This window comes from Nocardiopsis sp. NPDC006198 (genome assembly GCF_040613895.1).
Taxonomy (GTDB): Bacteria; Actinomycetota; Actinomycetes; order Streptosporangiales; family Streptosporangiaceae; genus Nocardiopsis; species Nocardiopsis tropica.
The window spans coordinates 55,103-109,193 of sequence record NZ_JBEXSY010000019.1 but is presented as its reverse complement, the minus strand read 5'-3'; the positions used below and the strand labels follow the sequence as shown (position 1 = coordinate 109,193).

Annotated in this window: 57 protein-coding genes and 1 pseudogene; 16 read left to right on the top strand and 42 right to left on the bottom strand. The window is 72.4% G+C overall.

Annotated elements, in window-relative coordinates:
• Nucleotides 1-236: 236 nt before the first annotated feature.
• Nucleotides 237-674 (bottom strand): pyridoxamine 5'-phosphate oxidase family protein, encoded by a 438-nt coding sequence (locus ABZ234_RS15650; RefSeq protein ID WP_355012515.1) that lies wholly within the window; start codon nt 672-674, stop codon nt 237-239.
• A gap of 172 nt (nt 675-846) precedes the next feature.
• On the bottom strand, nt 847-1,683 hold the full coding sequence (locus tag ABZ234_RS15645) for an NAD(P)H-binding protein (protein ID WP_355012514.1): 837 nt from the start codon (nt 1,681-1,683) through the stop codon (nt 847-849).
• 82 nt (nt 1,684-1,765) lie between these two features.
• On the opposite strand from ABZ234_RS15645, the gene ABZ234_RS15640 reads away from it, so the two are divergent.
• The gene (locus ABZ234_RS15640) at nt 1,766-2,794 is read left to right on the top strand and encodes an AraC family transcriptional regulator (protein ID WP_355012513.1); all 1,029 of its coding nucleotides are present in this window, start codon (nt 1,766-1,768) and stop codon (nt 2,792-2,794) included.
• A 178-nt stretch (nt 2,795-2,972) separates the two neighbouring features.
• Here ABZ234_RS15640 and ABZ234_RS15635 read toward each other — a convergent pair whose 3' ends face one another.
• Nucleotides 2,973-3,392, bottom strand: coding sequence for a MarR family winged helix-turn-helix transcriptional regulator (locus ABZ234_RS15635; protein WP_355012512.1), 420 nt, complete (start codon nt 3,390-3,392; stop codon nt 2,973-2,975).
• 79 nt (nt 3,393-3,471) lie between these two features.
• On the opposite strand from ABZ234_RS15635, the gene ABZ234_RS15630 reads away from it, so the two are divergent.
• Nucleotides 3,472-4,308 carry an SDR family oxidoreductase gene (locus ABZ234_RS15630; RefSeq protein ID WP_355012511.1) on the top strand — a complete coding sequence of 279 codons (837 nt, stop codon included), beginning with the start codon at nt 3,472-3,474 and terminating at the stop codon, nt 4,306-4,308.
• Nucleotides 4,309-4,419: 111 nt separating this feature from the next.
• Here ABZ234_RS15630 and ABZ234_RS15625 read toward each other — a convergent pair whose 3' ends face one another.
• The 13 genes from ABZ234_RS15625 to ABZ234_RS15565 form a co-directional block, all read right to left on the bottom strand.
• On the bottom strand, nt 4,420-5,079 hold the full coding sequence (locus tag ABZ234_RS15625; RefSeq protein WP_355012510.1) for a class I SAM-dependent methyltransferase: 660 nt from the start codon (nt 5,077-5,079) through the stop codon (nt 4,420-4,422).
• Nucleotides 5,080-5,192: 113 nt separating this feature from the next.
• Nucleotides 5,193-6,149 (bottom strand): PfkB family carbohydrate kinase, encoded by a 957-nt coding sequence (locus ABZ234_RS15620; RefSeq protein ID WP_355012509.1) that lies wholly within the window; start codon nt 6,147-6,149, stop codon nt 5,193-5,195.
• Between the two features lie 884 nt (nt 6,150-7,033).
• On the bottom strand, nt 7,034-7,897 hold the full coding sequence (vph, locus tag ABZ234_RS15615; protein WP_355012508.1) for a viomycin phosphotransferase: 864 nt from the start codon (nt 7,895-7,897) through the stop codon (nt 7,034-7,036).
• Nucleotides 7,898-8,106: 209 nt separating this feature from the next.
• Complete coding sequence (locus ABZ234_RS15610) at nt 8,107-8,463, bottom strand: hypothetical protein (RefSeq protein WP_355012507.1); 357 nt, start codon at nt 8,461-8,463, stop codon at nt 8,107-8,109.
• Nucleotides 8,464-8,828: 365 nt separating this feature from the next.
• A complete protein-coding gene (locus ABZ234_RS15605) occupies nt 8,829-9,935 on the bottom strand; it encodes a serine/threonine-protein kinase (RefSeq protein WP_355012506.1) in 1,107 nt (368 codons plus the stop codon).
• Nucleotides 9,936-10,299: 364 nt separating this feature from the next.
• The gene (locus tag ABZ234_RS15600) at nt 10,300-11,247 is read right to left on the bottom strand and encodes a cytochrome c biogenesis CcdA family protein (RefSeq protein ID WP_355012505.1); all 948 of its coding nucleotides are present in this window, start codon (nt 11,245-11,247) and stop codon (nt 10,300-10,302) included.
• Complete coding sequence (locus ABZ234_RS15595; protein WP_355012504.1) at nt 11,244-12,071, bottom strand: DsbA family protein; 828 nt, start codon at nt 12,069-12,071, stop codon at nt 11,244-11,246. Before ABZ234_RS15595 ends, ABZ234_RS15600 begins: the two co-directional genes overlap by 4 nt.
• 204 nt (nt 12,072-12,275) lie before the next feature.
• Nucleotides 12,276-13,262: a serine hydrolase domain-containing protein gene (locus ABZ234_RS15590; protein WP_355012503.1), complete on the bottom strand. Its 987-nt coding sequence runs from the start codon at nt 13,260-13,262 to the stop codon at nt 12,276-12,278.
• Nucleotides 13,259-13,495 carry a hypothetical protein gene (locus ABZ234_RS15585; protein WP_355012502.1) on the bottom strand — a complete coding sequence of 79 codons (237 nt, stop codon included), beginning with the start codon at nt 13,493-13,495 and terminating at the stop codon, nt 13,259-13,261. Before ABZ234_RS15585 ends, ABZ234_RS15590 begins: the two co-directional genes overlap by 4 nt.
• 322 nt (nt 13,496-13,817) lie before the next feature.
• A complete protein-coding gene (locus tag ABZ234_RS15580; protein ID WP_355012501.1) occupies nt 13,818-14,777 on the bottom strand; it encodes a M56 family metallopeptidase in 960 nt (319 codons plus the stop codon).
• Nucleotides 14,774-15,184, bottom strand: coding sequence for a BlaI/MecI/CopY family transcriptional regulator (locus ABZ234_RS15575; RefSeq protein WP_344185124.1), 411 nt, complete (start codon nt 15,182-15,184; stop codon nt 14,774-14,776). The genes ABZ234_RS15580 and ABZ234_RS15575 overlap by 4 nt, the downstream gene beginning before the upstream one ends.
• 5 nt (nt 15,185-15,189) lie before the next feature.
• Nucleotides 15,190-16,515: a PQQ-binding-like beta-propeller repeat protein gene (locus tag ABZ234_RS15570; RefSeq protein ID WP_355012500.1), complete on the bottom strand. Its 1,326-nt coding sequence runs from the start codon at nt 16,513-16,515 to the stop codon at nt 15,190-15,192.
• Nucleotides 16,512-17,246 (bottom strand): thioredoxin domain-containing protein, encoded by a 735-nt coding sequence (locus tag ABZ234_RS15565; protein WP_355012498.1) that lies wholly within the window; start codon nt 17,244-17,246, stop codon nt 16,512-16,514. The genes ABZ234_RS15570 and ABZ234_RS15565 overlap by 4 nt, the downstream gene beginning before the upstream one ends.
• Before the next feature lie 277 nt (nt 17,247-17,523).
• Here ABZ234_RS15565 and ABZ234_RS15560 point away from each other — a divergent pair, with 277 nt between their 5' ends.
• Nucleotides 17,524-18,702 carry an oxygenase MpaB family protein gene (locus tag ABZ234_RS15560; RefSeq protein ID WP_355012497.1) on the top strand — a complete coding sequence of 393 codons (1,179 nt, stop codon included), beginning with the start codon at nt 17,524-17,526 and terminating at the stop codon, nt 18,700-18,702.
• Nucleotides 18,703-18,829: 127 nt separating this feature from the next.
• Here the strand turns inward: ABZ234_RS15560 and ABZ234_RS15555 are convergent, their stop codons facing one another.
• The gene (locus ABZ234_RS15555) at nt 18,830-19,096 is read right to left on the bottom strand and encodes a hypothetical protein (protein ID WP_355012496.1); all 267 of its coding nucleotides are present in this window, start codon (nt 19,094-19,096) and stop codon (nt 18,830-18,832) included.
• A gap of 141 nt (nt 19,097-19,237) precedes the next feature.
• Entirely contained in the window at nt 19,238-20,083 is an 846-nt protein-coding gene (locus ABZ234_RS15550; protein ID WP_355012495.1) for a helix-turn-helix transcriptional regulator, read from the bottom strand.
• Between the two features lie 135 nt (nt 20,084-20,218).
• Here ABZ234_RS15550 and ABZ234_RS15545 point away from each other — a divergent pair, with 135 nt between their 5' ends.
• Nucleotides 20,219-20,653: a hypothetical protein gene (locus ABZ234_RS15545; RefSeq protein WP_355012494.1), complete on the top strand. Its 435-nt coding sequence runs from the start codon at nt 20,219-20,221 to the stop codon at nt 20,651-20,653.
• A gap of 139 nt (nt 20,654-20,792) precedes the next feature.
• Here the strand turns inward: ABZ234_RS15545 and ABZ234_RS15540 are convergent, their stop codons facing one another.
• Both ABZ234_RS15540 and ABZ234_RS15535 read right to left on the bottom strand, forming a co-directional pair.
• Nucleotides 20,793-22,298 (bottom strand): ISL3 family transposase, encoded by a 1,506-nt coding sequence (locus ABZ234_RS15540; RefSeq protein ID WP_355012493.1) that lies wholly within the window; start codon nt 22,296-22,298, stop codon nt 20,793-20,795.
• 201 nt (nt 22,299-22,499) lie between these two features.
• Nucleotides 22,500-23,318 carry an aminoglycoside phosphotransferase family protein gene (locus tag ABZ234_RS15535; protein WP_355012492.1) on the bottom strand — a complete coding sequence of 273 codons (819 nt, stop codon included), beginning with the start codon at nt 23,316-23,318 and terminating at the stop codon, nt 22,500-22,502.
• 136 nt (nt 23,319-23,454) lie between these two features.
• Here ABZ234_RS15535 and ABZ234_RS15530 point away from each other — a divergent pair, with 136 nt between their 5' ends.
• Nucleotides 23,455-23,916 carry an SgcJ/EcaC family oxidoreductase gene (locus ABZ234_RS15530; RefSeq protein WP_355012491.1) on the top strand — a complete coding sequence of 154 codons (462 nt, stop codon included), beginning with the start codon at nt 23,455-23,457 and terminating at the stop codon, nt 23,914-23,916.
• Nucleotides 23,917-24,122: 206 nt separating this feature from the next.
• Complete coding sequence (locus ABZ234_RS15525; RefSeq protein WP_355012490.1) at nt 24,123-24,698, top strand: YciI family protein; 576 nt, start codon at nt 24,123-24,125, stop codon at nt 24,696-24,698.
• A gap of 435 nt (nt 24,699-25,133) precedes the next feature.
• Here ABZ234_RS15525 and ABZ234_RS15520 read toward each other — a convergent pair whose 3' ends face one another.
• Both ABZ234_RS15520 and ABZ234_RS15515 read right to left on the bottom strand, forming a co-directional pair.
• Nucleotides 25,134-25,688, bottom strand: coding sequence for a GNAT family N-acetyltransferase (locus ABZ234_RS15520; RefSeq protein WP_355012489.1), 555 nt, complete (start codon nt 25,686-25,688; stop codon nt 25,134-25,136).
• A 118-nt stretch (nt 25,689-25,806) separates the two neighbouring features.
• Nucleotides 25,807-25,959: pseudogene (locus ABZ234_RS15515) on the bottom strand (TetR family transcriptional regulator); the annotation flags it as partial.
• A gap of 294 nt (nt 25,960-26,253) precedes the next feature.
• Between ABZ234_RS15515 and ABZ234_RS15510 the strand changes: the two are divergent.
• A complete protein-coding gene (locus ABZ234_RS15510; protein ID WP_355012488.1) occupies nt 26,254-26,697 on the top strand; it encodes a nuclear transport factor 2 family protein in 444 nt (147 codons plus the stop codon).
• A 176-nt stretch (nt 26,698-26,873) separates the two neighbouring features.
• Nucleotides 26,874-27,479 carry a TetR/AcrR family transcriptional regulator gene (locus ABZ234_RS15505; RefSeq protein WP_355012487.1) on the top strand — a complete coding sequence of 202 codons (606 nt, stop codon included), beginning with the start codon at nt 26,874-26,876 and terminating at the stop codon, nt 27,477-27,479.
• Between the two features lie 146 nt (nt 27,480-27,625).
• Here ABZ234_RS15505 and ABZ234_RS15500 read toward each other — a convergent pair whose 3' ends face one another.
• The 4 genes from ABZ234_RS15500 to ABZ234_RS15485 form a co-directional block, all read right to left on the bottom strand.
• Nucleotides 27,626-28,342 (bottom strand): ABC transporter permease, encoded by a 717-nt coding sequence (locus tag ABZ234_RS15500; RefSeq protein ID WP_267944735.1) that lies wholly within the window; start codon nt 28,340-28,342, stop codon nt 27,626-27,628.
• Between the two features lie 75 nt (nt 28,343-28,417).
• Complete coding sequence (locus ABZ234_RS15495; protein WP_355012486.1) at nt 28,418-29,302, bottom strand: ABC transporter ATP-binding protein; 885 nt, start codon at nt 29,300-29,302, stop codon at nt 28,418-28,420.
• Nucleotides 29,303-29,520: 218 nt separating this feature from the next.
• Complete coding sequence (locus ABZ234_RS15490; protein ID WP_355012485.1) at nt 29,521-30,336, bottom strand: cytochrome c oxidase assembly protein; 816 nt, start codon at nt 30,334-30,336, stop codon at nt 29,521-29,523.
• Nucleotides 30,337-30,338: 2 nt separating this feature from the next.
• Complete coding sequence (locus ABZ234_RS15485; RefSeq protein WP_355012484.1) at nt 30,339-30,833, bottom strand: DUF2243 domain-containing protein; 495 nt, start codon at nt 30,831-30,833, stop codon at nt 30,339-30,341.
• A 251-nt stretch (nt 30,834-31,084) separates the two neighbouring features.
• Between ABZ234_RS15485 and ABZ234_RS15480 the strand changes: the two genes are divergently transcribed.
• Nucleotides 31,085-31,831 (top strand): SDR family oxidoreductase, encoded by a 747-nt coding sequence (locus tag ABZ234_RS15480; protein ID WP_355012483.1) that lies wholly within the window; start codon nt 31,085-31,087, stop codon nt 31,829-31,831.
• Nucleotides 31,832-31,903: 72 nt separating this feature from the next.
• On the opposite strand, the gene ABZ234_RS15475 is transcribed toward ABZ234_RS15480, so the two are convergent.
• Both ABZ234_RS15475 and ABZ234_RS15470 read right to left on the bottom strand, forming a co-directional pair.
• Nucleotides 31,904-32,296, bottom strand: coding sequence for a VOC family protein (locus ABZ234_RS15475; protein ID WP_267944740.1), 393 nt, complete (start codon nt 32,294-32,296; stop codon nt 31,904-31,906).
• The gene (locus ABZ234_RS15470; RefSeq protein WP_267950409.1) at nt 32,293-32,604 is read right to left on the bottom strand and encodes a metalloregulator ArsR/SmtB family transcription factor; all 312 of its coding nucleotides are present in this window, start codon (nt 32,602-32,604) and stop codon (nt 32,293-32,295) included. The genes ABZ234_RS15475 and ABZ234_RS15470 overlap by 4 nt, the downstream gene beginning before the upstream one ends.
• A gap of 266 nt (nt 32,605-32,870) precedes the next feature.
• On the opposite strand from ABZ234_RS15470, the gene ABZ234_RS15465 reads away from it, so the two are divergent.
• The 3 genes from ABZ234_RS15465 (at nt 32,871) to ABZ234_RS15455 (ending at nt 34,908) form a co-directional block, all read left to right on the top strand.
• Nucleotides 32,871-33,674, top strand: coding sequence for a hypothetical protein (locus ABZ234_RS15465; RefSeq protein WP_355012482.1), 804 nt, complete (start codon nt 32,871-32,873; stop codon nt 33,672-33,674).
• A gap of 314 nt (nt 33,675-33,988) precedes the next feature.
• On the top strand, nt 33,989-34,702 hold the full coding sequence (locus ABZ234_RS15460; protein ID WP_355012481.1) for an alpha/beta hydrolase: 714 nt from the start codon (nt 33,989-33,991) through the stop codon (nt 34,700-34,702).
• A gap of 41 nt (nt 34,703-34,743) precedes the next feature.
• On the top strand, nt 34,744-34,908 hold the full coding sequence (locus tag ABZ234_RS15455; protein ID WP_355012480.1) for a hypothetical protein: 165 nt from the start codon (nt 34,744-34,746) through the stop codon (nt 34,906-34,908).
• A 122-nt stretch (nt 34,909-35,030) separates the two neighbouring features.
• Here the strand turns inward: ABZ234_RS15455 and ABZ234_RS15450 are convergent, their stop codons facing one another.
• From ABZ234_RS15450 to ABZ234_RS15425, 6 genes are all read right to left on the bottom strand, one after another.
• Nucleotides 35,031-35,792 carry a hypothetical protein gene (locus ABZ234_RS15450; RefSeq protein ID WP_355012479.1) on the bottom strand — a complete coding sequence of 254 codons (762 nt, stop codon included), beginning with the start codon at nt 35,790-35,792 and terminating at the stop codon, nt 35,031-35,033.
• Between the two features lie 499 nt (nt 35,793-36,291).
• Nucleotides 36,292-36,852, bottom strand: coding sequence for a hypothetical protein (locus ABZ234_RS15445; protein WP_355012478.1), 561 nt, complete (start codon nt 36,850-36,852; stop codon nt 36,292-36,294).
• Nucleotides 36,853-36,869: 17 nt separating this feature from the next.
• Complete coding sequence (locus ABZ234_RS15440) at nt 36,870-39,518, bottom strand: hypothetical protein (protein WP_355012477.1); 2,649 nt, start codon at nt 39,516-39,518, stop codon at nt 36,870-36,872.
• Entirely contained in the window at nt 39,515-39,886 is a 372-nt protein-coding gene (locus ABZ234_RS15435; protein ID WP_355012476.1) for a DUF6507 family protein, read from the bottom strand. The genes ABZ234_RS15440 and ABZ234_RS15435 overlap by 4 nt, the downstream gene beginning before the upstream one ends.
• Nucleotides 39,883-40,209: a cell envelope biogenesis protein TolA gene (locus ABZ234_RS15430; RefSeq protein WP_355012475.1), complete on the bottom strand. Its 327-nt coding sequence runs from the start codon at nt 40,207-40,209 to the stop codon at nt 39,883-39,885. The genes ABZ234_RS15435 and ABZ234_RS15430 overlap by 4 nt, the downstream gene beginning before the upstream one ends.
• Nucleotides 40,210-40,731: 522 nt before the next feature.
• On the bottom strand, nt 40,732-41,589 hold the full coding sequence (locus ABZ234_RS15425; protein ID WP_355012474.1) for an NAD(P)H-binding protein: 858 nt from the start codon (nt 41,587-41,589) through the stop codon (nt 40,732-40,734).
• Nucleotides 41,590-41,748: 159 nt separating this feature from the next.
• Here ABZ234_RS15425 and ABZ234_RS15420 point away from each other — a divergent pair, with 159 nt between their 5' ends.
• Entirely contained in the window at nt 41,749-42,348 is a 600-nt protein-coding gene (locus ABZ234_RS15420; RefSeq protein ID WP_355012473.1) for a TetR/AcrR family transcriptional regulator, read from the top strand.
• A 212-nt stretch (nt 42,349-42,560) separates the two neighbouring features.
• Here the strand turns inward: ABZ234_RS15420 and ABZ234_RS15415 are convergent, their stop codons facing one another.
• From ABZ234_RS15415 to ABZ234_RS15390, 6 genes are all read right to left on the bottom strand, one after another.
• Nucleotides 42,561-42,734 carry a hypothetical protein gene (locus ABZ234_RS15415; protein WP_355012472.1) on the bottom strand — a complete coding sequence of 58 codons (174 nt, stop codon included), beginning with the start codon at nt 42,732-42,734 and terminating at the stop codon, nt 42,561-42,563.
• 37 nt (nt 42,735-42,771) lie between these two features.
• A complete protein-coding gene (locus ABZ234_RS15410; protein WP_355012471.1) occupies nt 42,772-45,393 on the bottom strand; it encodes a DUF6493 family protein in 2,622 nt (873 codons plus the stop codon).
• On the bottom strand, nt 45,390-46,784 hold the full coding sequence (locus tag ABZ234_RS15405; protein ID WP_355012470.1) for an SWIM zinc finger family protein: 1,395 nt from the start codon (nt 46,782-46,784) through the stop codon (nt 45,390-45,392). The genes ABZ234_RS15410 and ABZ234_RS15405 overlap by 4 nt, the downstream gene beginning before the upstream one ends.
• A 438-nt stretch (nt 46,785-47,222) precedes the next feature.
• A complete protein-coding gene (locus ABZ234_RS15400; protein WP_355012469.1) occupies nt 47,223-47,828 on the bottom strand; it encodes a hypothetical protein in 606 nt (201 codons plus the stop codon).
• A 184-nt stretch (nt 47,829-48,012) separates the two neighbouring features.
• Complete coding sequence (locus ABZ234_RS15395; protein ID WP_355012468.1) at nt 48,013-48,621, bottom strand: dihydrofolate reductase family protein; 609 nt, start codon at nt 48,619-48,621, stop codon at nt 48,013-48,015.
• Between the two features lie 40 nt (nt 48,622-48,661).
• The gene (locus tag ABZ234_RS15390) at nt 48,662-49,024 is read right to left on the bottom strand and encodes an SdpI family protein (protein WP_352986231.1); all 363 of its coding nucleotides are present in this window, start codon (nt 49,022-49,024) and stop codon (nt 48,662-48,664) included.
• 570 nt (nt 49,025-49,594) lie between these two features.
• On the opposite strand from ABZ234_RS15390, the gene ABZ234_RS15385 reads away from it, so the two are divergent.
• Both ABZ234_RS15385 and ABZ234_RS15380 read left to right on the top strand, forming a co-directional pair.
• Nucleotides 49,595-50,062 (top strand): hypothetical protein, encoded by a 468-nt coding sequence (locus ABZ234_RS15385; RefSeq protein WP_355012467.1) that lies wholly within the window; start codon nt 49,595-49,597, stop codon nt 50,060-50,062.
• Between the two features lie 17 nt (nt 50,063-50,079).
• Complete coding sequence (locus tag ABZ234_RS15380; protein WP_355012466.1) at nt 50,080-50,826, top strand: methyltransferase domain-containing protein; 747 nt, start codon at nt 50,080-50,082, stop codon at nt 50,824-50,826.
• A gap of 153 nt (nt 50,827-50,979) precedes the next feature.
• Here ABZ234_RS15380 and ABZ234_RS15375 read toward each other — a convergent pair whose 3' ends face one another.
• Together ABZ234_RS15375 and ABZ234_RS15370 are read right to left on the bottom strand one after the other, a co-directional pair.
• The gene (locus tag ABZ234_RS15375; protein WP_355012465.1) at nt 50,980-52,395 is read right to left on the bottom strand and encodes a DUF6177 family protein; all 1,416 of its coding nucleotides are present in this window, start codon (nt 52,393-52,395) and stop codon (nt 50,980-50,982) included.
• Nucleotides 52,396-52,543: 148 nt separating this feature from the next.
• Nucleotides 52,544-53,113 (bottom strand): hypothetical protein, encoded by a 570-nt coding sequence (locus ABZ234_RS15370; protein WP_355012464.1) that lies wholly within the window; start codon nt 53,111-53,113, stop codon nt 52,544-52,546.
• A 201-nt stretch (nt 53,114-53,314) separates the two neighbouring features.
• On the opposite strand from ABZ234_RS15370, the gene map reads away from it, so the two are divergent.
• A complete protein-coding gene (gene map / locus ABZ234_RS15365) occupies nt 53,315-54,091 on the top strand; it encodes a type I methionyl aminopeptidase (protein WP_355012463.1) in 777 nt (258 codons plus the stop codon).

Sequence of the window (54,091 nt, the reverse complement as noted above, 5' to 3'; positions counted from 1 at the left end):
CGTGACGGAGTGTCACGGGTCATGGGTTTCCCGCGCGATCCGCACGGGTCCGGCATGACAGATGTCATGCGTCGACGGTGTCGGTGGGAGGGCCCGGCGCGGGGAGCGGGGACGACGTGGCGCTCGTGCACGGACCGGGCGGGACGGCGCCGTCGCGGTCCCGGAGGCGCGGGACCGTGCCGGGCGCCCGGGGCGGACCTGGTCCGCGGCGGGCGCCCGGGGCGCGGGTCGGTGCGTCAGTGCGTCAGGCGGCGCACGGTCTGCGGGTGGAGGACGACGCGGAGGTGGTCGTCGGCGAGCATCCCCGCGAGCTCCTCGGCGCGTGCCGGGTCCTCGAGGTCCCAGTAGCGGGCGGCCAGGCGGGCGGCCAGGTCGCGCGCCCCGTCGGCCTCCAGCGTGGCGCGGCCGACGACGGACACCCAGCGCTCGCGCTCGCCCACCGGGGCCGCGACGACGATCGAGGCGCGGGGGTCGCGGCGCAGGCGCCGCACCTTGAGCGCGTCCGGCTCCGTGAAGAGCTGGAGGGTTCCCTCGTCCGTGGCCTCGAACCACACGGGCCGGGGCTGGGGCGGTTCCGCTCCCCCGGCCACGGACAGGAACCCGTGCAGGGGACGCCGGAGGAACTCCAGGTCCTCGGCGGTCAGCAGGTCGGTGGTAGTGGTGGTGGTGCTCATCGCTTTCCTCTCCGAACACGGTGGTGACGGTGGGCGGTCCGCGCCGTCCGTTCGCGCGTGCGGCGGGCGGGCGGCGCGGAGCACGGGGTCGGCGGCGGCCGGGGGCCGTCCCGGCGTGCGGGGCTCCCGCCCGCCGAGGCGCGGGGAGGTCCCGGGGCGGCCGCCGCAGGGGTCACGGCCGCCAGGCTCCCGCCGCGGCGGCCCGCACGACGTAGTCCTCGAAGGTGCGGGGCTCGCGTCCCAGCACGGCGGCGACGCCGTCCGTCGTTGCGGCGATCACCCCGCGCTCCATCAGCACGAACATCTCGGCGACGTGGTGGGCGTCGTCCTCGCCCCAGCCCTCCCGGACCAGGGCCGCGGTGTACTCGGCCGGGGAGACCTGCTTGTAGGCGATGGGCAGCCCGGACGCGCGCGAGATCAGTTCGACGGCCTCGGCGAAGGTCAGCGCGCGCGGCCCTGTCAGCTCGTAGGTCCGCCCGGCGTGCTCTCCGGGTCCGGCCAGCACCGCGGCCGCCACGTCGGCGACGTCCTCCAGGTCGATGAACGGTTCGGGGACCGCTCCGGCGGGGAGCACCAGCTCTCCGGCGACCAGCGGGGCGTGGAAGAGGTCCTCGTCGAAGTTCTGGGCGAAGTTGGACGGCCGCAGGACGGTCCACTCCAGTGCCGAGCCGCGCACGGCGTCCTCGGCCGAGCGCATGTCCAGTCCGAAATCGGAGTCGCCCCAGGTGTCGGCGCCGCGCCCGGAGAGCAGGACCAGGCGCCGCACGCCCGCGGCCCCGGCCCGCTCCACGAATTCGTGCACCGGTCCGGGCACGGCCGGGGCCACCACGTAGGCGGCGGTGACGCCCTGCAGGGCCGCGTCCCAGCCGCCGGGGTCGGACCAGTCGAAGGGTGTGGGGCTGGTGCGGGAGGCGGCGCGCACCTGGAGGCCGCGCAGCCGCAGGCGTGCGGCGACCCGTCGGCCGGTCTTGCCGGTGGCGCCGAGGACGAGGGTGGTGTCGTTGTTCATGACAGCGATTCAACGGCATCTGTTCGGACGATTCCATGGGCGAGAAACCGGAAGGCCTTTGCGATCGTCTAATCTCGTGGGCATGGACGCGTTCGGTGACCTCTTCCGGGGGATGCGGGCCCAGGGCTCGCTGTTCGGCAGCTCGACCCTGACCCCGCCGTGGGCGCTGCGCTTCGTGGACGGGGCGCCGCTGACGCTGTGCACCGTCCTGGGCGGGGGCGGCTGGATCGTGCCGGAGGGGCTCCCGCCCGAGCCGCTGCGCGCCGGGGAGACGGTCATCGTGCGGGGTCCCGCGCCCTTCTCCTTCGTGGACGAGCCCGGCACCGGGGCCGAGGCGGTCGACTGCGGCGAGCACTGTGCGACGCCCGAGCAGGGCGGGACCCGGCACCGGATCGGCTGGAGCGACAGCTGCGGCGTCCCGGGCGAGGGCGCGACGACCCTGGTGGTGGGCGCCTACCCGGTGAGCGGCGAGGTCAGCCGCAGGCTGCTGGAGGCGCTGCCCGTGGTGCTGCGCGTGGCCTCCGGCGGCGGGGCCGATCCCGTCATGGAGCACCTGGCGGCCGAGGTCGCCGCCGACACCCCGGGCCAGCAGGTGGTCCTGGACCGGCTGCTGGACTGGTTGCTGGTCTGCTCGGTGCGCGACTACTTCGACCGGCCCGGCGGCGAGCCGCCGGCCTGGTACGCCGCCCAGCGCGATCCGGTGGTCGGCGCCGCGCTGCGCCTGCTGCACGCCGAACCGGCGGCGCCATGGACGGTCGCCTCCCTGGCCGTGCGGACCGGGGTGTCGCGTTCGACCCTGGCCAAGCGGTTCGCGGACCTGGTCGGCGAACCGCCGCTGACCTACCTCGCCCGCTGGCGCATGACGCTCGCGGCGGACCTGCTGGTCGAGCGGGAGACGGCGACCGTCGCCGAGGTCGCCCGCGCCGTGGGCTACTCCGACGCGTTCGCCTTCAGCGCGGCGTTCAAGCGGATCCGGGGTGTCAGCCCGAGCGGGTTCCGGCGCGCGGGCGCGCTCGTCCCCGGGCAGTCGGCCGGTCCGCCCACGCGTCCTTCGGGCGCCGTTCCCGTGACCGTTCCCGCGCCCCTCACCGCCGTGGGCGGGCGTTCCTAGGCCGACGGGACCTCGGGGCCGGGGGCGGTGACCGCCGGGGCGCGCCCCCGAACCGGCTCCGTCCGGTTGCGCGGTTCGGGGGCCGACCGGGCGGGCCGTGGGCCGTCCGACCGGTTCGGGCCGCCGGGGGCTCCCGTCGGGACGGCGCGGCGCCGGCAGTGCGCTCCCGCCCGGTGGTTCAGCCGGGTCGGACCACGCGGCCGAGCAGGGCCATGAGCTGCCTCAGCTCGCTGTCGGACAGCACCGCCAGCGGGGTCTTCTCCAGCGCCGCACGGACCAGCTCGTCGCGGACCACGCGGCCCTTGTCGGTCAGGACCAGGACACGGGAGCGGCGGTCGTCGGGGTCCACGGCACGCTCGACCAGGCCCCTGTCGGCGAGCTGGTTGGTGATGAAGGTCAGGTTCGGGGCGTTGCAGTACAGGCGCTCGGCCATCACCTTCATCGAGGGCGGCGGCTCGTCCGGGTCGACGGCCCACAGCGCCTGGAAGGTCGCCGGCGTCAGCTGGTGCCCGGCCAGCGCCTGCCCGATCAGGTCGTTGGTCCGCATCCAGATGTCGTGGGTCGCGGCGACCACCGCGGTGAGTTCGGGTGTGGTCATGCCGCCATTCTACAAACGCTTCGAGCATCGAAGGATCATGCTAGCTTGATACTTCGAGACTCGAAACAAAGGGGGAGCTGTGAAAGACGACTACCGCGGTACCACCGCGCTCGTCACGGGCGCGTCCAAGGGGCTGGGGCGGGCCTACGCCCTGGAACTGGCGCGCCGGGGAGCGCGGGTGATCCTGCTGGCCCGCTCGGAAGGGGACCTCCAGGAGCTCGCCGGGCAGATCCGGGAACGGCACGGCGGACAAGGCCCCGGGACGCCGGGCGCCGAGGTGGCCGAGGTGGTCACCGGCGACCTCGCCGCCCCGGACGGCCCGGAGCGGATCCTGCGGGAGCTGCGCGAGCGCGGCCTGACCGTCGACCTGCTGCTCAACAACGCCGGCATGGGCAGCGTGGGCCCGTTCCTGACCCGCCCCCTCGGGCCGCAGCTGGCCTCCGTCGGGCTCAATGTCAGCGGCCTGCTCGCGCTGACCCACACGATCGGGGCGGAGATGGTCGCCCGCGGCTCCGGCGGCATCGTCAACGTCTCCTCCACCGCGGCCTTCCAGCCCATGCCGTACCAGGCCAGCTACGGCGCGACCAAGGCCTTCGTGCTCTCCTTCACCGAGGCGCTGGCCGAGGAGCTGCGCGGCACCGGCGTCCACGTCATGGCGGCGCATCCCGGCGCGATCGCGACCGGCTTCTTCGACGGCACCTCGGCCACGATCGGCCCGCAGGCCGACACGGCGGCCACCGTCGCGGCCCACACCCTGGACGACTACGCCCGGCGGCGCGCGGTGTCCTACCCGGGCCGGACCGTGAACCGGGTCATGACCTGGCCCGCGCGCCTGCTGCCGCGCACCGTCGTCGCGCGGGTGGCCGGCGGGTTCAACCGGCGGCTGCGCCTGCACGAGGTCGTCGACGCCGCCTGACCCGGGCCGGCGGGGGCCTGCGGTGTCCCCGGAGCGGTCCGCCCGCCCCGTGGGGAGCGCGGGCGAGGGGGTCCTGGGTCACGGCACGGCCGCGGGCTCCCCCGCCCCTCCTCAGGGCGCGCCCTGCCCGGATCCGCCCGTCCGGTCCAGGCGGGCCAGCACGTGGGCGTCGAGGAAGCCCCGCTCGGAGGCCGGGTCGTGGACCAGCCGGGCGAACGGGACGAGCCCGGCCCCGGCCAGCAGCGCGGCGAACCGGTCCACCGGCCAGCTGTAGGCGGGCGCCACCTTGTGGTCGAAGCGGACCGGCTCCGGTCCGTCGGTGGCGAAGAACGAGGCCAGGAGCAGGCCCTGCGGCGCCAGGACGCGTGCCTGCTCGGCGAGCAGCGCGGGCAGTTCCGCGGGCGGGGTGTGGATCATCGAGTAGTGGGCCAGCACGCCGCCGAGCACGCCGTCCCCGACCGGCAGGGCCTCCATCCGCGCCTCGTCGAACCGCAGCGCCGGATGGGCCCGCCGGGCGTGGTCGACCATGGCCGGGGAGAGGTCGAGCCCGAAGGCGTCCAGCCCCCGTTCGTGCAGCATGGCGGTCAGGTGCCCGGGCCCGCACCCGACGTCGGCCGCACGCGGGTTGCCCGTCCCGCGCACCAGCTCGGCGAAGGTGCCGATCATGTTCCGTGAGAACGGCTGCGTCTCCAACCGGTCGGCGAACATCGACGCGTACAGCTCGACGACCCCGTCGTAGGCCGCCCTGGTCTGCTCCTGGTGCTCCGTCACGGAAGGGAAGCTAGCACCCGCGCACGTGCGCCGCCTCTCCGGCCCCGCCCCACCGGGACCGGCCGCACGGCCGTCGGAGGGCCCACGCCTCACCGGCGACGCCTCCGGCCGGCTCACCGGCCCCGGCCCGGGGGCGCCTCGTCCCCGTGCCGCGCGAGGAAGGCGTCCGTCTCCCCCGCTGTGGGACCCGTGGCCGGTCCGCGGCGGGTGACGGAGAGCGCGGCGGCCGCGTTGGCCCGGCGGGCGGCCTCCACGGGGGCCAGGCCGCCGGCCACGGCGGCGGTGAACACGCCCACGTGCGCGTCGCCCGCCCCGTTGGTGTCGACGGCGCGCACGGGAAAACCGGGCACACGCAGGGGTGTGTCCCCGGCCCCGGCCACCGCGCAGCCCTTCGCGGCGTCGCGCACGACCACCGTGCCGCCGGGGCGGATCCGGGGCAGGAGGAGCGCGGCGGCCTCCTCGGGGATGGTGCTGCCGGTCACGGTCGCGGCCTCGGCGGCGCTGAGGCTGAGCAGGTCGACGCGGGCCAGGGCCCGGTCCAGGGTCCGCCGGGGAAGGTCGCCCACGACCGGCGCCGGGTCCAGGACCAGGCGCACCCCCTCCGGGAGGTCGCCGATCCAGGCGAGGAGGTCGTCGGCGCGCGGTCCGGGCAGCAGCGAGTACCCCACGGTGTAGACGTAGTCCCCCGGCCGGGGCCGGAGGGTGCGCAGCTGGGCCAGGGACACCTCCGTCTCGGCGCCCAACCGGGTGATGAAGGTGCGTTCGGCGTCGCCGTCCACCAGGGCCACGCAGAAGCCGGTGTCCGCGTCGGGGAAGGGGGCGTGTGCCACCGCGACCCCCTCCGAGCGCAGCGCGGCACGGACCAGGTCCCCGTGGGGCCCGGTCCCGTGCGACCCCGCGTAGACCACCTCCATGCCCGCGCGGGCCGCGGCGGCGATGACGTTGAAACCGCCTCCGGCCAGGGTCCGCGCGGAGGAGGCGAACACTCCCCCGCCGGCCCGGGGGAGGGCGTCGACCGCCATCACGACGTCGACGATCACCGGTCCCACGTGCAGCAGGCGTCCGGTCACGGCAGGGGCTCCCCTCGACTGCGCCGACCGTTGTGCCGGCCCCGCGATCATCCCGCGGCGGCCGGGGGCGGGTCCCACCGGGGGCGCCGGACCGGACGGTGGCGCGCGGGACCGTCCCCGGCGCCCGGACGTGTGGCGCCGGGGACGGCGGGGGCCGACCGGCGAGGGTGCGGGGGGAGCCTCTGGCGGGGACCGCGGCCGCTCCCCCGCCCCCACCGCTCCGTGAGGGGCGTCCCCGGGGGGACGCATAGGAAGTCGGGGTTCTGACACGAACACCCCGGACCCGCTCCGACCTGCACTGTCATCGCCCCTGCCCCCGTTCGTCCGTGGAACGAACACCCCGACGGACCGCCCACACGCTGTCCCGGCCGAGGTTCCTGTCGAATCGGGGAGAAGAATTTCCGGTTTCCGACCCTCGCACACGGCTGGGCGGGAAATGCCGCCCCTACCGGTCGCGGCGACCGGCAGGCGGTGCCGGAGGAAGCACGCGGGCCCCACGCCGAGGCCCCCTCCCCACGACCGCAGGAGGCGATCCGGTGAACGCTCCCCCGCCACCGGTCGACGGGGCCGCCGGGCACGGATCGTCGCGCAAGGGGCTGTCGTCGGTCCCGCCCCGCATGTGGACGGCCCTGGGAGAGGCGAGGACGCGGATGCTTGCGTGGACCCACCGGCACTGGGCGGTCGCCGCGGCCGGGCTCGCCCTCCTCGCCGCGGCCCTGCGGGCCCGGCTGCGCACCGCCGATTCCTGCCCGCTCCCCAGCCCCGGGGTTGGGGCGCCGGCGTCCGCCGGGGCGCGGACCGGCGGACGCCTCGTGTCCGGTGCCGCGACCGCCTGCGTTCGCCGGGCTGCCGTCGATATGAGGGGCACGATGCGACGGTGTGCCTCAGCGGTAGCCGGCCAGGCCGTCGGCCAGTTCTTCCTCGTCGCCGTCGCGGACGGCGTAGAGGGCTTGCTGCAGGGCGAACGTGTCGCGGATCGCGGCGATGCGGGTGGCGAGTCCGTCGTCCGGCCGACCGCCCAGGGCGAGCACCCGCTCCAGGAGGCCGCGGCCGTGGCCGGCGCCGATGGCCGCGAGGTCCTCGGCCGGGTCGCCGAGTGCGACATCGTCCCAGTCGAGCACTCCGGAGAGGTGTGGCAGGCCGTGCTCCCACTCCCACAGGACGTTCTCGGCGCCGAGGTCACCGTGCACCACGGCCCGGACGGTGTGGGGAAGGCCGTCGAGCACGGCGAGTTCCCGTTCGGCCCGTAGGCGCCCGCTGTCGGACATGAGCGGGAACAGCTCTGCTCGTACGTCCTCCGCGAACCGCCGCCACCGGTCTTCCGGCGCCCTGGACAGAACCGCTCGTACCGTCTCGTCGGCTCCGGCACGGGCCAGCCCGGACAGCAGCGCGGCGTACTGCGCCGCCACGGCGCCGGCCACTCGGGCGTCGTCGAGCGCGTCGGTCTCCAGCGGTTCCCCGGGGATGCGGCCGAGCACCAGGAACGGCTCCTCGTCGGTGCCGTGGGCGCCGCCCCGGAGCAGCGGCTCGGGTGTGCGGAAGTCGAGGTCGAGGCCGGCGAGCGCGTGCAGTGCGGCCGCCCGCTCGGGCAGCCGGGCGGCCGCCGCCCGGGTGCGGGGCAGGCACACGACGCGGTCCGAGCCGATGACCACGGTGTGGAACTGGCCCTGGCGTACTGCGAGGCCGTCCTGTTCGTCGTGGGGCAGCAGACGGCTCAACAGAGCGCGATGCGTCGTCCGGATGCTCATGGGGGTGACCTCTGGATCCTTCGGTGGGTCGGGGGCGAGGTGCGCGAAGTGCTGTCGGGCCGCGTCGGCGAAGGCGCCTCTCGCCGCGGACACGATCCTGTTCCCGGCGTTGGGCGGCCAGGGCGTCGGCGCGAGACGTCAGCGGTATGGATCGTTGTCGCGGTGGGGGCGGGCCGTCCGTCCCCGCCTGCGAGCGCACGCCGGGCCGGTCACCCCTCGGCGCCGCCCTCACGGTCCGCGAGGAACTCGTCGAGGAGGCGGAAGAGGACCTCGATCGCGCGGGTCTCGTGCTCGGGCGGCAGTTCCCCGAGGTTGTCCCAGCCCTCGGGCAGGGCGATGTGCAGGACCTGGCCGGGCCAGGCGTGGGTGCAGTCCCGTCCCCCGTGGGCGACCAGCCACTCGTGCCACCCCTCCAGCCCGGGTGTCCCGTGACGGGCCGAGCTCTGGTCGTACCCGGTCAGGAACGCGGTCATTGCGTGGAAGGAGGCGCGGCCGACGAACATCCCCGGCCGCTTGCCCACACCGGCGAAGTACTCGCGTTCACTCATCTCGTTGACTCTGGTCATACTTCCGCTCCCTCGCGTGATCGCGGTCATGGCCCGAAGTCTGCCCGACCCCGGCCGCGGGTACCGCATCCGGTCGACCGTCACCGGGAGCGACCGGAACCGGCGACGGCACCGACATCCCCGGGATGTCTGGCACCGATCTTGCGGTGCGTCACGTTCCATGGGTCGGTCGGAGCAGAAGCAGGGACACTTCACGGCTCTTCGAAGCGCGCACGTGGCTCAAGAGCACAGGTCTGCGCGCCCCTTCATGAGCCGACCGCGAGACCGGTGCCAGACCCCGAACACGACAGTGCGCGTGAGCGTGGAGACGTCAGTGGTCGGTTTCCGGGTCAGCTGCTGATCGTCCGTACACGAGCCCCGGGTGCTCAGCTCTCCCCGCCACCGGCCTCCTCGATCGCCTCGACCAGTGCGACGGCCCGACGGAGCACGTGGTCCAGGCCGTCCTGTGGCATCCGCCCCTGGCGCACGGCCGCCTCCACCCCGCTCAACATCGCGCACACCTCCGCAGGCGACTCCAGGCCCGTCGGGGGCCGCGTACCGCATGCGGCCAGGACGCTGTCGGGGGTGGGGCGGTCAACAGGGTCCTTGGCCAGGCAGGCGGAGACCAGGTCCTTCAGCGGCCCGGTCAGTCCGCCCAGGTCGGGTTCGGAGTGGATGATGCGGTGGGTGATCGCGTGGGCGGGGCCCTCGCCGAACGGGCTGCGGCCGGTGGCGGCGAAGGCCAGCACGCACCCGAGGGAGAACACGTCGGAGGCGGGGCCCACCGAGGCCCCGGTGACCTGTTCGGGGGACATGAACGCGGCGGTGCCCAGCACGGCGTGGGTCCGGGTGTAGGAGGTGGCGTCCAGGGCGCGGGCGATGCCGAAGTCGATGAGGCGGGGGCCGTCGGCTGCCAGGAGGACGTTGCCGGGTTTGAGGTCGCGGTGGACGATCCGGTGCGCGTGCACCGCGACGAGGCCCTCGGCCAGGCCCGCGCCCAGGGCGGCGACCGAGTCCGCCGGAAGCGGGCCGTGCTCGCGGACGGCCGCGTACAGGGTGGGCCCGGGGATATAGGCCGTGGCCAGCCAGGGCGGGTTCCCGGCGGGGTCGGCGTCCACGACCGGGGCGGTGTGGAACCCGCCGACCCTGCGGGCGGCCTCGACCTCGGCGGCGAAACGGCGCCGGAACTCGGGGTCTTCGGCGAGCTCGGGGTGGACGACCTTGACCGCGACGTCGCGTCCGCCGGGGGAACGGCCCAGGTACACCCGGCCCATGCCGCCGGCGCCCAGGCGACCCAAAAGCCTGTAGGGGCCGATCCGCTCGAGGTCTGGGTCCATCTCCAAAGGCCTGGTCTTCGACACGGCGTCCCTGGGAAGCGGAGGAGTCTTGTGACGCAATCGCCGCCTGTTGAAGACCATCACTCCGACGGCGGCGAGCACGAAGACGACCACGATCACCCAGGAGGGCCAAGGGAAAATGGTGAAATTCGACATAGGGCGACGGTAGCCGGGCCCAGGGGACGCCAGGCCGTTCGCGGACGGTCGTCACCGTTTGGAGAGCGGGCGCCGAAGAACTGGCCACCGACCCGCCAAGGGCGAGTCCACCGTCGACCCGGCCGTGCGGTTCAGCCTTCTCCCCCGAGCACTCACCGACAGCGCAGGAGGAGCGCTGACGTCCCTGGGATGTCTGGCACCGATCGTGTGGTGCGTCACGTTCCATGGCTCGGTCGGAGCAGAAGGAGCAGAAGCAGGGATACTTCACGGCTCTCCGAAGTGCGCACGTGGCTCAAGAGCACAGGTCTGCGCGCCCCTTCTGAGCCGACCGCGAGACCGATGACAGAACCCGTCCCCGCGGCCGTCAACACGAGGACCCCGCCGGGCCCGAAGGACTTTCAGGGCCGGGGGGAACGGGGGCGTCCCCGCCCCGGTCCGACTCCTGCCCCGGTGCCTCGGAGGGCCGTGTCGGCTCCGGCCCCGCGGCCTGCCCGCGCTGGCGGTACCAGCCGCGGAGCCCGACCGCGAGGAGCAGGAGGCCCGCCGCGGCCAGCAGGACGGTGTCGGCCCCCGACCCGCCGACCCCGAAGACCCACTCCTGGACGCCGTGCGCAGCCTCGGTGAGACGGCCCGTTTCGCCGAAGAGGGTCGCCGTCCCCCGCGAGGTGAGGAACACGACCCCGACCCCGATGAACAGCAGGCCCGACAGCAGGGCGGTGGTGTGCAGTTCCACCGGGCCCAGGCGGAGGGTGCGGCCCCGCAGCCAGCGGCGGGACCCGAGGTCGTAGCGGTCCCACAGCAGCGCCAGTAGGAACAGCGGCGCGGCCATGCCCAGGGCGTAGACCGCCAGGAGCAGGGCGCCGCGCACGGTTCCGCCGGTGGCGGCGACGGTCAGCACCGCGCCCAGGATGGGGCCGGAGCAGAAGCCCGCGAACCCGTACACCGCCCCCAGGGCGAAGACCGACACCCCGCTGGTCCTGCCGGCCAGGCGCCCCTGGATGCGCTGTGCCAGGCCGGAGGAGAAGCCGAAGCCCGCGATCTGGGCGAGGCCGAAGGCGATGACGAGCCATCCGGCGACGGCGATCAGGAGTTCCCGCTCCCCGTAGACCAGGCGGCTGACCAGCGCGGACCCCGCCCCCAGGGGGACGAGGGTGGCGCACAGCCCGAGGTAGAACACCGTCGTGCGCACGAGGAGGCGGCGCGGGTCGCGGAAGGCGTAGCCGAAGAAGGAGGGGAGCAGGAGCGCGCTGCAGGGGCTGAGCAGGGCGAGCACCCCGCCGGCCAGGGCGGCGGCGAAACCGATGTCGGTCACTGCCGCCCACCCCCGTCCCCGGCCCCGGCGGCCTCCAGGGAGCTGTCGATGACCGCCTCGAACACCTCCAGGGGCTGGGCGCCCATCACGGCCTGGCCGTTGATCAGGAAAGCCGGGGTCGAGGTGACGCCGATCGAGAGCCCCTCGGAGAAGTCGCGTTCGACCTGCGCGGCCGCGGCGTCCGCGGCGCGGTCCTCGTCGAACCGCCCGGCGTCCAGTCCCAGCTCGTCGACGACCCCGGCGAGGGCCGCCTCGGTGTCGCGCTCGCCCGGTTCCTCGGCCGCGGCGTAGTAGGCCTCGTGGAACTCCCAGAAGGCGCCCTGCTCGGCGGCGGCTCGGGAGGCCCGGGCGACGTCCTCGGAGGTGTCGGTGATGACGGGGAAGTCCCGCCACTCGATGCGCAGGTCGCCGGACTCGACGTAGTGCGCCAGCTCGGGCTGGGTCTCCTGCACCCAGCGGCCGCAGTAGGGGCAGTGGTAGTCGGAGTAGACCACCATGACGACCGGTGCGTCGACGTCGCCCAGGGCCGTGGGGTCGTCGGCCTGCCGGCGGGCCATGGGAGCGTCGGCCCCGGCGGGGGCCGTGTCCCCGGGCCCGTCGGCGGCGGCCCCGGACGGGGCGCCCGACGCGCCCGCCTCCTGTGCCGCACCCGTCTCCTCCGCGGGGTCCTCGGAGAACCGCACCACGGCGACCGCGGCGGTGACCAGGAGCAGGGCCGCGCCCGCCGCCAGCGGCACCTTCCAGGAGGCGCCGCCGCGGGCAGCGGCTCCGCCTCCGGAGGAGCGGCCCGCGGGCTGCGCTCCCTGCTTCGGGGCATCGGACATCGTCGGCCTCTTTCCTCACCCGGCAGTTGTTTCTATCCAACATAGTAGAGCCGCTAAGGTGGATAGAAACACGGGCCGGGGGCGCGCCGCCACCGGCCGCGCCCCCGCCCGGCGGGACGGCGGCGGCTCCCGGGGACCGGTAGCGGGCGACCGGGGACCGTCCCGTCGGTGTCCGTTGTCGGCGGGCGGACGTGCCTGATCGTGTTATCGGCCGCTGGTGCGGCTGTGCTCGGCCAGGAGCGTGAACCCGGGACGGTCGACCGATGCGGCGGTGGCCGAGAGGACGGCGACGCCGGTGCCGGTGCCGCGGTCGAGTCCGAGCCAGGACCGGAAGCCGCCGGTGCCGCCGTTGTGCCAGGTGATCGGTCGGCCCTCCACCTGGATCGTGATCCATGCGGCGCCGATGCGGGCGCCGGCGCCGAACTGGGCGGTCGGATCGAGTGCGGCGATGCCCGGGGCGCTGCCGTCGAGTATCGCCGCCGTGAAGCGGGCCATGCCGGTGATGGAGGCCCGGATGCCGCCTGCCGGTCCGAGCCCCTCACCGGTCCAGGGTTGTCGCGGTCGTCCGCGGAGGCTTCTGCCGTCGAGCGCCCCGGGGCGAAGCTCGTCGGCCGTCCCCGGGACGTAGAAGCAGTCGAGTTCCAGCGGGGTGGCGATGCGCTGTCGGACGAGCTCCGGATAGGTCGTCGTGGCGGCGCGGGCGAGGGCGTGGCCGAGAAGTTCGAAACCGAGGTTGGAGTAGCGGGACCGTGGTGTGCCCAGCGGAGTGTCCCGGGCCTGGTCGAGGAGCTGTTCGAGGTCCTCGCCGTAGGGGTTGGCTCCGTGTCGCCACAGGGCGAAGGTGCGCCGCCATGGTCGTGCGGATCCCGGCAGCCGGGGCAGGCCGGAACGGTGTGTGCTGAGCGATCGCAGTGTCACTCGTGCGGCGGGGGCGTCGCCCAGGGACAGCAGTTCGCCGAGCCTCGTGTCGGGGGTGATCTCGCCGCGGGCGAGGGCGTCGGCGTAGAGCAGCCCGGTGACCGCCTTCGCGATCGAGCCGATTTCGAAGTCGGCGTCGAAACCGGTTCCGCGGCTCGCCACGCGCATGCCCTCAGGCGTGACCACGGCCGCCGCGGCGACCGGGTGGCGCGGGCCCAGCAGTGCGCCGAGCCTGGTGACGAGCCACTGGTCGCCGTGCATCCCGGCGGTCATGACCGACCGCCGAACAGGCCCCGACCGGCGTACCTCTTGTGGAATGCCTGTTTCGAAACCCCCAGGCCGGCGGCGGTTCGCAGCCATGTGGCGCCGTTGTCGCGAGCGCGGCGCACCGGCACCGCTTCGATGCGTTCCGTCTCGGCGCGGAGCCGCGCCAGGGTGCGCAATCCCAGCAACGGGTCGTGGGCGGCCGTCGGCGCCGCGAGCTCGGTCAACTGTTCCATATCCATGAGTCAACCGTAGTTGACCACCGTCCGGTTCGTCAACCAAAATTGACTTCGCTGGCCGAAGAGGGCCTCCCGGACGCTGTCGAGGCGGCGTGTGCACATGACTGGGTGACGGGCGTGATCACAGCAGCGGACGAGACGGTGATCGAGCTGTTCAGCGAGCTACCGGTCCGGCAGTCCACCAAGCCCATCCGGCAATTGCGGCGCGAGGGCACCGATCCTCCGCTCAAGCGGAGGCCGTGGAAACCCACCTTCGAAGACCGTGTCCTGCTGATGCCCGCCTACTGGCGCACGGATCTCACGACCGTGCGGGCACGCGGAGGGGTCAGCCGGCGGCGCACTGGCAGTGCGGGATCAGCACCGCGGCGAGCGCCGACGCGACCGTGAACACCAGGGGCAGCGCCACGAGCGCGGCGGTGGCCCAGGTGCGGGCACGCGCCCTCCAGGGTCGGCACCGCTCGGGCGGCCGGACCTGGCGGCGCACGCGTTCGACCGGGCACGCGCCGCCGATGGACAGGGTCTGCGGCGCCCCGGCCGGCGCGGCCCCGGCGAGGGAACCCAGCGCGTGGACCAGGGGGCGCATCCCGACGGCGCGCACGGCGTGGTCGTCGGCGGCCCACTCCACCAGGACGGGGACCTCGCGCGCCGCGGCGCGGAACAGGGGGACGCCGGGGAAGGCGCGGTCGAGCAGCCGGGCCCAGGCGACGACGAGGTGGTGTCGGCCTCGCAGGTGCGCCCGCTCGTGGGCCAGGACGGCGCGGGTCTGGGGGGCGGTGAGCGCGCCGAGGGCGCCTCGGGTGATGACGACACCGCCCCGGCTGCCGGGGACGCAGTAGGCGCCGGGCTCGGCGGTCTCCAGCAGCCACACGGGCTGGCCGTGCAGGCGTCGGCGCTGCGCCGTGGCCAGGAGGCCGTCGTGGTGGGTGCGCCTCCAGGACAGGCCGGCCCGCCCCTGGCGGGCTGCGGTCCACAGCAGGCGCAGGAGGGCGGCCAGCGCCAGTGCCGCCCCGGCTGCGATCCCCCACCCGGCGTGGTTGCGCTCCAGGGCCTGCAGGAGGCTGACGCACGCCGCCAGGACGCCCTTGACCGAGGGGCCCAGGAGGTCGGCGGCGAGCACCGCGAGCAGGGTCGCGCAGGAGAGCACCCAGGCCGCGGTGGCCGCGGTCCACAGCGCCAGCATGGTGCGCGGGCCCGGGTCGCAGGAGCGGGCGGTGCGGCGCAGGAGCCCGGGGCCCCTGACCCCGAGCGCGGCCACGGCGCACAGGGCGGCGAAGGACCAGATCACGGTTCCTCCTCGCCCGGCACCTCGGAGAGCAGGGCGCGCAGGGCGCGCACGTCCTCGGGCTGCATGGTGTCGACGAAGCGCAGCAGTGTCGCCTCGGAGTCGCGGCTGCCGGTCAGCGCCTCGTGCATCACCTCGGCCGCGTGCGTCGAACGGTCGCGCAGGGGGCGGTAGAACCACAGTCGGCCGATCCGCTCGCGGTCGACCCACTCCTTGCGCCGCAGGTTCTCCAGGACGGTGGAGGTGGTGGTGTAGGCGATCTCGTGGTCGGTGAGCCCCTCCAGGACACCGCGCACGGGCAGGGGCTCGGGCGCCCGCCAGAGCACCTCCATGACCGCGGCCTCCAGTGGTCCCAGCCCAGCGATCATCGCACCCGTACCCCGCATCGACGTCGAATCCTCCCTCAGCATAGTGATCACGCGCCTCCCCGTTCGCGGTCGGCGCCGTGCGGGGGGAACACGGTGTAGGAGTCGGCGCCGCCGTCGCCGGGGACCGCCGCCACGGCCGTGCCGCCCGCCGTCCCGGCCACCGGGATCCGCCAGTCGCCGCGTCCCAGGAGGGCGCCGTCGGCCATGGAGCGGACGCGGTTCTCCCCGCCGAGCGAGGTGTACAGGTACCCGGAGACGATGCCGACGGGCCGCTCCCCCGGGTCCGCCCCCACCGTCCACGCCCGGCTCCCGGAGGCCCGGTCCCACCCCGCGATGACGGGTTCGCCGGAGCGGGCGGAGGTCCCGGCGACGGCGGCGCGCCCGTGCTCGTCGCCCACCGACACGGGCGGAGCCCCCGCGAGGGGCTCCGCCAGGGCGCGGCCGTCCCTCAGGTCGTGGACGGTGAACACCGTGGTCTCCCCCCGTTCCCAGGTGATGACCGCCCACGGAGCGGAGCCGCTGGTGGGGCGGGGGCCGTAGGTGAGGGAGGTCTCCCCAGGTTCCCCTCCCAGGGTGTCGGGGACGGGCAGGTCGGCGTGGTGCCAGAGTTCGTCCCCGGAGCCGGCGTCGACCGCGCGCAGCGCGCCGTCGCGGTGGAGGACCACGGTGCCCTGGTACTCGTGCAGGACCGCCCCGCCCCGGCTCTCGTCCGCGACGACCTCCCCGGTGTCCGCGGACAGGGCGGCGGCGGGGCCGGTGTCGGCGCTCATGACGGTGTGGGCGACCTGCGCGAAGACCAGCCCCGGCCCCACCCAGGTGCCGGGCACCTCCGTGGGGCCCCACACCCTGCGTCCGGTGGAGGGGTCCAGGGCGGCCGCGGTGGTCCGGGCGGCCAGGAGTCCGCGGTCGGGGGCCGCGTCGCTGTCGAGCAGCACGACCAGGTCGTCGCCGCCCTGTGTGCGGGTGAGGGTGAACCCGGTGCAGCTCGGGTTGCGTTCGGTGGTCCAGCGGGTGCGCCCGTCGGCGTCCGTGCCCACGAAGTGGAGTTCGCCGCCTCCCTCCGGCGTCACGGGTCCGACGAACCCGGTGTCGGTGCCGCGGGGTTCGGAGGAGTAGGGCGTGGCCCGCCCGGCCGCTGCGTCGAGGACGCCGGGGAGCAGGTCAGGCTCCACCGCCGCGGCCGGGGCCGGGTCCCCGTCCAGGGGCAGGGCGTCGGCGGGGTCCGCGAGTTCGGGCCTGCCGCAGGCCGCGAGGGCCAGGAGCAGGCAGAGGGCTGCGGCGGCGGACGGCCGGCGGACCGTCGTCCCCCAGCGGGGCGGGGCCGCGTGGGAGGGGCGGTGCGGGCGGCGGGGGCCGTCCACGACGGGGCTCACGGCCGGCGTCCCGCGTCGCGCAGGGCGAGGTCGACGGCTCCGGTGAAGGACTCCAGCGGCTGGGCCCCCAGGACGGGGTCGCCGTTGACCAGGAAGGCGGGTGTGCCGCTGATCCCCATCGCCTGCCCCTCGGCGAAGTCCTCCTCGACCGCCTTCTCCGCTTCGGCGCCCTCCAGGTCCCGCGCGAAACGCTCCGTGTCCAGGCCCAGCTCCTGCGCGGCTCCCTCCAGCCGTGTGCGCAGGGCCGCGTCGTCCCCGGTGAACTCCCGCGGGGCGTCGTAGACGAGGGCGTGGTACTCCCAGAAGGCGTCCTGCTCGGCGGCGGCCGCGGCGCCCAGGGCCAGGAGGCGGGAGTCGTCGCCCAGGTAGGGGAACTCCCGCCACTCGATGCGCAGCAGGCCCTGCGCGACGTAGGCGTCGGCGAGCTCGGGCTGGACCCGGCGCACCCATTCGCCGCAGTAGGGGCACAGGTAGTCGGAGTAGGCGACCATGACGACCGGTGCGTCCACCGCTCCCATGGCGCGGGGGTCGCCGGCCTGTCTGCGGGCGAGCTCCTCCCCCGCCTCCCTCATGTCCTCGCTGACGGTGGCCGCCGGTTCCCCGCCCGCCCCTGCGGAGGGGTTCCGGAGCAGCTCGGCCCTCACGAACAGGAGGACGAGGGCCAGGGCCACGCAGGCCGCTCCGGTGAGCACCAGTGCCGGTGCGATCGGGCGTCCGGACCGTTCCGGCATGGAGGGCACCTCCGGTGTCGCGCGCTGGCGCGGGGTCGCGTGGTTCTCGTCCTGAGTGGCGCGGGTTCCTCCCGCACCACTCTCTTCTATGGAAGATAGAAGTTATTCTATGCAGGATAGAGAGAGGATGGAACAGCGGGGACCGCTCCCCCGTACGACGGGGCCGGTCCGCCCCCGAGCCCGGGCGGGCGCGCCCCGGGGAGCCCGCCTCCGCCGGGGGAAGGGGGGATCGGCAGGCCGTGGCTGCCTCCGGGCACGGGAGGATAGAAACGACCTCATGACCGATGTGAACCACACCCAGTCCGTGCCCGAGCGGCTCGTCGACCTCGCCGCCGCGCGGACCCGCCACGGCGACCGTGTCGACTTCCTGGTGCCCATGCTGCAGGTGGGCGACCCTCTCGCCGACGCCGTCATCGCCGAGTTCGACGAACACGGCCGTTCCGCCCGCGCCGCCCTCCAGCGCGGCCTCGCCGAGGGCCGTGCGAGCGTGCCGGACGCCCCGCCGGCCGTCGACGCCCTGCTCGCCCACGCGGAGACCGTGCCCGCATGGGTCTCACGCGAACTCCTGAAGGAGGGCGACCGCCCCTCGCTCGCCGTGCCGTTCCACTGGAGGAGTCTCGCCTTCTCCGTCGGCTCGCTGACCCACACCTACAGCTCCCCCGCGATCGCGCGACTGCTCGTGGGCACCGGCCGGCTGACCTCGACGGCGCCGCGCCGGCTCGCCGAGACCGGGCTGTGGAACGCCTCGGCGATCCTGCCCGGCGGCCTGCTCCAGGGCGCCTCCGGTCTCGTGCAGACCGTGCAGGTCCGGCTGCTGCACGCACGCGTCCGCGCCGCGGCCACCAAGCACGGCTGGGACTCCGACCGGTGGGGGGTGCCGATCAACCAGGCCGACGTCGCACGCACATGGCTCGACTTCACCGTCGTGCCCTTCAAGCTCCTGGAGGGCATCGGCTACCGGCTCACCGAGGAGGAACAGTCCCTCCTCTACCGCTACTGGTGGTACGTGGGCCACCTGCTGGGCCTCGACGAGGAGTTCTTCCTCGGCATCGAGGGCCACGAGCAGGCCGGCGAGCTGCTGGACCTGCTCGACTCGACCTCCGCCGCACCGGACGAGAACAGCAGGCAACTCGTCGGGGCGCTGTTCGACGCGGCCAGCGCCAACCTCGCCTCCGCGCCGCAGTCGCCGATGGACGGGCCGGGCTGGCGCGACCTGATGCACGCACTCGCCCACCGTTTCCACGGCGCGAAGGCCACAGCCATGGGCATCCCGGAGTCACCCTTCACGGCGCTGCTGCCGTTGATCGCGGCGGGCGAGGCCAAGGCGCGCAGCTACCAGCTGCAGGCCCCCGGAGCGTTGCGGCAGGCCGAGGAGGTCGGTATCTCCGCGATCCGCGGCCTCGCCGCCACCCTCACCGACAGCACCGCCTACCAGGACCACGTCTCGCCCTCCTGAGCCGCCGGGCCACGGGGGCCTCGACGGCGTCCTCTCGAACGCCGCCACGCTCCCGCCCGACGGATCCGGCGGCCCGACGGCGGGGGCTCGAGGACGTCCCCGCGGTCGGCGGGCCCGGCGCCGCAGCTCAGGCGCGGGTCCCCCAGGGGCGGCACCGGCAGCCCGCGCGGTGGCACCCCTCCTCGGGAGGGTGCGACTCGTAGACGTGGTCCCCGAAGTCCTCGACCGCCGTGTCGAGGGTGTGGTGGCCGGCCTCGGTGTGCTCCATGAGCACCCGGGCGGCGCCGAGCCTGTCCGCGACGCCCGTGATCACCCGGGGCCGGTGGTTCGTGGTCCACACCCGGTCGCCGGCCCCTGTCCGCTCACCGTCCTCGGTGCGAAAGCGCCGGGCCATCATCACCTCTCGGCGCCAGATCCGGTGACAAGGACACCACAGGGGGCCGGCGCGGGTCCGGGGTGCCGCCGGTCCGCCGTGCCGGGACCACCGTCCCGGCGGCGGTGCGCCGCCGGTGCCCCGTCACGACGTGTCGTCGGGCTACGGGAACGCGTTCTCGGGAGCGGCGGAGTTCTTCGGGGACGCCGGCACCAGGGCGCGCAGTGTGTCGGCGGTGAAGCGGTCCAAGGGGTAGAACAGCTCGATCGCCAGCTCCGACAGCGTCACGTCGGCCGGCGCGCCGAAGGTGGCCATGGTGCTGAACAGCGCCAGTTCTCCGAGGGGGGTGCGCAGGCGCAGCGGCACCCGGATGGGGTTCGGCCCGTCCGCCGGACCGGTGTCGGCGTCGGCGGGCTCCCCGGGGGCGGGATAGCGCGACACCTCCTCGTAGAGGGCCCGCAGGTCGGCGTCGGCGGTGGTGTTGACCTGGTGCAGCAACCGGTCGAGGAACAGCTCGCGCACCTCGCCCAGGTTGACCAGGCGCGCGGCGAGGCCCTCGGGGTGCAACACCAGCCGGAACACGTTCGGCCGGGGCTCCGACAGGTGCGCAGGAACGCCCTCCATGAGGACGGACATGGCGGAGTTGCCCCGCACCACGTTCCACAGCCGGTCCACGACGACGGCCGGGTACGGCTCGTGCGTCGCCAGGACGGTCTCCAGGACCGAGCGGACCGAGGCCATGTACGCGTCGTCGAGGCTGCTCTCCCGGTAGGCGGGGGCGTACCCTCCGGCCAGCAGCAGGGTGTTGCGCTCGCGCAGAGGGATGTCCAGCGCGGCCGACAGCCGCAGCAGCATCTCCCGGCTCGGGCGGGCCCGCCCGGTCTCCATGTAGGACAGGTGCCGCGCGGAGGTGTCGGCCAGCAGGGACAGGTCGAGCTGGCTGAGCTTGCGGCGTCGGCGCCAGTCCCGCAGCAGGGGGCCCGCGGCCGACGGCTCTCGCGTTTCCATGTCCGGAAGAATAGGTCCTCGGTCTGCAGGGGAGCCGCCGCCATGACCTCGGAGGTTATTGAGGCGCTGAGCGGACGGTGGGAGTCTTTCCCCCCACGCGGCCCGTACGGGCCGCACGAAGGAGGAGGAGCCGGTATGAACGCATCGATCGGGGCGGGTTCTGCCGCGCGCACGGCGATCGGCGGCAGTGCGGCGGAACAGCTGCGCACCGTCCTGCGGATCGACGGCTGGAGCACCGCGGTCTTCGGTGCGGTCCTGCTGGCCGCTGGTCGGCCGTTCGTCGAGGTGCTGGGGCTCCCGCTCGCCTGGTCGGTTCCGTTCGGTATCGCCATGCTCGGCGGCGCCGTCGCCCTGGGGCTGATCGCCGGTTACCCGGCCGTCCCGGTCCGGTACACCGCTCTGGTCGTCACGGGCAACGCGCTGTCCTGCGTGGCGCTCGCGGTCCTGGTGTTCGCGGGGCCGATCCCGCTCACCGGTCTGGGGACGGCGTTCCTGCTGAGCGGAGCGGTGGTCGTGGCGGTCTACGCGGGACTGGAGTTCCTGGCTCTGCGGAATGCCATGGTGCGGTGACCGGCGGGATACCTGAAGAGGCTCCGGCGGATCCACCGTCGGGGAAGCACACAGGACGGCCCCCTCGGAGGGCCGCGGTGTTGTCGGCCGCGGGGATGGGTTCTGGCACTGATCTTGTGGTGTGGTGACAGTCCGTTACTCAGAGGGGGTAGAGCACACGGATGCGCAGTAGGTCGAAGCTCGCTCGGCCGAACATCTGCCTCTTGAGCATCTTGATCTTGTTCACGGTGCCCTCCACCGCTCCAGAGCTGTAAGGCAGGCTCAGGCCGGCGCGGACCGCCGCGTGGTCATGACTGAGGCTGCGAGCGAAGGAACGCAGCGCAGGAAGAGGCTCCGCGGACGCGGCGGCGATCCATCCGTCCAACCGGTGCCCTTCCCGGTGGACCATCATCTGCGCGAAGTCACGGACGTGTCCGGCCAGGGCATCGAGTTCGGGGCACTGGTCAAGGACCACTTTGAGGCGCACCGCCTCGCCAGGGTCCAGGCCCTGCGGGTGGGACATGATCCAGCCGGTAATATGGCGCGGCTTCGGTGAGGGGAGCGAGGTCGGGGCGACCTCAGCGCCACCCAAACAGGTGCGCACATACCGCCGGACCGTACTCACACTGCCGGTCCAGCCGTGTTCCCTGATCTCCTCGTGGAGTTCGGCGCTGGTGCGGCAGCCCTCGTTCCACCGCTGGTTCAGGTACGGCTTGAAGTCGTCCAGCTTGCTGGGGCGGTGAAGAGCCCCGACCAGCAGCTCTTCGGCGTTCGCGGCCTGGGCGAACCGGCGCACGGTACGAAAGACCAGCCCGAGTCGGCGAGAGATGGCGTTGAGGGAGTAACCCTCGGCCAGGAGTGCGTGCACGGCGGCGTGGCGTTCGATGGTCCTGACGACCAGGCGCCGTTCGCCCCCGTTGACGTCGCGCATCTCTGGGGCCGGGGTATCCGATGGCTCGACGGTCTCGGCTTCGCAGGCACGCAGCGGAGCTTCGACCAGGCAGGACCGGTGAGCACGAACCGTTTTGTCGACCACTTCGGTGAGGTTCTGCCAGAGGTGAAAGCGGTCGGCAACCTGGAGAGCCGCAGGTGCTCCAATGCGGGCTCCGTCGGCGTAGGACCCGGAGCGGTCCCGGCAGATCACCCGTGCACCAGGGTGTTCCTTCAGCCACCCCGCGAAAGCGGAGGAGGTGCGTCCAGGGAGCAGGTCGACGGGCCGGTGGGTGTCCATGTCGAGAAGGACCGTCCCGTAGACGTTCCCGCGCTTGAGTGCGAAGTCGTCTACCCCCAGGTTCGCAGGTGCCGTGGCCAGTTCGGGGCCGGGCAGTGCCCGCAGTGCGCGCAGCAGCGTCATCCGGTTGACCGGCATCCCGAGCAGCCGCGCCAACCGGGCACCCGCGCGACCGGCGAGGGCTCGCGCGATCGCGGTCATGGCTTCTTTGCGCGGCAGGCTGAATCGGCCATGAGGTGAGGTCAGCCCTGGTATCTGTTCCGCGAACGTCACTGCCGGACAGGTCGGGTCGGGACATCGGAACCGGCGGATGCGCAACCGGATGACGACCTCTGCTCCGCCGACCGTGCTGTCGCGGACGGTGCGGTCGTAGCGGCCGTGCACGCGGGTGGACTCCGCACCGCACCTTGGACATGTCCCGGCACCAGCGCGCACCCGAGCTGCGACGCGGAGCTTCCCCGGAACTCGTTCTACGTCTTCTACCGCGAGTCTGGACAGATGCGGGAGCAACTCATCGATCGCCTGGAGTTCGCACGCGGCTCAGGATCACAGAGTTCCGTGGATCTTCCGGAGCAAACCGCAGAATCAGTGCCAGGAACCGAAAAGTCGGTGCTCGTGTCGGGTGACAGTGGTTGGTCACATGAGAAGGTCCAAAAGTCGCCTGGCCTGGCGATACGTGGTGCCAGGGGGGTTTCGCCGCTCACCCTTCTCATCACGGCACAGCAGCAACAACCAGACCAGGGCGAGAAGGCGCCGGCACTCGTGGAGCCGCTCCGACTCGGCCGGGGTGAGGGCGAACCGACTCAGGAAGGCCGATACATCGAGGGGGTGTTCCACCCAACTCCCGACGTGCTCGGTGATCTCTGCCAGTTCGAAGGCCCGGTCACTTCGACCGGACTCTTCGAAGTCGACGACACGGACCCGGGACCCGTCCCAAAGGTAGTTGGCGAGGTTGCCGTCCCCGGGACCGAACACCGACCGGACATTCGGCCTGCTGGTACCCCGGAGGGCAGAGTCGGTCAACCAGGTCAGCCCTTCGTCCAGAGCTCGGGCTGCGTAGTGGCTGAGGCCGGGGCGTACCCTCGGGGCCCAGGTGTGTACGAACTCGAGGAGGTGCCGCTGGTGTCCGGGCCGTGCGGGAAGGCGGTCGAGCACGCCCGGGGACACCGCGTTCTGGAGTTCGGTGACGGTCTCGACCAAGGCCGCCGTGCTCACGGCGTCCAGAATCTGGCCGCGCAGCGGTTCACCGTCCAGCCTGGTCATCGTCACCACGGGGCGGGAGGTCGCGAAGTCGACCGTGAGCGGTCGAGGGGCCACCCCGGGTGCATGCGTGGCAAGCAGCGTGAGCGCGTGCCACTCCCGAGCACACCGGTCGTGGTCGCCGGGCCGGAAGCGTTTGGTCACGATGTGTGGGCCGAGTTCGACGATGTGGGTACTCCACGGTGAACGTGCCATGGACGGAGTTCTCCCACATAGATGAGCGGCGGCCTCGAGGATCTTATTGTCGGGTGACGGACTGTCACCGCACCACAAGATCAGTGCCAGAACCCATCTTCGCGGCCATCAACACGCGGACGGGAGGAGAACGATCATGACCACGGAGGAGGAACGACCCGTGCGAGGGGACGACGCGCAGGAAGCGGCGCGGGAGGAGTTGCACGGCCTGGTGGCGGCCCAACAGCGGGCCTGGGCCGCGGGCGACGGGACGGCGTTCGCCGCGACCTTCACCGAGGACGCCGACTTCGTCGCCGTCGACGGCTCCCACCTGCGTACCCGGGCCGGGATCGCAGCAAGCATGCAGGAGGGGTTCGACACCTTCATGGCGGGCACCCGGCTCACCGACCCACAGGCATGGCACATCCGTTTCGTCGGTTCCGACCTGGCGGTGATCATCACCAGCGGTGTCTGCGTGCTGTGGCCGGGCGCCCGCACCGGTCGGCCCGAGGACCTGTCCATCCAGACACGCGTGGCCGTCCGCGAGAGCGGAGCATGGCTGTTCACCTCCTTCCAGAACGGCCGCATGCGCCCGCCGGAGCCGCCCCCGGCCCGCTGAGCCGGACCCGTTCACCGGTCACCGCGGACAGTGGCCCCGTACCGGCAGGGAATCCCGTCGTGGCGCGGGGCCGCCGTCCGGTCGTGTTCGGACCGGTCGGCCCCGTCCCCCGCAACGCGGGCGCCCGGGCACCGGCGTCGTCGGCGAAGGCGGCCGGTCCTGCCCCGGCCCGGTGCCCCCAGGGGACGTTCCGGTACCTTTCACCCATGCTGTTTCACGTGCACGCCGAGGACCGCCCCGGGCTGGGGTCCGAACTGTACGACCTCGCGGAGGAGCACTGGTCCTACATGGACCGGTTCGAGGACCGGTTCGTCCTGCGAGGCCCCACCCTGGACGATGACGGTGAGGAGCACACGGGAAGCGTCCACGTGGTCGAGGTCCCCGACCGCGCCGCCGCAGAGCGGTTCGCGACCGAGGAGCCCTACTGGTCGGCCGGGCTCTACGCCGGGTACACGGCCCTCCGCGCGGTTCTCCTGTTCGACCACGGGCCGGACACGGACGGGGCGGAGGCGCCCCACACGCTGGTCACCGGTGCGTGGGCCCCGAGGCCCCGTTCGGGAGGTGGGTCCGACCTGCTGCCGACGGACGCCGGCCCCGGCGGCCGCCTGCTCTTCGCGGCACTCCTCGTCGACGACGACGGGGCGGCTACGACCGGGATGATCGCGGTCGTGCGGGCTCTGCCGGACGAGGCGGTGGAGGCCGTGCGGCCGTTCGCGGACCGGCTTGCGGACGCCCCCGCCGCACTGTCCGCACAGCGCTGGTGCCGCGGCGGACGCAACTAGCGCCGCATCGGCGACGTTGACCCTGTCGACGACGGCGCGTCACCCCACCACCGCGCAAGGGCCGCCGGTGCGGCGCCGGCCGGATTCAGGACCTCGTCGTCCGCGTGCGTGCCGAACTCGGCGACGCGGACCTCCGCGATGTGCTCGTACCGGCTGATCGCCGGCGACCGCAGACCCGCGCAACACCGCGTTCTCACAGATCACCGCCGCCTCCCCGACCTCGATCCGAGACCCCTCGGCATCGAGCACCGCACCGTACATCACCCGTGCCCTCGGCCCCACGCGGACGTCGGCCGACACGGCACCGGGTCGTGCTTTTCGGGTTGTCTCGGGTGCGCTTCCACCGGTCTTTCTCACGCCGCACCTGTGCGCCCGTGAAGTACGGCCGGGCTCAACGCCGCATGTCGTCGAGCGAGTGATCGCCCGGACGGCCGCTCATCGACCGCAAGCCTTCGGAAAGCACTCCCCGGGGCCGGGGGAGGTCAACGGCAGGTGGAAACGGGTGTAGGTCGGGAACTCCTCGACCGGGGCGAATCCGAGCCTGCGCAGTACGGCGGCGCTCGGGTCGTTGCCACGGGTGACGCCCGCGAACATGTCGGTGGCGCCCAGGAGGGTGGAGGCGCTCCCGATGAGAGCGGCGCAGGCCGCGCCTGCCCGGCCCTTCCCGGTGGCGGCCCGGGCGAGCCAGTAGCCCAGGCCGTAGTGCGGTGGAGCGGCCGCGATGACGCTGACCTGGCCCACCAGGCTCTCGCGCAGTCGTATGCCGTAGGCGCGTTCCTTCCCGGTGGAGTGGGCCAGTGCCTCCTCGATCTCCTCCACAGAAGCCCGGACCTGTTCGGTGAAGTCGCCGTGGCGGGTCAGATGGGTGGTGTTGGCCTGCAGGAGAGCCCGGATGCCGACGGCGTCTGCGGGGGTGAGCACGCGCAGGGACACGTCGGGGATCCGGGTGGGCAGCGTCTCCGGCAGAGTCCCGAGCGGGGGGTGGACCATGGCGGCCACGATAGAGGGGCCCGGGCCCACGAGCGACGGGACTATCGTGCCGGCCCACTCCCCTGTCGGCGTGCACGGCGGCGTTCAGCGCTGGAGAGCCGCCGAACAGGACCTCGCGCTTGTCGGGGAAGTAGCGGAAGAACGAGCGCCGGGTGATGCCCGCGCGCTCGGCTATGCGCGCCACGGTCACGTTGTCGTACCCGTGGTCCGTGAACAGTTCCAGTGCGGCCTGCTCGAGCCGCCCCTGCGTTCCCGGGTTCCATCTCGCCATGGACCGCCCCTGACGATGACGACACTCCTGGGACGTCACCCGGCGAGGTCGCTCCTGTCGGACCTGGGCGAACGGGAAGGAGCGACGACGCCGACCACGCGCGACGGCGGTTACGGGTTCTGGAGCCACCGGCCGACAGCCGTGCGCGACCGGGGGTCCGCCTGGCCGCCCCGTCCGGGAGCGGGCCGGGGCAGCCCCCCGCCCCGGTCGTGGAGAGTCCGATCGTCCTCGCCACGGGCTAGGTTGGGGCCTTCGCCGCCCGAGCAGGAGGCGGTCCCTACGGAGGAGCCGACCATGTCGACAACAGCGACCGCGAACACCCGTGCAGCGGTGGAGGAGTTGCTGCGCAGGATCGGCGAGGGCGACCCCGAGCGCATCGCCGACCTGTACGCCGAGCGGGGCGACTGGAAGCTGAGCTGGCCGCAGGCCGAGCACGGCCGCGCCGCCACGCCCTGGATCCGCCACCGCTCCACCCGGGCCGACGCGGCCGCCCACTACCGCGAGATCGCCGAGCACCATGTGCCGGAGCAGGTGGGGACCGAGATCGAACGCGTCCTCGTCGACGGGAACGACGCGGTCGTGCTCGGGGAGATCCGCCAGACCGCCCGTCCCACCGGACGCGCGTACCGCGCCCGGTTCGCCATGCACCTCACCTTCGAGGACGGCCTGGTCACCAGGCACCACGTCTACGAGGACAGCCTCGCCGTCGCCGAGGCCTTCGATTCCGACGACCGGTGAGGGCCGCCCGTGAGGGCTTCCGTCGGAGTCGGCCCCTGACGTAGGACGCCCTTTCCGGGGCGCGTCCGCGCCGGTGCCGCCCGGGCGGCACCGGCGCGGGGCCGGGCGGAGGCCGGGGCCCGCCCGGCCGCTGCTCCTCGCCCCGGTTTTCTGTACCGACCGGTTAGGATCGTGGCATGGGTGTTTCCCGGAGTACTGTCATCGGCCGTCCCAGGGAGTTCGACGTCGACGAGGCGCTGGAGTGCGCCATGCGCGTCTTCTGGGAGAGGGGCTACGAGGGGGCGAGCCTCGCCGACCTGACCGGTGCCATGGGGATCACCAAGACGAGCATGTACGCGGCCTTCGGCAACAAGGAGCAGCTGTTCCGCAAGGCCCTGGAGCGCTACACCGAGGGGCCGGCCTCCTACGCGGCGCGCGCCATGGAGGAGCCGACCGCCCGACAGGTCGCCGAGACGCTCCTGCGCGGCTCGGTGCGGACCACGACCCTCCCCGAAGGCCCTCCCGGGTGCCTGGGCGTGCAGGGCGCGCTGGCGTCGGGCGAGGGGGGCAGGCCCGCGCACGACATGCTCGTCGCCTGGCGCAACGACGCGACGCTGCGCCTGGAGGAGCGCTTCCGGCGGGCCGTCGACGAGGGCGACCTCCCGGAGGACGCCGACCCGCGGCGGTTGGCCCGGTACATCATGACGGTGGCGTTCGGCATCGCCGTCCAGGCCGCCAACGGCCTCGGCCGCGACGAGCTCCAGGACAGCGCCGACATGGCGCTGCGGAACTGGCTGCCGTAGCGGGCGCCCCTCCGTGACGGGCTCGCGGGCGCCTGCCCGGGCGCTGCCGCGCCCGCACCGGGAACGGTGCGGACGCCCGGGTGCTGACCGTGGCCCGCAGCGCCGCCCCTCGGCGTCCGCCGTCCGCGCGCCCACGGCTCCTCGGCTCAGCGGCGCGGTTCCCACCGGAAGATCCGGGTTGCCAGGGTGACGGCGACGACGACCCAGGCCAGGGTCGGGGCCAGCAGGAACAGCGACTCCGAGAGCGGGACGCCGCCGTTCCAGGCGTTGACGACCAGCTCGGAAGCCGCACCGCCGGGGAGCAGCCGCTTGAGCAGGGTGAGCTCCTCGGTGCCGGTGAACCCGACCCAGCCGGACACGGCGAGCACGCCGATGAGGACGGGCAGGGTGGTCACCTGGGCGTGCTCGGGAGAGTTGGTCACCCCGGCCGTGGCCAGCGCCAGTCCGATCATCATGACCACCGTCGCCAGGGTGGCCGCCCCTGTGAGCAGGAGGTCGGCCGGCGGGTCGGCGACGACGGACAGCACGACCAGGACCACGCCCACCTGGGCCAGCGTGATCGCGGTGACCGGGAGCAGCAGCCCGGCGAGGATGCGGGTGTCGTCCACCGCGGTGGAGCGCAGCCGCTTGAGGAACAGGTTCTGGCGGCGGGAGGCCAGCGTGGTGACGGCGGTGGTGTAGAGCCCCATCGTCACGACGAGGAACATCAGCACCGCGGCGACGGCCCCGAGGTCGAGGGCCGGGATGCGGTCGTGCAGGTACATGTAGAAGGCGCTGGACGCCGCGGGCATGACGAGCATGGTGACCAGGATCAGCCGGTTCCGGAAGATCTGGATCAGCTCACCGTGAGCGATCGCGAGCATGGCGGGGATCCTTTGACTGGAAGTTGCGGAAGAAGGGCGGCCGGCGACGGCCGGGTCCGGAAGGGACCGCACGGTCTACTCGCTGCCGATGGCGCGGAAGACGTCGTCGAGGCGGGTCGGCCCGGCCTGGAGGTCGCGCAGTTCCGCCCCGTGGTCGTGCGCCCAGTTCAGGAGCGCGCGCAGGTCCTCCTGCAGACCGGTGGTCTCGACGAGGAACGTTCCGTCGCCCTGGGGCACGGCGGGCAGCGGCAGCGCCGGGGCGGAGGGCGCGAGGGAGAAGCGGACCGTGGCGGGCAGCGTGCGCGTGAGCTCGGAGACCGTCCCCTCGCGGTGGAAGGAGCCCTGGTGCATGAGCCCGATCCGGTCGGCGCGCTGCTGGGCCTCCTCCAGGTAGTGCGTGGTCAGGACGACGGTGGAGCCGTCCTCGCGCAGCCGGTCCACGGCCTCCCACAGGGCGTCCCGGGACTGGATGTCCAGGCCGGTGGTGGGCTCGTCGAGGAAGACCAGCTCCGGTGCCCCGTACACGGCGGTGGCGAAGTCCAGCCGGCGCTTCTCGCCGCCCGAGAGCTGGGAGACCTTGGTGCCGGCCTTGCTGGTGAGGTCGACGACGCCGAGCAGGCGGTCGACGCTGTCCGTGCGCCTGCTGAGCCGGCCGATCAGGCGGACCGACTCCCGGACCGTGAGGTCCGGGGAGAAGCCGCTCTCCTGGAGCATGATGCCCGTGCGGGGCCGTACGCCGCGGCGGTCGCGCGGGTCGCTCCCGAAGACCCGCACGGTGCCGGACGTGGCGGGGCGGTGGCCCTCGACGGCCTCCAGGGTCGAGGTCTTCCCGGCCCCGTTCGTTCCGAGCAGCGCGTAGAGTTCCCCGCGCCCCACGTGGAAGGACAGGTCCTTCACGGCGTGGAATTCGCCGTACTTCACGTTCAGGTGCTCGACTTCGATGACTGGTTGCGTTGGCATGCCCCCATTCCAGCCGTCGGCGCCGCCGTCCGGCAGTCGCACCACGTCACTGATGCACCATGACGTTCGTACGGGTGGGGATGTGACGTGGTGTCACTGTCGGCGCGGAGGGACCGGGAGGAGAGCGGGCCGGGCACAGCCGTCAGCGGCGGCCGACCCCTCGTGTCCGGGGCCGCCGTGCCCGAGGCCCCGGGCGCGTAGGCGCCCCGGGCACGGCGTCAGGTGACCTGCGCGGAGCCGATCCCGGGACCGTCCGAGGCCCTTCGGCGCGGCAGGATCCAGGGGCGGCACACCAGGAAGATCAGCGCGATCTCCACCGGCGCTCCCGCGTAGTACATCAGTTCCGCGCCCGCGCGGGCCTGCTCGGCGGGGACTCCCTCGGGCGGGGCCGCGTAGAGGGTCTTGGCGAGGATGTTGTGCGCGGCGATCGCCAGGACCAGGGCCGCTGCCCGCCACGGCGGGGAGGGGCGGTGCGGCGCCGGGTCGGGGCCGCCCAGGACGGCGAAGGCGAACAGGTACCCGGCGGCGAACACGTGCGCGTGGACCAGGGCGTGCAGGAGCGGGTCGGTGTGCGTGAGGGCGTACAGGCCGGTCCGGTAGAGCGCCCACAGGCCGCCGACGCTGAGCGCACCCGCCACGAACGGGTCGGTCAGGACGGCCGCCGGGGGCGAGGACAGGATTCGGGCGAGGGGACGGGCCGCGCGCACCGGCAGGGTCCGCAGGGCCAGGGTGACCGGGGCCGCCAGGACCAGCAGGAGCGGGCCCAGCATGCCCAGCAGGACGTGTCCGGCCATGTGGGCGGTGAAGTCGTGGTGGGCGCGTTCGGCCAGGGGGCCGACCAGGGCGGCGCCCACGCACAGGCACCCTGCCGCCCACGGCGCGGTGCGGGACGCCGGCCAGGCGGTACCGCGCCTGTACAGGGCCGACACCGCGGCCGGGTAGGCCGCCAGGGCGGCCACCAGCAGGATCGCCGTCACCCACCCGCCCGGGCCGAGCAGAGCGGCTTCGGTCCCGTGGTGTCCGTGGTGGTGCATGCTCAGGCTCCGGCCCCGGTGGTTGCGGCGGGCCGGCCCGCGCGTCGTGCGGTCACGGTCCACAGCACGATCCCGGCCACGAGCAGGACGGCGGCGACGGCGTTCCAGGTCACGTCGTAGGGCACCAGGTCCACCCCGTAGCGGATCTGGTGCAGCCCCAGGACCTTGTGGTGGACCAATCCGTCGTAGAGCTGGAAGAACCCCGCCCCGGTCAGCCATCCCGCGGTGAAGGCAGCGCCCCGGAAGGTGCGTTCGCGGCGCAGTGCGGCGACCATCAGCAGCGAGGCGACGGTGGCGAACCAGCTGAAGGCGTGGAACAGCCCGTCCGAGACCAGGCCGACGTCGCTGGTGGACAGGTCGTAGAAGTGGTGCCAGTGCAGGAGCTGGTGGAAGACCACCTCGTCGACGAAGGCGACGGTGCCCAGCCCGAGCAGGATCCCGGCGGTCAGGTTGCGGCCGTGGCGCGGGCGCGGCTGCGCCCGTGTCGGTGTGGACATCGGCTCCCCTCCCCCTGCCCCGGTCGCGCCTCTCCGTGGGCCTCGCGCACACGACTACCCGGCGGCCGGGGGTGAAAACGCAGGTCCGCCACGGCCCCGGCGGTCGGGGCCGGCGGGCCGGAGCGGTCATCGGGACGCCCGGTCCTCGCACGGTTCCGAGCCGTCGACCCGCACCATTGGTACCAATCGGTACAGAAGTGCTAGGGTCTGGTTCTGTACCACTCGGTACCTAAATTTTCGGGAGAGCACCCATGGGACAGCTGGAAGGCAGGACCGCCGTCGTCACCGGCGGCGGCACCGGGATCGGCCTGGCCACCGCCGCGCGGTTGGCGGCCGAGGGCGCCCACGTGTTCATCAGCGGCCGGCGCGAGGACGTGCTGGCGCGGGCCGCGGAGTCGATCGGCCCCGCGGTCACCGCGGTCGCGGGCGACATCTCCGACCCCGCCGACCTGGACCGGCTGTACGACGCGGTCCGGGAGCGCGGCGAAGGCCTGGACGTGCTGTTCGCCAACGCGGCCGCGGTCTCGTTCGCACCGCTGGAGACGGCCACCGGGGAGCAGTTCGAGCGGACCTTCGGCGTCAACGTCCGGGGCACGCTGCTCACCGTGCAGAAGGCCCTGCCGCTGCTGGGCGAGGGCGCGTCGGTGGTCCTGAACGCCTCGATCCGCGCCGACGACGGCTGGGAGGACTACGGCCTGTACGCGGCGTCCAAGGCCGCGGTGCGTTCCCTGGCGCGGACCCTGGCCAACGAGCTGAAGGGCCGGGGCATCCGGGTCAACGCCGTCTCGCCGGGCGCCATCGACACCCCCGGCATCGACGGCGCCGTCGGCAAGGAGAACGCCGCCGCAGCCAAGGCGGGCCTCGCGGCGGGGGTCCCCCTCGGCCGCATGGGGCGCCCGGAGGAGGTCGCCGCGGCCGTGGCCTTCCTCGCCTCCCCCGACAGCAGCTTCATGCTCGGCACCACCCTGTACGTCGACGGCGGTGAACACCAGTTCTGACGTCCCGGGCACGGGACCGGGCAGGGCCGCGGGCGGGTCGCCGCCCGCGGCCCTGCGCACGCGGGGCGGCGCCTACTGCGGCACGGTCGCGATCTGGATCAGGTTGCCGCAGGTGTCGTCGAGGACGGCGGTGGTGACCGGGCCCATCTCCAGGGGATCCTGGGTGAAGCGGACGCCGAGACCGCGCAGGCGCTGGTACTCCGCCTGCACGTCCTGGACGGCGAACTGGGCGAGCGGGATGCCGTCCTTGACCAGGGCGTCGCGGTAGGTCCTGGCGGCCGGGTGGGCGGCGGGCTCGAGGAGGAGCTCGGTGCCGTCGGGCTCGTCGGGCGAGACGACGGTCAGCCACCGGTCGCTCTCGCCCACCGGGACGTCGTGCTTCTTCACGAAGCCGAGGACCTCGGTGTAGAACTGCTCGGCCTGGGCCTGGTCGTCGACGAAGACGCTGGTCATGTGAATCTTCATGGGGTGTTCCCCTCCGGTCCGGATGCGTCTGGCAGGGGCCACCGCTCGGCGATGTGCCGCAGCGGGGCCGTGTTCAGGTCGTGGAACTTGTAGCGGCCCTCCCGCCTGGTCTCGACGAGCCCTGCGGACTCCAGCACGGCGAGGTGCTGGGAGACCGCCTGGCGCGAGATGCCGAGCCGGTGCCTCATGCTCAGCCGCGAGCAGATCTCGAACAGCGTCTGCCCGGACTTCTCCGTGAGCTCGTCGAGGATGGTGCGGCGAGTCGGGTCGGCCAGAGCTTTGAAGAGTTGGTCGGCCACGGCCACCATGATAGGCAAGTAATCACTTGCTTGTCGAGTCGGGGCGGCGTGTCCCGTATCGGCCTGCCCTCCGAGTGCGCAGGTCAACCGCGGTGCGGTCGTGTGCGGCCCCGGGTCCGGTGTCGGCCGGCGCCACGACCGCTCCTCGCCCGCAGCACCTCGGACGCCTTGTGAACGGGGCTCTCGACCGGTGGCCACGAGGCCGTCGGGGACGCCGTCGTGTCGTGGGTCCGTGCGATCCTGCTCCGCCCACCGAAAACCCCCAGGAGGCGAACGTGTCCCACCACCAGGTCGTCGTGGTCCTGCCGAAGCCGCCCGACACCTCGGCGGGCGCCGCCCCGGGCGAGGCGCTCCTGCGGGAGCTGCTGCCCCTGCTGGGGGAACCCGACTACGCGGACGAGGACACGGACCCGCCCGGCCGCTGGTGGGACCGGTGGATGATCGGAGGCCGGTTCGAGAACGCGTTCCTGTGCACGGACCCCGACGACCCCCGGGTCCTGCCCGCCGAGGACGGCGACCCCCGCCTGGTGACGGCGGCGCCCGCATCCCTGCTCGACCTCGACGCGCAGCGCGAGGCGGCGGCCGGGAGGGCGGCCGACAGGTGGGACCGCGCCACGGGGATACTCCGGCGCCACCCCGACACCGAGGCGCTCCGCGCGTTCCTCCTGCGGGGCGGGGAAAGGGCCGAGCGGACGCGCCCCGGGGCGACGGCCGCGCACGTCCGGACGCCGGCGGGAAGGACCGCCCAGGCCGAACGGACGGCCGCCCTGAAGGCCTACCACGCCCAGGACGCCGTCCGGGAGCTCACAGGAGCCGGACTCACGCACTTCGCCGGGTGCGCGGTCGAGCACTACTCCACACCCCGGGAGGAGTTCGTGGAACAGGCACGTCGGGGCGCGGTACCGGGATGGGCCCTGATCGACACGGACGGAACCTGGTACGCCGTGGAACACCGGCCCGGGACCGGTGACGGCCCCGAAGCGCGACAGGCACGACGCGAGTACCTGCGCCGCACGAACGCGCTCCTCGACGCGTTGCCCGGCGACGCCTACCTGGTCATGGCCGACCTTCACGCGTGAGGAGCCGACGGGAACGACTGTCCGCCCCGGAAGGCGCACGACCGGACGGGCCCCGACCAGTGCCTGCGTCGGCGCCCCCGCGGACGGCGGCCCGGGCCATCACCACGTCCACGGGACCGTGCCGGTCGTCCGGGCACTCCTTCGAGGGGCGAACGCCCCCCTCGTGATCAGAACTCGGGACAGGTCCTGGTCCGACAGCGCGGCTCCGACGCGATAATGGCCGCGACCTTCGAGCCCGGCGGATCACCCCCCGCGCCCGACCGCTCCGCCCTCCGGGAATGAGAACGCACGTGTACATGAGGACATTCGGCCGCGTGGAGGACAGACCCGTGCTGCTCCTGCACGGCGGCGGCGTCGCAGGGTGGATGTGGGAGCCCCTGAGGGCGCACCTGAACCCGGGGCTCCGGCTCCTCGTACCGGATCTTCCCGGACACGACCGCAGCGCGGACACGGCCTACCGGTCGCACGAGCAGGCGGTCGCAGAACTGGAGTCGCTGCTCGAGAAGGAGGCGGCGACGCCCGTCGCGGTCGTCGGGTTCTCCCTCGGCGCGCAGTTGGCGGTCCTGCTCGCCGCCCGCCGGCCGGACCTGGTCGACCGGGTCGCGGCCGTGAGCGCACAGGCCGTCCCCTCACCGGCCCCGCGCCTGGTACTCGCCCTGCTCGCTGCGACCGCAGGGCTGGCCAAGCACGAAAGGTTCGCCCGGCTGCAGGCGAAGGAGCTCTTCATCCCGCCAGAGCTCCTCGACGACTACCTCCGCACCTCCTCGACGGTGTCCAGGGGCACGCTGCTCGCGACCGTCGGCGAGAACATCCGCTTCACCGCGCCCGCGGGGTGGTCGGCCTTCCCCGGTGAGGCGCTCCTTCTCGCCGGGGCCGGGGAGCGCACCTTCATGAAGAAGTCGGCCGAGACGCTGCGCCGGGCCCTCCCCCACAGCGAGCTGGAGATCGTCGAGGGATGCGGACACGGTCTCCCGCTGCAGAACCCCGCCTGGCTGGCGAACCGCCTGCACACCTGGCTCGGCCTCTGAGGGCCGCCCGCGATCAACGGTCATGCCGACGAACCCGGCCCGTGCGCGACGCGGGGCACGACGAGAGGAACAGCGGCACATCCTACGAGCAGGAGGCCTGCTCCTACCCGTGGTGCAAGTCCACCGCACGGACGCCCCCGGTCGAGGACCGAGCTGCCGTCGGCAACGGAGAGCCGTGGAGTTCGGAGCAGGCCCGCGCGGCCTGAACCCCTGGCCACCCCTGGAAATCAATATCCCAGGACCAAGACCCAACCTCAATGGGAGCACGAAACAGCTCGCCCATTCGCCTTCCACCTTATGGGCGTGCCTGCGGATATAGGAGAGTTAACTATCCGTTCGTGGCCATCTCCCACCACCAGTGACTCACGGGAACGCCTTCGGGGACCGCGGTGCCAGCACCTCGCACGCCTGACAGGCTCGTCCGGAGCTCCTCGTCGGTGTCGTCAATGTCTTCGGCGTCCAGCAAGGTGAAAGTCAGACTGCCGAGATAGATCTCGAACAGGTTCTCCAGAGCCGAGCGATACAGGCAGGCTCCGTACCAGCCCTCTCCCTCGGACATCAGCGCGTAGGTGTCGGTCTGGCCGAGGTAGGCGTTGATCTCCCCCGTTCGAGCCGCGGCGAGTTCGGCAATGCGAAGCCTCTCGCCCTGGGTAGGCGTCCCTCCCTGGAGCGTGGCTCCCCAGAGAAGGAGAAGTGCCCGGTCGAGCGGGACGTGTTGGTCGGCCAGATCGGCTGCGGCTTGGAAGATCAGCTCGTGTCCGCTTCCGCTGAAGGTGTGCACGGGCTCGGTGGGGGGCGCCGGCCAGCCGTAACCGTCCAAGTTGGCCGCCCCGTCGGTCTCCACGCGCACCCGTGCGGACAGGGTCACGGCAGCCAGCTCGGTGTCGGCCGCCGCTCGGTGGAAGGTCAGGACGCGTGACCCGTGGGAGTCCGCAATGTCGCTGACCACAGCTCCTTCTCGCACTGTTGTGGACGCCGACGCGTGGAATGCACGGACGGGCGTGCCGTCCCTGCGTTCCGTAAAAGGCAGTTCAACAAGTCGGCGTTTGGTCTGCGTCGCGGCGTTGACGGGGGAATCGAACATCAGCATGTTCGCGTAAGAACGAAGCTTCTCACACACAGCAGCCGAATCTGCGTCGGATTCTATACGCACTCCGCTACGTCCGAGCGTTGCTATCGCAGCCAGATCCTGGTCCAGACGTCGCTGTACCAGGCTGGGGTCTGCACGCAACCGCGCAGCGGCGATCTCTCCGGGAGTGAGGTCAGAAGACAAGGAAACTCCTGAGCAGTAGAAGGTCTTCGATCACAGCGGCGACTTCTCATAGTGGCGCCTACAGAGCTGTTCCGGTTCGCTCATGCCCTGGAGTGCAGGCATACCACCAACAGGGCGATCCAAGCAATCAATCGAGGGTCTCATCTGCACAGATGGGAGGTGACTACGATAAATATCGTACGCTTCCTTACTGTCCGATACGTCTGCTCCGCGCTGAATATTTCGATATGGCTTCACCTGCACCGACCTCAGACCGGGGAACACCAAAAGAGAACAGGAAGAAAGGGGATAAAATTCAGAGAAAAATCAGACATTGTCATCCATCGTACACACCATCGAGATGGTCATATTCAAGCCGTGTTCTTTTTTCTTCTTCACTCATATCTTGTCGAACTGGGGAACTCCACCACCAGTACCCTTCGGGAACCCAGTCTGGAATATCCGAACTCCGCACAGGCGGAGCTTCATCAGAAACATCCTTGATAATTTCATCTATATCTTCAAGATCCTCATGGAAGGTAACTTCTAAACTTGTTGAACCAACACTATCCCAATCCATGAACTCATCGTCGAGTATTTGCAGCACAGAGCGCATCCAGCACGCCACTTCAAAACCATCTAGGCGACCACGCTCAGCATAGTTGGAACACTTTCCAACATAGGCCCTAAGGCCCCCTAGGTTATCCTCATTCACCAAAAGCCTGGAGAAGGAAGCCCTGAAGCCTTCTGAAATATCAACAGAAACGGGACTACTCTTCAATTCGACATAGATAGAAGGCAGAGAGTCGAGCACCGAGCCGACTTCCAACACCGCCTCTTTTTTGCCTTTTTTCTTTTCAAGTTTTTCAATAATTTTTATCATGTCTTCTTGAGGCATAAACTCCCCCAGTTGAACTAGTCCTTGAAGACCGTGTTGCCGTATGTCGGCATGACTATAGAACCGTCTTCCTTGACAATCACTATCGCCCTCAAGAATACTTCTTTTTTCTTTCTCTTGTCGATTACCTGATTCCCGTCCAAGTCAAGCTTCGGTCTTACTATTTCCAATCTCTCACCACCGCCGTCAAGTGGCTCCCGGCTACGAATCTCTCCGCTCCGGATCGTCTCCTCCGCACTATCCATATAGTCATCTACAATACTACCCCCCTGCTCCCACGGCTGAATCTCATCATAGTGCTTCCGCGCATGGTAGGCAGTGGACGTCTGGTGACCCATGCCGATATTGCCAGCCTGGTCTCGGATTGCCTGCTCGAATTCTTCGGGCGGCAATTCTGTATCTACTCGAGCTGGCTGATCGGGCCTTTTCTGCTCGACCGCAGCATGGTCCTGCTCCAGGCGTTGAGCAACAAAATCATCTGTCATCTCGGACGCCACATTTCTCTGCGAATCCCTCTTGCTTACTCCACTTTCCTGGAGTTCAGTTGCCAATTCGTCAAAAGTGGCCTTGAAGTACTCGTATCGATAGGCGAATTCTCGCGGGTTTTCGGCGCCCTCCATGGCAAAGCGAGTGGCCCTCGGATGCATATCGTTTGCCACACCTCCCCCAAACTTCTGACTGAGAGCCGATGCGACACGCTGCCACTGGTCTCCATCACGGGGATGATCTCCACGGAGGGCAAGAATCTCCTCTTCAGACAAATTCGCATCACGAAGACCATTCTCGGCTTTTTCTGCCTTATCGAGCCTTCTTTCCAAGTCTGGATCAGAGGGAGGAGAAATATTCTCCTCACCTGAGTCAGCATTTTCACCATCATCCCCACCGGTGGTGGTGCGGTCCCGGGGCGGCTGGTCTCCGCCGCCCTCACCACCTCCGGTGGCGGTTTCCGGACGTGCGGGTTCCTCACTCGGAGCGTCGTCACGCCGCACGGGGCGGTCGTCGCCCTGACCGTCGGTTCCTTCATCGTCCGTACGACTCGTAGGACGCTGTTCGGGACCGTCCTCGGCTCGTTGCTCCGCGTTGTCGCCGCGCTGCCCTTCGGTGTCCGGGCGGGTGGTCGGCGCGAGGGCTTCGGTGTCCTGGTCAGGCCTTCTGGGAGTGTCCGTGTCCTCGACACGGGGGCGGTCGGGCGAAGTGCCCTCTCCCTGACCCTGCGGGGTGTCGCCGCGCTGGGGTGTGGTCGGGGAGGGCTGGTCGCCGCCGTCGCCGACCACCGGCCGGTTCGGGGACGGGGAGGGCGCATCCGGCCGGGGTGCGGGCGTGTTGCGGTACTGGTCGGGGTCCAGGAGCGATTCGCGGAGCAGGGTGAGGTCGTGCCGGAAGCGTTCGCCGATCGGCGTGCTTCCTTCCTCCAGGCGCTGGGGCAGTGGGCTGCTCGGGCCCACCGGGAGGCGCCCGCCGGTCTGGGAGGACTGGCCGTTGCCGTCGGAGTAGGAGCCGTCCCGGTTGGAGGGGGTGATCGCCTCTCCGCCCGGCCCGAGCGTCAGCACGGTCGTGCCGATCTTGAGCGGGATGCCCACGGTCATCAGCGCGGTGTTGAGGACGCTGGTGGAACCGGTGTACTCAGGGTCCTCCTCGCGCCTGGACCAGGCCGTGTGCCCCTCCACCGCTTGGTCCCAGCTGGCGCCGATGTTGGTGGTCCAGCGGTCCCACCTGGTGCCCTCGGCACCATCGGCCACCCATCCCTGTTCGTCGTGGACGCCGATGAAGGTCATCGCGTCCATCCACCCGTCCTTGACGGTGTTCTTGGCGTTCTCCCAGCGCCCGCTGGGGGTGATCTGCCATCCGCCCTGGGGGTGCCACAGGCCGGACAGCGAGGCCAGCCCCACCGCAGACCCCCACAGTCCGTCGACCACGAGGATGTCCCAGGCGGCCTGGTCGGTGCTGTTGGAGAAGCTCGCCATGGAGGGGTGGAACTCGGTGCCCAACCACGCGGTGAAGTCGTTGGCCGGGTCCATGAAGGTCTCGTCGAACCCCGGGGCCTCGCGCTCACCCGCGTCGGTGGGCAGCCCGTAGACGAGCACGTCGTCCCCGCCCGCCTGGTCGGGCGAGGCGTAGGAGGGGCCGCCGAAGAGAGCGGAGATCCGTGTGGCGCAGGCGTTCTCGGCCTCGTTGAACGCAGCCCAGGCCGTGTTGACACCGTCCTTGAGCCGGATGTTCTCCTGGAGGGCCCACTCGTCGGTCTCGTCGTCCTTGTCCAGCCACCACACCTTCTTGTCGTGGTGCTTGTTCCAGAACGACTGCGCCTCGATCCTGAGGGTGTTGAGCGAAGAACGCGCCGTCGAGGCGGCCTCAGCCAGTTCCTCCAGGGCGTCGGCGACGGTGGCCAGGTCGCTCTGGATGTCCTCGCCCCGGGTCACCACCGGGTCCATGGCGGCGAAGAGCGTCTCGCTCTCCGGAGCGACGTAGTGGGCCTGCAGTCCTGCCCAGGTGGAGTGCATGTCCTCGGCGCCGCCGAGGAGGTTCTCCCCGCCGGTGCGCAGTGTCTCGGCGGCGTAGTTGAGCGACCAGACGTCGGTCAGGGGGTAGGGGATGGCCTCGGGGTCGATGAGGGTGAACATGTTCGGGTCCACCCCGTCCTGGGGCTGGGTGGGCTCGAAGGTCACCGCGGTCCTCCGGGGGTGGCGGGGGCGTCGGGTCCCAGGTCGAGGTTGAAGCCGGTGCCGGCCTGGCTCTGGGCTTCGGCGGCCATCTCCTCCTGTCCCTGGTCGTAGGCGAGGGTCGCGTCGTTGGCGCCCTGCAGGCAGGAGAGGCTGCGGGTGAACATGGCGTTGGTCTGGGTCGTGAAGTGGCCGAGGAACCCGCCCAGGGCCGCTTCGACCGGGGGGCTCTTGGCGTTGGTCAGGGCCATGTCGATGCCGTCGGCGGTGGTGTCGATGGTGGCGGAGAAGCCCTCGCCGTCCAGGCCCAGCCGGGTGCTGAAGTCGGTCAGGGTCAGCGCCACGCCGTGGACGTCGATGTCCCACCGGCTCATCGCTCACCCGCCTGTGTGCGGGCGGTGAACCGGTGCGGGTGGAAGGCGGTGCCGGCGTCGGCGTCGCGGACCTGGGCAGCAGCACGTGCGGCCTCGGCCATGCTCTTGTCCGCGACGCGGGCCCTGAGCTGGTCGAGCGAGACTCGGACGCCTTCGACCGCGGTGTTCATGCGTTGTCTGACCGGTGGGAGGAGGGCGTCGTGGTGCTCGGGGGCCGAGGAGGACGCGGCCTGTTCCTGCCGGCCCTGGCTCGTGGCGGAGGGGCCGGGGAGTTCTCCGGGGGTGGGGGGTTGCTCTGGGGGGTCTACCAGCTCGAACTTCATTCGCCCGGCTTTTCTCCTCTTTGTCAGTGCTGCACCTGCCTTTGAGGGTTTGCAGTTGCAGTATGCCTACATGCAGTGACTTTCCTCAGGGGCTTTGTTCCACCTCGAACGCCGTCCCCACGGCCACCGGGATCGACCTGAGCAGGCCGGATGTTCTGCATTGCCACCACATGAACCAAGAGGGTGACTTGAGTCACTCTTGTTGATATTTGGCGAAGACGAGCCCTCTCGCCACTGACCCGGGTCGCACCGCTCTTCGAGGACGGAGCCGCTGCACAGGAAAGGGCCTGTGCGCGACCTCGGATGTCAAAGAACCGCCTCGGGGCACGGCTGTCCCGTGACGCAGTGGCACCGCGAAGGGACCTCGGACCGATGGACCGGCTCCGAACCGGGCACGCCGGAGCACCTGCGCGCTCGACGACGTGGTCCGGCGCTCTGGCGGACACGGGCGCCCCGGTCGCCCGCGGCCGGCGGCCGGGGCGCCCGGTCCACGACGTCCTCCTCGGACCCGCTCCGAGCCCTTCAGGCCCCGATCTGCTCGGCGAGCCGGTCGGCGACGCCGCGGGGTTCACGGCCCAGGAGTTCGGCCAGCAGCGGGTCCTGTTGCGCGAAGTAGCCCTGACGGGTCGCACGGAACATGGTGAGCATGAAGCGGGCCGCCTGCTCCGGAACACCGTCCGCCGTCTGGTCGGTCACCCACTGTTCGTCGTCGACGACGACACGCTCGACGGAGCGGCCGCTGAGTTCGGAGGCGATCCCGGCGAAGTCGTCGAGGGTGACGGCCTCACCGGCGATCAGGGTGACGGCTCCGTCGAAGGAGCGCTCACCGGAGAGGAGGGCTGCCGTGGCCTCGGACAGGTCGGCGGGGGCGGTCCACGGGACGGGTCCGTCGGCCGGTGCGGCGATCACCCCGGTCTCTCGCCACGGCCCGAGCAGGGGGGCGAAGCTGTGGGAGAAGAAGCCGTAGCGCAGGGAGGTCCATGCGACCCCCGCATCGGCGAGGATCGTCTCGGTGGCGGCGTGAACGGCCGCCGGAGGGTACGGGCCGTCGGTCGCGACGCCTTGCTGACTCGTGTACAGGATCCTCCGGGCGCCGACCTCGACGGCCGCCTCGATCGCGTTGCGGTGCAGACCCACCATGTCGGCCGCCGGGTCGTTCCCGGACACCAGGAGCACCTGGTCGGCGCCGGCGAAGGAGTCGCGCAGAGCGGCCGGATCCTCGTAGGAGCCCTGCCGTACGCGCACGCCGCGGTCGGCGAAGTGCTGGGCCTTGGCGACGTCGCGCGCGCTGACGCCGATCCTGTCGGCCGGCAGGCGCTTGAGGAGGTGCTCGACCGTGGCTCCGTTGAGGGTGCCGGTGGCACCGGTGACGACGATCATGTTCGTGGCCTTCCCTGGGTGTCAGCGCTGGTGTCCGGCCCGGTGGCGGACTTCCGCATAAGTTGACCAGCGCGGTCAGTTTCGCGTCCGCCGTCGACCGTAGATAAACTGACCCAAAGAGTCAACTTACGGTGGCGTCAGCGAGGAACGGCAGGGACCATGACCGGTGCGACACCCGCGAGGCCTCGGCTGCGCGCCGACGCCCGGCGCAACGCGGAGCAGATCCGCCGCGCCGCGATCGGCGCCTTCCAGGGGCGGGGACTGAGCGTGCCTTTGGAGGAGGTGGCCAGGGCGGCCGGGGTGAGCAAGGCGACGATCTTCAACCGGTTCGGCGGCCGGGTCGGACTCATCGAGGCCGTCATCGAAGAAGTCGTCGCGAACGAGCTCTACGCCGCCATCGACCGGACACGGGCCCTCGACGGCGCCGGGGAGAGGGTCGCGTACTACATCACCGCGATCCGGGACCTGCAGTACCGCCAGCCCACCGCCAACGACGTCCTGCTGCAGGAATTTCCCCATTCCCAGCAGCTCATGGACATCTGCCGGGCCGCAGGCGAGATCAACGGCGAACTCGTCGCCGCGGGTCACGCCTCCGGAACCCTGCGGCCCGAGTTCACGCCGGACGACCTCCACGCGCTCGTCGTCGACAACGCACTCGCGCTCAAACACGGCGCCCGCCCGCCCCGGGACGCGTACGACCGCCGCACCGCCTTCCTCCTCGACGGAATCCGCGGGCGACAGGATCCTTCCTGCGGATGAAGGGGTGCGCAGGGGTCTGTGCGTGTCCACCGGGCTTCCCGGTCCGGGTGGGCAGGGCGCGACCCGGCGGTCGGCCGGGAAGGAACACGCGGGGGGGCAGAGGTTCCTCTCGGCACCGGCCCCGGAGCCGGGTGCGCCCGGTGGGCCCGGTCGGCGGGTGTTCCCCCACGGACCCGCAGGGGCTGCGGTCCCCCACCCCCGCGGGGCGGGTCCTACACGTACCCCGCCACGTCCAGCAGGAGCATGACCAGGACGGACAACGCGAGGAACAGGAGCAGGACGCCGACGACCACCCGGGCCGGCAGAACGGGGCGCCGCCCGACCCACGACAGGACGTGTGGACGGGTCCTGGCCGGCTCGGCGCAGGCGACGGGCCCGCTGGGCAAACCGCCTTCGGTCCCGCCACCCCCGCCCGAACACGCGCTACGGTGCCGTGATCATGTCGCGGATGCGCCGGGCCTGTTTGACCAGCTGCGATGATCCCGGACGGGACGCCAGTTCGGTGATACACGGTATCTCGGGGCCCTTGGCCCCGGAGAGCTCCGCACAGTCCGCCGCCAGGGTGATCACGGCCGACAGGCCGGACGGCGGGGCACCGCGCAGCAGGACGGGCAGGGACGCCGACAGGAGGGACCACACCAGGTCGTGCCCCCCGCCGCGGGAAACCTCACGCAGGATCTTCGCGTAGCGCTGAGCCTTGAGCCGGCGCAGGACGGTGAGTTCGCCGACGTCCTCGCCCAGGCGCTGCGTGTCCAGTTGGCCGCGGGCGGCCAGGGTGAGGATCGCGTCCACGGCGTGCATCTGCGACTCCGGGCGGCGGGCTCCCAGACCGTAGGCCATGATGAGGTGGGTCGCGGGCCCGGCCGGGCCGCCCGACTCCGCGAGGGCGGGCAGCACCGGCGCGTGCTCGTCGAGTTGGTCGTACTCGGCGAGGATCGCGACGGACACCAGCATGCGCCCCGCGATGACCTCCCGGTGCCGAGGCAGGATCGCCAGCGCCTCAGCGGAGCACTCCCCTCCGCCGTGGCACCTGCACGGGCTGCCGACGGGGTCGTGCTCGGCGAGCAGGGACCGGAACGGCTCGGGCCATTCGGCGTGCCCGGGGAGGGCCGCGGTACGGACCAGTACGCCGGGGCGGGGCGAGCGCAGGCGCAGCGGTTCGGCGGTGCGGGTGAGGACGGGATCGGGCAGTCCGCCCGAGGCGAGCCAGGCCGCGAGCCGGCGCCCCGCCGGGGACGTGAGGCGCCCGGCGGCCGTGTGCGCCTCCGGCGAGACGTCGCGGTCCAGACGCAGCAGCGCCTGCCGGAGGTCGACCGGCCCGGGTTCGGCGCCGGAGCGCTCGTAGTCGGCGATCCGCGCCGCCAGGTCCGCGGGGTCGATCGTCCCCGTCGACCAGGTGGGCGTGGCCAGCAGGCCCGGCGGGGGGTCGCGGTGCAGCCGTACGGCGACCTCGTCCGCGCGCAGGAAGCGGATGGATCCGGTCGCCTGGTGCTGGCACTGGTGTCCCTCGACCAGAGAGCGGATGTAGTCCAGGTTCCGCGGCGGGAGGCCGTACACGGCGGTGTGGACGACGAACCACAGACCGTCGGAGGCGTTCACGTACGGCACGCGCTCGCGGTGGCGTGCCGCGACCGGTTCGAGGGCCGCGCGCAGGCCGTCCGCATCGGCGCGGGCGTGCACCACGAGTGCGTTCAGCGCGCGCTCCTCCTGGGCCGGGGTGCCGTTGCCGTGCAGCAGCGCCGCCACGTCCTCGGCGAGCTCGGCGGCGGTGGGCGCGGGCGGCGCCAGCCGCTCGGGCTCCGGTGCGGGCGGCAGCGGGGCATCCCCGCTCTCCGCCGGAGCCTCCGCGGGAACGGCGTCGCCGAACGCGTCCGCGGCCCGTCGGCGCAGATCCAGGGCGAGCCTGCCGGAGTCGGCGGCCAGCCCGGCGAGCACGGCGGCGTCCGCGTACCGACTGTGGCGCACGGCCAGGGCCAGGGCGCGCTCCTGGAGGCTGTGCTCCTCCTGGCCGAACGCCTCGGCGACGACGGGGAGCAGGACGTCGGCGCGTGACCGGTCGCGCTTGATCGCCTTGTCGACGAGGGTCAGCTGGGTCCGCACGATCTTCTTCTCGGGACGGACCAGGGCGGCCAGCGATGCCTCGATCAGGCGTTCGTCGTCCAGCCGGCCCGCCTCGTCCAGCACGGCCAGTGCCTGCTGGGCGCGCGCCGCCGCCTGCGGGTGCGCGTCGGGCAGTATCCGTACCCATGTGAGGAGGCGTGCCGCGTGCTCGTCCTCGGTCGGGTCCAGCGCGGTCAACAGGGCGAGGAAGCCCCGCACCGTGCCGGTCCGGGGCTCGCGCAGCAGCCGCGACAGGCAGCCGTCGAGCAGCATCGCCCGGTCGAGCAGTCCTTCCCCGGCGAGCCGGGCCAGTGCGTGCGGCCAGCCCGCATCGTTCGGCCAGGAGTACTGGAAGCTCGATCCGGTCCCGGGCACCTCGAACAGCCGCGGGACCATGACGGTCAGCCACGGGTCCTTGCGCAGGTCGTCCTCGATCGAGCGACCCCGGCCGCCGATGCTCTGCTCCCAGCCCAGGACGACGCCGTCGGTCGCGGGAAGCTCGCAGCCCGCGGCCCGTGCCAGCAGGGCGATCAGGGGATACTCCTCCTCGGCCACGGTGCGGCGTTCCGCCAGCCGGTGGACGACCTTGGCCAGCCACTCCGGTCCGCGATGGGCCACCACGGAGACGACCAGCGCTGTGTCGCGGTCGACCCAGCGCAGATCGGGGCTCGCGATCCATTGCGCCGCGTCGGCCGTACCGGTGGAGCATCCCGCGCCGGCGTAGAACAGAGCCGTGCGCACCGCCAGGTGCTCGGGCCCCCAGTTGTTGCGCACCGACCTGCGCCAGGTCTTGAGCACCGGCAGGCATGTGCGGCGCTCGGCGTCGGCGAGAGGTGCGAGCAGTCGGCAGACGTCTTGCCCGCGGCCCTCGCGTACGGCGTGCAGCACGGCTCGCACGCCCGGGGTGGCGGTGTCGGGGATGTCGTAGGCGGGGCGGTCGGTCATCGGGGCTCCGGTGGGTGGTCGGCAGGGGTGAGAGGGCGGGCGATGCGGACGGCGAGGACGTGCTTGCACGGGCCGCGTCCTCCGCGGTACTCGGCCCACCACTGGCAGGTGCACGTCAGGCGCCCCTCCGCGGACCGGACCCGGTGGACGCGGCCGTCGACGGTGACCGTGGCGGGCTCGTCACCGTCGAAGCGGACCGAGCCCGCCTCGACCAGGGTCCGGGCGGCCCTCAGCCGGGGGTTGTGGCGCTCGGCCCGCCCGGTCTCGTAGGGCAGTTCGCGGTGGAAGTACGCCGACTCCGACACGTCGTAGCCGATGCGCCCGGCCGTGCCCAGGCGGGTGAGCGCCGCCCGTACACGCTCGGGGGTGAGTCCTGACTGCGCGGCCAGGTCTCCGACGTCGACGGTGGGTTCCCAGGCGAGCAGAACCGACACCAGGTCGGCGTCGTCGGTCGAATCCTCCGCCGCCAGGGCGTCGAGGACGCCGCCCTCACCGGAGAACCCGCGTGCGGTGTCCGGGGACAGGGTGAGGGTGAGGCGCATCCCGGGGAGGAGGACCTCCCACGCGCTCGCCACGGGGGCGCTTCCGGCGGCGACGCGGGGGCCGTGGATGCGCAGTCCCGTGGCGTGGCGCAGCACGCGCGTCAGCGGGGCGAGCCGTTCCGGGCCCGCGAGGCACACGGCCCCGGGGACAGCGCGCGCGGTGGTGCGCAGCGTGCGGCCGGACGGCACCGCCCAGAGGGCCCCGCGCGACGCGCCCCGGGCGGCGTTGGGGCGGGGCAGCGACCGGAGGAAGCGGACGGCGTCGGCGGCGGCGAGTTCGGCGCGCAGGTCGAACCCCGAGGCGATGACCTGTGTTTCGGCGAAGCCGCGCAGCCAGCGGTCGGGCAGCGGCACCTTCTTCTCCACCACCGGCCCGTCGAAGGTGGTGACGGCCAGCTCGTCGGGGCCGACCTCCAGGTACAGCGGGTCGCCCGGTCCGACGCGGCCCAGGGCGTCGGCGAGGGGGGCGTTGACGTCGACGTTGGTCGTGCCGTGCCGGACGTCGTCGCCGTCGAGGGCCTCGTCCAGCAGGTCGAGCCGTGCGTACACCCCGCAGCAGCCGGAGAACGACTCGAACCGGAGCCGGTCGCCGTTCCCGGTGACCACCGGGTCGAGCGACGCCCTGTTCTGCGGCCGGTGGTAGCGGGCGGCGGCGGTGTCGGCGACGCTCAGCAGACCGGCCGCGGCGACCTGGGGGTTCGTCAGGAAGCCTGCGAAGAACCGCGGACGGCCGGCCCGTCCCGCAGGGGTGGTCCCCCCGGAGGTCTGGAGGCTGAGCGTGTCCCCCGTCGCGGTGCTGTGCACCGCGGAGGGCCGCAGATAGGCGTAGGTGTACGCGGTGTGCGACATGGGCGCGACGCTACTGAGCCCCAGTGACAAAGGGCGTCCCCGTCCCTCCCGTCGACAGGGCCTCCCGCCGTGCCGCACCCCGCCGACGGCGGCCTCGCCGACAGGATCGCCCGGGCGTTCACCCTGCTCGTCGCCGACTCCCGCGGGAGTCGGCCTATCGGTCGTCCCGGTCGGGCAAGAGCTGAGCGGCGCGGTGCGAGGCGGGACTGGGCGGGGCTGGGCGGGCGGCCGTAGCGCCCCGCCGCCCCCGCACCGCCGTCGGTCGGGGCGCTCCCCGACCGGGGAGGCGGACGAGAGGGGCCGGGAAGGAGCGGGGGCCGAGGCCTCCGCGCTCCCACCGTCTCGATTCCCGTGCGTGACCGCCGGGGGCGTCCTGCCCCGCGGTGTGCCCCGCGGCCCCGGCCGGCCTTCTGGTCGCGCGCCCTTCCCGGACCGGTCCTACACGTACCCCGTCATATCCAGCAGGAGCATGGACAGGACGAACACCGCGAGGAGCAGGAGCAGGACGCCGAGGATCGCCAGGGACATCAGAACGGGGTGCCGCTCGACCCACGACAGGACGTGCGGGTGGGTCCTGGCCAGTTCGGCGTAGGTGACCGGCCGGTCGGGGCCCTCGCACGGCACGGCGAGCGCCTCCACCAGGCGGTCCATGTCCTGGGACGTGTAGTTCGCGCCGTACAGCCTGATCACCACGTCGTTGTCGGCGTCGAGCACGTACAGGGTCTCGTTGGCACCCGAGCGGGGCACGACGACGTTCGCGCGGACCAGGCGGGCGATGCGGCCCCTGGGACGGCGCCGCTGGAAGCCCAGCCCCTTCTCGATGAACTCGTACGGGGTCAGGACGATGCTGGAGCGGTGCGTGTGCAGCAGGAGCAGCACGACCATCACGGCGAACAGGGCGCCCGCGATGAGGCCGGCCACGGGCCCGGCCTTCACCCAGATACCGATGGTCGCCGTCACGACGGGCACCGCGGCGACGGCCAGCCTGGTCCAGACCCTGCGCCGGCTCGGGGTCAGCACGAGTGCGTCCTGCACGTGGCTCACGGGGCCACCGCCTTCTCTTCAGTTCTCATCAAAGGCTTGTGACGCTGTGGCTCAGGAGTTGGTTCCGCGCCGTTCGGTCCGACAGGTGCCCGGCTCCGGACCCCCGGCGGTCGTGCTCCATCGCGGTGCGGGTGCGCCGGGTGGCCGGGCGCACGCCGCGCCGCTCGCGGAGGGACCGCGGCCTCTACACGTCTGCCCGCCGACCGGACGAGGGGTCCCCGTGGTGGCGCTGACGCACCACGCGGTAGCGGACGTACACGACCCCCGAATCGAAGGTGCGGTTCTCGACGAGTTCGAGATCCACCCGGCGCTCGCGTCGGGGGAAGAAGGGGATCCCGCCGCCGACCAGCACCGGGTGGACCCTGGCCCGGTACTCGTCGATCAGACCCAGTTCGGCCGCCTCGGCCGCGAGCGTCGCGCCGCCGATCGCGATGTCGCCCTCTCCAGGCTCGGCCCGCCACCGCTCGACCTCCTCCGCCAGACCGCCGGAGGCCAGGCGGGCACGGCCCTGTACCGCCGACAGCGTGGTGGAGAAGACCACCTTGGGGAGGGACGTCCAGAGCTCGGTCCACTCGAGCGTCGGGGCGTCGAGCGATGGATCCCGGTCGGCGGTCTCCCAGTACAGCATCGTCTCGTAGAGCCGCCGCCCCAACAGGTAGACGCCGATCCCGCGTGTCTCGTCGGTGACGAAGCGGAAGACCTCGTCGCCGGGCTCCGTCCAGGCGAAGCCGCCGTCCGGCCCGACGATGTAGCCGTCGAGTGAGACGCCCATCGAAGAGATCACGCTGCGCATCGGAGGTCCTCTCGGTGGGGCTGCTGTGTCGGGCGTTGCGTCAGGAGGCTCTCCGGGCGGCCCGATCGGCCGTCATCGTCGCACGCACGAGCACGATGACCTCGCAGGCCATGCCGCACAGCCCCGCGACGACGCCCCATCCTCCACCGAACCAGAGCTGGGCCGGGACCGCGAGCACGGCGGTGGCGGCGGCGACCCAGGCGGTTGTGGCCACCAGGGGCAGGGCCGCGGTGTGACCGGCCCGCCATGCCGCCTCGGAGGCCGTGGTGTGCCGTGTACGGATCCCGACCGCCCCGTCACGCGGCAGTCGGCCGTCGGAACCCGAACGGGTCACCGCGATGCAGACCGCGGAGATCCCCACCACCCCGCACAGGATCGACACCAGTCCCAGCGCCTCTTCCACCGACACCCTCCCTTTCGTTCACGGCCCCGGGCACGGGGCCCATGGACGTCAACCACCGTCTCACCGCCCCGCGCCCACCGCGCGAACACCCCGCGACGACGCCGCGGCCTCGACGGCGTTCTCCTGTGCCGCGGCGACGAGGGCCCGGGGCGTTCGTGGGCGCCTCCGCCGACGACGCCGAGAAACTCCGGGCCCTCGCCGCCGAGAAGGGGGAGACCTGTCCGACGAGCTCCGTGGCCCGGCCGCCGGACAGGCCGGTGCGGGACGACGGAACCGGTGGGCGCTCCACCGGGTACGGGTCTTCGCGGGCACGTACCGGAACCGGTGACGGAACTCCCCTCCGGGCTCGTCGAATCGGATGCTACAGTTTCTGACGCAGCGACGACCTGTTCGCTTGCGGAGACCGAAGGAGGTGAGTTGATGACTGTCGTGGAGACCACCGCTGTGCGCGGTGCCCGGACCATCCTCACTTCCCGGGCCTCGTCCTGACCTTCGCCTGCCTTCCTCCCCCGTAGGGGTGGTTCCGGCACGCCTGCCGTCCGGCGGGGCCCCTTTCCAAGGATCTCCACTGTGTTTCATCAACACGCTTCACACCGCTCTGCTCTCCCTTCGCCCGAGCGCGTACTGACATCGGCCGACTACGGCTGGGAGGCGGAGCGCGAGCGCTCCTTCGCCCCGTCGCGGGCCGGCGGACCGGTCCCGGGCCGCGTGGTGCGGGCCGAACGCGGCCTGTGCGACGTCGTCGCCGGGACCGGGCCCTCCCGCGCGGTGCTCGTCCCCCCGGCTGCCACCGGGGACCGGCTGACGCCGCGCACCGGTGACCGGGTGGCCGTCCTGCCGGCCACCGCCTCCGGATCCGCCGTCGAGGACGGCCGGCTCACCGACCGGCGCCCCGACAGCTGTCACCGGCTGCTTCGCGAGAACGCCCATGCCGCCTCCCGCACCGACGCGCGGCTGCGCGCCGAGATGAACCGGCAGGCCAAGCAGGGCGCGCGCCTGCGACGCGCCATCAAGCAGTCCCCGAACTTCAAGGCATGACGGAAAGGAATCAGGTCATGGACCTTCCCCGTATCTTCACCATCCGCGAGAGCAGCCACCGCATCCACAACCCGCTGACCCCGGCCAAGTTCGCCGCCCTGGGTCAGGCGCTCCACCTGGACCCCGGGACGCGGGTGCTCGACCTGGCCAGCGGCTCGGGCGAGATGCTGTGCACCTGGGCACACGACCTGGGCTTCACGGGCACGGGCGTCGACATCAGCACGGCCTTCACCGCTCAGGCCCGGGCCCGCGCCGTCGAGCTCGGCGTCGACGACCGCGTCGAGTTCGTCCACGGCGACGCCTCCGGCCATGTCGCGGACGAGCCGGTCGACCTGGCCGCCTGTGTCGGCGCCACCTGGATCGGTGACGGCGTCGCCGGGACGGCCGAGCTGCTCGGCCGCAGCCTGCGCCCCGGGGGCCTGATGCTGATCGGTGAGCCGTACTGGCGGCGGACCCCTCCGGACGAGGAGACCGCCAGGGCCTGCAACGCCGCCGGCATCGACGATTTCCTGTCGCTGCCGGAGCTGATCGGGCAGTTCCAGGGTCTGGGGTACGACGTCGTGGAGATGGTGCTGGCCGACCAGGACAGCTGGGACCGGTACGCCGCGGCGCAGTGGCTCAACCTGCGCCGTTGGCTCGACCGGAACCCGGACGACGAGCTGGCCCCCGAGGTGCGGGAGGAGCTCGACGCGGAGCCCGCCCGCTATGCGCGCGCCACGCGTGAGTACCTCGGTTGGGGGGTCTTCGCCCTGATGGAGCGCTGATCCCGGCTTCCCGTGCGGGGCCCGGGCGTCACACCGGCCGGGCCCCGCACGGGGCATGTCCTCCGCACCCGTGTCCGCCGCCCGCGCGGCGCAGCACGTGAGTGGCGCCGCCACCCGTCCTGGCGGCTGTCGGCGGCGGCTCCGGCCCGCCCCTCACCCTCGGGAGGCCGAGGCGAGGTAGTCGGTCTGGCGCTGCATGAGCCACAGGCCCTTCAGGGGCGATGCGGCGTCCTGCACCACGGGGTACCAGAGCGCCCGGTCCCCGCCCTCCCCCACGAGCGTGCCCCTGACGGGCCCGGCCTGGGCGCGGCCGAGGCCGATCGCGCGCAGGCGGTCGGGGCCGATGGCCACGCCGACCGGGGTCGGGGGTCCGGCCCACACGGGTCCGTAGGTGGTGTCGCTGTGTCCCGGCACATGGCGTACCCGCAGGCTCTCCAGGAGTCCTTCCGCTGCGAGGGCCCGCACCAGGTCCGGGAGCGCGCCGAAGGGGACGCTCTCCCGTTCCTCGAACCCGGCCACGATCGAGACCCGTTCCAGGAGGCGGCCGCCCCGGTGGGTGAGGCTGATCTGCCCGGCGAGCGGCTGCCCCCGGCCGAGCGGCCCGGCGAGGTAGAGGATCGACGCCCTGGGGCCGCGCTCGGCCGCGAAGCGGGCGATGCGCTCGCGATCCCACTCCCGGAGCGCGGGCTCGTGGGGGCCCCAGGCCGCCGGGGAGTGCCCGGCCAGGTGCTCGGCGACGATCTCCGCGGCGCGGCCCGGGCGCGGGGCGGCGGGGCCCGGGTGGAGTGCGGACACGTCCACGACCACCTGCGTCCCGGCGCCTTCGGCGAAGCCGACGAGGAACCCGGGCTCCGGCGCAGCGTCGGGTTCCCTCGCCGCCCAGTTCGGCCCGGAGGGCTCCTTGTCGGCGAGGAACCCGTAGGTGTGGTCCCAGTGCACCGCGAGCCCGGTGAGGCCGTCGTAGTGGCCGCCGTCCTGGCCGCGCACGACCCAGCGGCCCAGCGGCCCGGCGAGGAAGGTGCGCACGCCGTAGGTGAGCCGTGCGGTGGGCGGTGTGAGCACCTGGAGCGTCTTGCGGCCGGCGTGGGTGGCCACCGCGTCGCTGAGCCAGGAGGAGAAGGGCACCACGTCCCGGTCCTGGGCGACCAGGACCGCCCTGGCCGCGGCGCGTTCGGCCGCCGGGTGCTCGGACTCCTCCCACAGTCCGAAGTCGGCCGCTCCCGAGGTCCACACCGCTCCCCCGAGGGTGAGGGCGAGCCGGTCGGCGAAACGGTGCGCCACCTCGCGGCCCTGCTCGTCGGGGCGCGCCCGGGTCTCCGTCCACCAGAACCGGTCGGGCAGGCCCGCCACGACCTCCGCGCCGAGCAGGCGCTCGACCTCGCCCGCGGCCTCGACCCGCTGTCCGGGTTCGAGGGTGGCCAGCAGGCGGCCGTCGCCGTCGCGGACCTGCAGGACACTGGTGTCCTTGTGCCGGTGCAGCCGCAGTTCCGGGTCGACGCCTCGGAGGGCTTCGACGATGGCCGGGTCGTCGGGCCTCTCCGCGACCAGGGCCACCACGTCGTAACTCAACAGTTCTCCTTGCAGGGGGTGTGCGGGAGGATGCCGGGCCCGTCGGGGAGGGCCGAGTCGGCCCGTCGCCTCGCACAGGAGCCCGGCCGCGGCGCCGTTCGGCCGTCGCGGGCGCGTGAGCGGGGACCGGCATCCCCCACGGACTTTCTCAGGTGGGGACGGTGCCGCTGAAGTACACCCCTTCGGAACCCTCGGGGACGATCTCCATCAAGACCTGTTCGTGGTCGGGGTACACGCCGAACCCGTAGGTGACGGTCGCCTCCTGCCCGTCGGGGATCGGTGCGTCGAAGTGGGCAAGGGTGCCGTTGCCGCTCTCGTCAACCTCCAGGATGGCCGGCAACGCCTCCTTGCTGTCGGGGCCGTGGAAGACGAACACGGCGACGCCGGTGGCGTCGAAGGGCCGGCCCGTGGCGTTGGTGAGTGTGAGGTCGAACGCCAGGGCCGGGCCGCCCTTGCCGTCCGTGGTGCGCTCGACGTTCCGCACGGCCGCGGTGAGCCCTTGGACGAGCTGGGCCTGCGTGGTGAAGTCGGCGTTCAGGCTGGTGACCCGGGAGGAGGCTCCACCGGTGTCGGCGGAGGACGCCGGCTCGCCGGAGGCGGCGGGACCCGGTTCGTCCTGGGGCGCGGGGGGAGAACAGGCGGCGGCCACCAGGACCGCGGCGGCCAGCGCGATGGCCCGGAGCGGACCGAGGGGGCGGGGGGAAGACGGGGCATTCATGCGCACCAGTATGGAACACTTCCCGGCCGCTGCCCGGGGTGAAGAACATCGGGATCAGGGCCCGCTCCCGGCGCCGGATCCTGGGGCCGTCCTCCCCTCCACCGTTCTCCGCGGGTGCGCGGGACGGCCCGGCCTCGGGCGAACCCCAAAGCCGGTATAGTACGGACGGTATAGTTATTGGTTGCATGAGGAAGGCGCCGCATGATCGAGATCCTGGACCCTGACAAGCTGCCCCAGGCCAGAGAGACAGGGGCTCTGGTCGGCCACATCCTGCAGACGGTGAGGGACCGCAGCACGGTGGGCACGAACCTCCTGGAGATCGACCGGTGGGCCCAGGAGATGATCACCGAGGCCGGCGCGCAGTCCTGCTACGTCGACTACGCGCCGTCCTTCGGACGCGGACCGTTCGGCCACTACATCTGCACCGCCGTCAACGACGCGGTGCTCCACGGCCTCCCGCACGACTACGCGCTCGCCGACGGCGACCTGCTGACGCTCGACCTCGCCGTCTCCCTGGGAGGGGTCGCCGCGGACTCCGCCATCAGCTTCGTCGTGGGCGGCTCCCGGCCGCCGGAGAGCGTCGCGCTGATCGAGGCGACCGAACGCGCACTGGCCGCGGGCATCGCCGCCGCCGGGCCCGGGGCCCGCATCGGCGACATCTCCCACGCCATCGGCAAGGTCCTGCGCGGGGCGGGGTACCCGATCAACACCGAGTTCGGGGGCCACGGCATCGGCTCGACGATGCACCAGGACCCGCACGTCCCCAACACCGGACGGCCCGGCCGCGGGTACAAGCTGCGCCCCGGACTGCTGCTCGCGCTGGAGCCGTGGGTCATGGCGGACACCGCCCGGCTCGTCACCGACGAGGACGGGTGGACGCTGCGCAGCGAGACGGGCTGCCGGACCGCGCACAGCGAGCACACCATCGCCGTCACCGAGGACGGAGCCGAGATCCTCACCCTGCCGAAGCAGGCGTAA

What these genes read in the sequence shown, in the direction of transcription:
- ABZ234_RS15530 (WP_355012491.1), top strand. Translation starts at nt 23,455, where the DNA reads ATGACCACGGAGGAGGAACGACCCGTGCGAGGGGACGACGCGCAGGAA.
- ABZ234_RS15555 (WP_355012496.1), bottom strand. Translation starts at nt 19,096, where the DNA reads ATGGCCCGGCGCTTTCGCACCGAGGACGGTGAGCGGACAGGGGCCGGC.
- ABZ234_RS15495 (WP_355012486.1), bottom strand. Translation starts at nt 29,302, where the DNA reads ATGCCAACGCAACCAGTCATCGAAGTCGAGCACCTGAACGTGAAGTAC.
- ABZ234_RS15650 (WP_355012515.1), bottom strand. Translation starts at nt 674, where the DNA reads ATGAGCACCACCACCACTACCACCGACCTGCTGACCGCCGAGGACCTG.
- ABZ234_RS15395 (WP_355012468.1), bottom strand. Translation starts at nt 48,621, where the DNA reads ATGCGCAGCGTGATCTCTTCGATGGGCGTCTCACTCGACGGCTACATC.
- ABZ234_RS15470 (WP_267950409.1), bottom strand. Translation starts at nt 32,604, where the DNA reads ATGGTGGCCGTGGCCGACCAACTCTTCAAAGCTCTGGCCGACCCGACT.
- ABZ234_RS15425 (WP_355012474.1), bottom strand. Translation starts at nt 41,589, where the DNA reads ATGATCGTCGTCACCGGTGCCACCGGCACCCTCAACGGAGCCACGGTC.
- vph (WP_355012508.1), bottom strand. Translation starts at nt 7,897, where the DNA reads ATGAGCATCCGGACGACGCATCGCGCTCTGTTGAGCCGTCTGCTGCCC.
- ABZ234_RS15550 (WP_355012495.1), bottom strand. Translation starts at nt 20,083, where the DNA reads ATGGAAACGCGAGAGCCGTCGGCCGCGGGCCCCCTGCTGCGGGACTGG.
- ABZ234_RS15575 (WP_344185124.1), bottom strand. Translation starts at nt 15,184, where the DNA reads ATGCTGAGGGAGGATTCGACGTCGATGCGGGGTACGGGTGCGATGATC.
- map (WP_355012463.1), top strand. Translation starts at nt 53,315, where the DNA reads ATGATCGAGATCCTGGACCCTGACAAGCTGCCCCAGGCCAGAGAGACA.
- ABZ234_RS15565 (WP_355012498.1), bottom strand. Translation starts at nt 17,246, where the DNA reads ATGCCGGAACGGTCCGGACGCCCGATCGCACCGGCACTGGTGCTCACC.
- ABZ234_RS15490 (WP_355012485.1), bottom strand. Translation starts at nt 30,336, where the DNA reads ATGCACCACCACGGACACCACGGGACCGAAGCCGCTCTGCTCGGCCCG.
- ABZ234_RS15405 (WP_355012470.1), bottom strand. Translation starts at nt 46,784, where the DNA reads ATGTCGCACACCGCGTACACCTACGCCTATCTGCGGCCCTCCGCGGTG.
- ABZ234_RS15510 (WP_355012488.1), top strand. Translation starts at nt 26,254, where the DNA reads ATGTCGACAACAGCGACCGCGAACACCCGTGCAGCGGTGGAGGAGTTG.
- ABZ234_RS15475 (WP_267944740.1), bottom strand. Translation starts at nt 32,296, where the DNA reads ATGAAGATTCACATGACCAGCGTCTTCGTCGACGACCAGGCCCAGGCC.
- ABZ234_RS15520 (WP_355012489.1), bottom strand. Translation starts at nt 25,688, where the DNA reads ATGGTCCACCCCCCGCTCGGGACTCTGCCGGAGACGCTGCCCACCCGG.
- ABZ234_RS15480 (WP_355012483.1), top strand. Translation starts at nt 31,085, where the DNA reads ATGGGACAGCTGGAAGGCAGGACCGCCGTCGTCACCGGCGGCGGCACC.
- ABZ234_RS15450 (WP_355012479.1), bottom strand. Translation starts at nt 35,792, where the DNA reads ATGCTGATGTTCGATTCCCCCGTCAACGCCGCGACGCAGACCAAACGC.
- ABZ234_RS15635 (WP_355012512.1), bottom strand. Translation starts at nt 3,392, where the DNA reads ATGACCACACCCGAACTCACCGCGGTGGTCGCCGCGACCCACGACATC.
- ABZ234_RS15605 (WP_355012506.1), bottom strand. Translation starts at nt 9,935, where the DNA reads ATGTCGAATTTCACCATTTTCCCTTGGCCCTCCTGGGTGATCGTGGTC.
- ABZ234_RS15410 (WP_355012471.1), bottom strand. Translation starts at nt 45,393, where the DNA reads ATGACCGACCGCCCCGCCTACGACATCCCCGACACCGCCACCCCGGGC.
- ABZ234_RS15610 (WP_355012507.1), bottom strand. Translation starts at nt 8,463, where the DNA reads ATGACCAGAGTCAACGAGATGAGTGAACGCGAGTACTTCGCCGGTGTG.
- ABZ234_RS15595 (WP_355012504.1), bottom strand. Translation starts at nt 12,071, where the DNA reads ATGTCCGATGCCCCGAAGCAGGGAGCGCAGCCCGCGGGCCGCTCCTCC.
- ABZ234_RS15535 (WP_355012492.1), bottom strand. Translation starts at nt 23,318, where the DNA reads ATGGCACGTTCACCGTGGAGTACCCACATCGTCGAACTCGGCCCACAC.
- ABZ234_RS15370 (WP_355012464.1), bottom strand. Translation starts at nt 53,113, where the DNA reads ATGAATGCCCCGTCTTCCCCCCGCCCCCTCGGTCCGCTCCGGGCCATC.
- ABZ234_RS15500 (WP_267944735.1), bottom strand. Translation starts at nt 28,342, where the DNA reads ATGCTCGCGATCGCTCACGGTGAGCTGATCCAGATCTTCCGGAACCGG.
- ABZ234_RS15485 (WP_355012484.1), bottom strand. Translation starts at nt 30,833, where the DNA reads ATGTCCACACCGACACGGGCGCAGCCGCGCCCGCGCCACGGCCGCAAC.
- ABZ234_RS15545 (WP_355012494.1), top strand. Translation starts at nt 20,219, where the DNA reads ATGAACGCATCGATCGGGGCGGGTTCTGCCGCGCGCACGGCGATCGGC.
- ABZ234_RS15585 (WP_355012502.1), bottom strand. Translation starts at nt 13,495, where the DNA reads ATGGATATGGAACAGTTGACCGAGCTCGCGGCGCCGACGGCCGCCCAC.
- ABZ234_RS15380 (WP_355012466.1), top strand. Translation starts at nt 50,080, where the DNA reads ATGGACCTTCCCCGTATCTTCACCATCCGCGAGAGCAGCCACCGCATC.
- ABZ234_RS15645 (WP_355012514.1), bottom strand. Translation starts at nt 1,683, where the DNA reads ATGAACAACGACACCACCCTCGTCCTCGGCGCCACCGGCAAGACCGGC.
- ABZ234_RS15590 (WP_355012503.1), bottom strand. Translation starts at nt 13,262, where the DNA reads ATGACCGCCGGGATGCACGGCGACCAGTGGCTCGTCACCAGGCTCGGC.
- ABZ234_RS15430 (WP_355012475.1), bottom strand. Translation starts at nt 40,209, where the DNA reads ATGAAGTTCGAGCTGGTAGACCCCCCAGAGCAACCCCCCACCCCCGGA.
- ABZ234_RS15640 (WP_355012513.1), top strand. Translation starts at nt 1,766, where the DNA reads ATGGACGCGTTCGGTGACCTCTTCCGGGGGATGCGGGCCCAGGGCTCG.
- ABZ234_RS15435 (WP_355012476.1), bottom strand. Translation starts at nt 39,886, where the DNA reads ATGAGCCGGTGGGACATCGACGTCCACGGCGTGGCGCTGACCCTGACC.
- ABZ234_RS15420 (WP_355012473.1), top strand. Translation starts at nt 41,749, where the DNA reads ATGACCGGTGCGACACCCGCGAGGCCTCGGCTGCGCGCCGACGCCCGG.
- ABZ234_RS15525 (WP_355012490.1), top strand. Translation starts at nt 24,123, where the DNA reads ATGCTGTTTCACGTGCACGCCGAGGACCGCCCCGGGCTGGGGTCCGAA.
- ABZ234_RS15560 (WP_355012497.1), top strand. Translation starts at nt 17,524, where the DNA reads ATGACCGATGTGAACCACACCCAGTCCGTGCCCGAGCGGCTCGTCGAC.
- ABZ234_RS15505 (WP_355012487.1), top strand. Translation starts at nt 26,874, where the DNA reads ATGGGTGTTTCCCGGAGTACTGTCATCGGCCGTCCCAGGGAGTTCGAC.
- ABZ234_RS15445 (WP_355012478.1), bottom strand. Translation starts at nt 36,852, where the DNA reads ATGCCTCAAGAAGACATGATAAAAATTATTGAAAAACTTGAAAAGAAA.